The following is a 57671-nucleotide window of genomic DNA, read 5'->3' as shown; positions in this document are numbered from 1 at the left end:
GCCACGCCGGTGCTGGCGGCGCCGGTGGCGGCGGCGGCACGGGCGCAGACAGTCTTACCGGTATCGGCGGTGCTGGCGGGGACGGCGGGATCGGCGGTGCCAGCGGCCAAGCCGGAGCCGGCGGTGCCGGCAACCTGTTCAGTCACAACGGATCCAGGGGTCATGCGGGCATCGGCGGAGACGGCGGTGACGGCGGCACCGGAGGAACCGGCGGAGAAGGCACCGACGCCGCCACAGGATCCGGCGGACACGGCGGCACCGGCGGGACTGGCGGCACCGGCGGAACCGGCGGATCCGGCGCGGACAACACCACCGGCATCGGCGGCGACGGAGGCCAAGGCGGCACCGGCGGCGACGCCGGCGCAGGCGGAGCCGGCGGCAACAGCGGCTTCGGCGGCACCGGCGGCACCACAGGAACCCACGGCGACGCCGGCATCGGCGGTGACGGCGGCAACGGAGGAACCGGCGGACAAGGCACCGACGCCGCCGCAGGAACCGGCCTCACCGGCGGCACCGGATACGCCGGCGGCACCGGAGGAACCGGCGGCGCCGGCGGCAACAGCGGCCTCGGCGGCACCAACGGATCCGGCGGACACGGCGGCACCGGCGGGACTGGCGGAACCGGCGGAACCGGCGGATCCGGCGCGGACGCACTGGACGGCAGCGGCGCGAGCGGCCACGACGGCGGGGACAGTGGCGCCGGCGGTGACGGCGGGACCGGCGGGGCAGGCGGTAACGCCGGGACCGGAGCCGGCGCGGCGGGCAACAACGGCGATGGCGGAGCCGGCGGGACGGGCGGCAACAGCGGCGCCCAAGCTGGCGACGGCGGCGCCGGAGCTGCCAACACCACGATCGGCGGGACCGGCGGAGCCGGCGGATCTGGCGGAAACATCGGCGCTGGGGGCGCCGGGGGTCAGGGCGGCGCGGCCGGCACCACAAGCGGGGTCGGCGGCGCCAGCGGCACTAGCGGCACTAGCGGCCAGTCCATCGGTACCGGCGGCGACGGCGGCGCAGGCGGGGATGGCGGCACCGGAACCACCGGCGCCGACGCAGCTGCCGGCAGCGGACTCGGCGGAGACATCGGCGGCACCGGAGGCGCCGGTGGAGCCGGAGGAACCGGCGGATCCGGAGGCACCGACTCGGGAGTCGGTGGATCCGGCGGTGTCGGGGGCGTCGGCGGCACCGGCGGCCAAGGCGGAGCCGGTAGCGACAACAGTGCGAATGCCGGAGTCGCAGGCGGAGCGGGCGGCCAGGGCGGGGCCGGCGGTACTGGTGGTGCTGCCGGCTCTGGTGGCACTGGATCCGTTGCGGGTGCCGACGGGTCATCCGGGGACGGCGGTACCGGCGGGCTAGGTGGCGACGGCGGGGCTGGTGGCACCGGTTCTATGGGCGCAGTCGACGGCGGCACTGGCGGCCAGGGCGCATCAGGCGGCGCAGGCGGAACCGGTGGAACCGGCGGCGCAGCCGGAACCGGCACCGGCGGCACCCAAGGCGCCGGCGGCCAAGGCGGCACCGGCGGAACCGGAGGCCAAGGCGGCACCGGAGGCACCGGCACCGACAGCACCGACCCCACCCTCGCCGGCCAAGCCGGCGGCCAAGGCGGAACCGGAGGAACCGGCGGAGCCGCAGGCACCGGCGGCACCGGATCAGTGACCGGCGCCGAGGGCTCCGCAGGCGACGGCGGCACCGGCGGACTCGGCGGCCACGGGGGCGCAGGCGCCGACAACACCACCGCGGTCAGCGCCGGCGCCCAAGGCGCCACCGGAGGCACCGGCGGCGCAGGCGGCCAAGGCGGAACCGGCGGCGCAGCCGGAACCGGCACCGGCGGCACCCAAGGCGCCGGAGGCCAAGGCGGCACCGGCGGAACCGGAGGCCAAGGCGGCACCGGCGGCGACGGCACCGACAACAGCACCGACCCAACCCTCGTCGGCCAAGCCGGCGGCCAAGGCGGCACCGGAGGAACCGGCAGAGCGGCCGGTCAAGGCGGCACCGGATCAGTGACCGGCACTGACGGCTCCGCCGGCGACGGCGGCACCGGCGGACTCGGCGGCCACGGCGGCACGGGCGCCGACAACACCACCACGGTCAGCACCGGCGCCCAAGGCGCCACCGGAGGCACCGGCGGCGCAGGCGGCCAAGGCGGCACCGGCGGCGCAGCCGGAACCGGCACCGGTGGCATCCAAGGTGCCGGCGGCCAGGGCGGTACCGGCGGCACCGGAGGCACCGGAGGCACCGGAGGCACCGGAGGCACCGGAGGATCCGGAGGATCCGGCGGCGACGGCACCGACAACAGCACCACCCCAGGAGCAGCCGGCGGCGCCGGCGGCCAAGGCGGAACCGGCGGAACCGGCGGAGCCGCAGGCAGCGGCGGCACCGGATCCACCGTGGGCGCCGAGGGCTCCTCCGGCGACGGCGGCACCGGCGGACTCGGCGGCGACGGCGGCGAAGGCGGCCAAGGCACCACCGCCGTGAACCCGGGCGACACTGGCGGCCAGGGCGCATCAGGCGGCGCAGGCGGAACCGGTGGAACCGGCGGTGCAGCCGGAACCGGCATCGGCGGCATCCAAGGTGCCGGCGGCCAGGGCGGCACCGGCGGAACCGGAGGCCAAGGCGGCACCGGCGGAGACGGCACCGACAACAGCACCACGCCAGGAGCAGTTGGCGGCGCCGGAGGCCAAGGCGGGGTCGGCGGCACCGGCGGAGCCGCAGGTACCGGCGGCACCGGATCAGTGACCGGCGCCGCGGGGTCCTCCGGCGACGGCGGCAGCGGCGGACTCGGCGGCGACGGCGGCGAAGGCGGCCAAGGCACCACCGGAACGGCGGGCGCCGGCACCGGAGTCCAAGGCGGCACCGGCGGTACCGGCGGCGCAGCCGGTAGCGGCGGCACCGGATCCACCATGGGCGCCGAGGGCTCCTCCGGTGACGGCGGCACCGGCGGACTCGGCGGCCACGGCGGCGCAGGGGCCGACAACACCACCACGGTCAGCGCCGGCGCCCAAGGCGCCACCGGAGGCACCGGCGGCGCAGGCGGAACCGGCGGAACGGGCGCCGCAGCCGGAACCGGCACCGGCGGCATCCAAGGCGCCGGAGGCCAAGGCGGCACCGGCGGAACCGGAGGCACGGGCGGTATCGGCGGCACCGGCACCGACAGCACCGACCCGTCGCAAATCGCGCAAGCCGGCGGCCAAGGCGGCACCGGCGGGACCGGCGGAGCGGCAGGCACCGGCGGCACCGGATCAGTGACCGGCGCCGAGGGTTCCGCAGGCGACGGCGGCACCGGCGGACTCGGCGGCCACGGCGGCGCAGGCGCCGACAACACCACCACGGTCAGCGCCGGCGCCCAAGGCGCCACCGGAGGCACCGGAGGCACCGGCGGCGCAGGCGGCCAAGGTGGAACCGGCGGCGCAGCCGGAACCGGCACCGGCGGCACCCAAGGCGCCGGAGGCCAAGGCGGCACCGGCGGAACCGGAGGCACGGGCGGTATCGGCGGCACCGGCACCGACAGCACCGACCCGTCGCAAATCGCGCAAGCCGGCGGCCAAGGCGGCACCGGCGGTACCGGTGGCGCGGCCGGTCAAGGCGGCACCGGGTCCACCATGGGCTCCGACGGCTCCTCCGGCAACGGCGGCACCGGCGGACTCGGCGGCGATGGCGGCGCAGGCGCCGACAACACCACCACGGTCAGCACCGGCGCCCAAGGCGCCACCGGAGGCACCGGCGGCGCAGGCGGAACCGGCGGAACGGGCGGCGCAGCCGGAACCGGCACCGGCGGTATCCAAGGCGCCGGAGGCCAAGGCGGCACCGGCGGAACCGGAGGCACGGGCGGTATCGGCGGCACCGGCACCGACAGCACCGACCCGTCGCAAATCGCGCAAGCCGGCGGCCAAGGCGGCACCGGCGGGACCGGCGGAGCCGCAGGCAGCGGCGGCACCGGATCAGTGACCGGCACTGACGGCACCGCCGGCGACGGCGGCACCGGCGGACTCGGCGGCCACGGGGGCGCAGGCGCCGACAACACCACCACGGTCAGCGCCGGCGCCCAAGGCGCCACCGGAGGCACCGGCGGCGCAGGCGGCCAAGGTGGAACCGGCGGCGCAGCCGGAACCGGCACCGGCGGCACCCAAGGCGCCGGAGGCCAAGGCGGCACCGGCGGAACGGGAGGCCAAGGCGGCACCGGCGGCGACGGCACCGACAACAGCACCACCCCAGGAGCAGCCGGCGGCACCGGCGGACTCGGCGGCGATGGTGGCGCAGGCGCCGACAACACCACCACGGTCAGCGCCGGCGCCCAAGGCGCCACCGGAGGCACCGGCGGCGCAGGCGGCCAAGGTGGAACCGGCGGCGCAGCCGGTCAAGGCGGCACCGGATCAGTGACCGGCACTGCGGGCTCCTCCGGTGGCGGCGGGACCGGCGGACTCGGCGGCGGCAGCGCGGGCGCCGACAACACCACCGCGGTCAGCGCCGGCGCCCAAGGCGCCACCGGAGGCACCGGCGGCGCAGGCGGCCAAGGTGGAACCGGCGGCGCAGCCGGAACCGGCACCGGTGGCATCCAAGGCGCCGGAGGCCAAGGCGGCACCGGCGGAACCGGAGGCACGGGCGGTATCGGAGGCACCGGCACCGACAGCACCGACCCAACCCTCGTCGGCCAAGCCGGCGGCCAAGGCGGAACCGGAGGAACCGGCGGAGCGGCCGGTCAAGGCGGCACCGGCGGGACCGGCGGAGCCGCAGGCAGCGGCGGCACCGGAGGACTCGGCGGCGACGGCGGCGCAGGCGCCGACAACACCACCACGGTCAGCACCGGCGCCCAAGGCGCCACCGGAGGCACCGGCGGCGCAGGCGGCCAAGGCGGAACCGGCGGTGCAGCCGGAACCGGCATCGGTGGCATCCAAGGTGCCGGCGGCCAGGGCGGCACCGGCGGAACCGGAGGCCAAGGCGGCACCGGCGGAGACGGCACCGACAACAGCACCACCCCAGGAGCAGCCGGCGGCGCTGGCGGCCAAGGCGGCACCGGCGGGACCGGCGGAGCCGCAGGCAGCGGCGGCACCGGAGGACTCGGCGGCGACGGCGGCGCAGGCGCCGACAACACCACCACGGTCAGCACCGGCGCCCAAGGCGCCACCGGAGGCACCGGCGGCGCAGGCGGCCAAGGCGGAACCGGCGGTGCAGCCGGAACCGGCATCGGTGGCATCCAAGGTGCCGGCGGCCAGGGCGGCACCGGCGGAACCGGAGGCCAAGGCGGCACCGGCGGAGACGGCACCGACAACAGCACCACCCCAGGAGCAGCCGGCGGCGCTGGCGGCCAAGGCGGCACCGGCGGGACCGGCGGAGCCGCAGGCAGCGGCGGCACCGGATCCACCATGGGCGCCGCGGGCTCCTCCGGCGACGGCGGCACCGGCGGACTCGGCGGCGACGGCGGCCAGGGCGGCACCGGCGGCACGGGAGGCCAAGGCGGCACCGGAGGCGACGGCACCGACAGCACCGACCCATCGCAAGCCGCACAAGCCGGCGGCCAGGGCGGCGTCGGCGGGACCGGCGGCGCAGCCGGTCAAGGTGGCACCGGATCAGTGACCGGTGCCGAGGGCTCCTCCGGCGACGGCGGCACCGGCGGACTCGGCGGCGACGGCGGCGAAGGCGGCGAAGGCGGCCAAGGCACCACCGGAACGGCGGGCGCCGGCACCGGAGGCCAAGGCGGCGTTGGCGGCACCGGGGGCATCGGTGGGGCTGGCGGCGCGGCCGGAACCGGCACGGGCGGAATCCAGGGCGCCGGAGGCCAAGGCGGCAACGGCGGCACTGGAGGCCAAGGCGGCACCGGAGGCGCCGGTACCGATAGCACCGATCCTTTGTTGTCCGGCGGCATCGGCGGTACGGGCGGTGTCGGCGGTACCGGTGGTGCAGCGGGTGCTGGCGGCGCCGGGTCCACCATGGGCTCTGATGGCAGCTCCGGCGACGGCGGGGTCGGCGGCACCGGCGGCAGCGGCGGCCAAGGCGGCCAAGGCACCGCGGGGGCTGCCGACGCCGGCACCGGCGGCCAAGGCGGGGTCGGCGGCATCGGCGGCTCCGGCGGCACGGGCGGCGCAGCCGGAACCGGCACCGGTGGCATCCAAGGCGCCGGCGGCCAAGGCGGCACCGGAGGAACCGGCGGCGCCGGCACCGACAACAGCACCACCCCAGGAGCAGCCGGCGGCGCCGGCGGCCAAGGCGGCACCGGTGGCATCGGCGGAGCAGCAGGCACCGGCGGCACCGGATCCACCACGGGTGCCGACGGCAACTCCGGCGACGGCGGCACCGGCGGCACCGGCGGGACCGGCGGGGCCGGCGGCCAAGGCACCAACGGGACTTCCGGCGGCGGTATCGGCGGCCAGGGTGCATCAGGTGGTGCCGGCGGCCAAGGCGGAACGGGCGGCGCAGCCGGAACCGGCAGCGGCGGCATCCAAGGCGCCGGCGGCCAAGGCGGCACCGGAGGAACCGGCGGCGCCGGCACCGACAACAGCACCACCCCAGGAGCAGCCGGCGGCGCCGGCGGCCAAGGCGGCACCGGTGGCATCGGCGGAGCAGCAGGCACCGGCGGCACCGGATCCACCACGGGTGCCGACGGCAACTCCGGCGACGGCGGCACCGGCGGCACCGGCGGGACCGGCGGGGCCGGCGGCCAAGGCACCAACGGGACTTCCGGCGGCGGTATCGGCGGCCAGGGTGCATCAGGTGGTGCCGGCGGCCAAGGCGGAACGGGCGGCGCAGCCGGAACCGGCAGCGGCGGCATCCAAGGCGCCGGCGGCCAAGGCGGCGACGGCGGCACCGGAGGTAAGGGCGGTACCGGCGGAGTTGGCGTTAACAACACTGCCAACACGGGAGTGGATGGCGGCGACGGCGGCGCCGGCGGTCAAGGCGGCGAAGGTGGCGGGGCCGGTCAAGGCGGCACCGGATCGGTCACGGGCGCCACTGGTACCGGCGGCACCGGCGGGGCTGGTGGTGCCGGCGGCACGGGCGGCACCGGCGGCACCGGCGGCAAAGATCCGAGCCAGCACGCTGGTGCTGGTGGCGCTGGCGGCGACGGCGGCGTAGGCGGTGCTGGCGGGGCCGGCAACGGCGGCACCGGAGGCGGCACCGGAGGCCACGGCGGCACTGCCGGCAACGGCGGAGCCGGCGGAGCCGGAGGCGGCATCCCGTCAGGCATTGCTGGCGGCGACCCAGGCTCCGGCGGTAGCGGCGGGGATGGCGGTAGCGGCGGCGGCGACGGTGGCGGCACCGGCGGGGATGGCGGTAGCGGCGGCAAAGGCGGCACCGGCGGTCAGGGCGGCGAGCTCGGCGGCGACGGCGGGGCCGGCGGTGCGGCCGGTGATGGCGGCGTCGGCGGTACAGGCGGGATCGGTGGCGGTCACGGAGGGACCGGCGGCCTCGGTGGCGATGGCGGCACCGGCGGCCTCGGCGACCCCCGAACCGGCACCATTACCACCAACGGGGGCGCTGGCGGTATCGGCGGCGCGGCCGGTGCCGGGGGCGCCGGCGGCGCGGCTGGCGCCGGCGGCAACGGCGATGGGGGCACCGGAGGCACTGGGGGCACCGGCGGCAACGGGGGCACCGGCGGCAACGGCGGTGTCGCCGCGGCGCTTCCCGACGGGACTCTCGGGACCGGCGGCGCAGGCGGCGACGGCGGCACCGGCGGCGCAGCCGGTGCAGGCGGCAGCGGCACGGGCACGGGCGCTGACGGCAGTTCCGGCAACGGCGGGACGGGCGGCGACGGCGGCGACGCCGGCGGCGGCAGCAGTGGCACCAGAGCCGCCCTCCCCCAGGCCTCGACGGCGGCGACGGCGGTGTCGGCGGGGCCGGCGGGACCGGCGGCGCGGGAATCGGTGGAGTCGGCGGCGGCGACGGCGGAAACGGTGGCGGCGGCAACGGCGGCAACGGGCGGCAGGGCTCGGCCGGACAGGTCGGCGGAGACGGTGGATCTGGCGGGACCGGCGGTGCCGGTGGTGCTGCCGGCGCGGGCGGCGCGGGCGGCGGGGCTAGCGGCGCCGCTGGAGACGGCGGAGCGGGAGGAAACGGCGGGAAGGGCGGGCTTGGCGGCGCGCCCACCGCTAATAACGGCCAAGCCGGCCAAACTGGCGGCGTAGGAGGCAGGGGTGGTGACGGCGGTGCGGGCGGCGCCGGCATTGGCGCTAGTGGCGGCGGCGACGGCGGAGCCGGGGGCCACGGGGGCAACGGCGGCACCGGCGGCAGGGGTCAAGGCGGCGATACCTCCAATGGCCCCGGTGGCATTGGCGGTACAGGTGGGGCCGCTGGTGATGGCGGCACCGGCGGCGATGCTGGGGCCGGCGGAAACGGCAGCGGAGGCGACGGCGGCAACGCCGGCGGCGGCGAGTCCGGCGGCACAGGCGGAGCAGCCGCACTAGCCGCCGTGGGTGGTGACGGCGGTGTCGGCGCCGCTGGAGGCACCGGCGGTGACGGCGGCGCCGCTGCCGGTACGGGTACCAACGGCACCAACGGCGACGGCGGCGATGGAGGCCAGGGCGGCGGCGGCCAAGGCGGTGTTGGCGCGTTCGACACCGGTACCGACAATGCCGGCACCGGCGGCACCGGCGGCAATGGCGGCCAGGGTGGAGCCGGCGGCACGGCCGGTGCCGGACCCGGCACACCGGGCACCGGGGGCATGGCCGGCCTCGGCGGTCAAGGCGGAAAGGGCGGCACCGGCGGCGTCTCCACTTTCAGTGGTAACAGCGGCGGTCAAGGCGGCCAAGGCGGCACCGGAGCAAACGGAGTCATCAGCGGCATCAACGGCGGCGCCGGCGCGCAAGGCGGCCAGGGCGGTCCAGGCGGCAGCGGCGGATCCAGCAGCGCCGGCCCCGGCGGCACCGGCGGCGAGGGCGGTGAAGGTGGCAGCGGCAGCACCGGAGGCACCGGTGCGGTCACCGGAGGCAGCGGCGGCACCGGAGGCAGCGGCGGTGACGGCGGCACCGGCGGCACCGGCGTCGTCGGTGCCGGTAACGCCGGAGGCACGGGTAACGCCGGCAACGCCGGCAGTGGCTCCTCCGGTGCGGCCGGCGGCCCTGGAGGCACCGGGGGCACCGGCGGTGACGGCGGTGACGGAGGTGCGGGCTAGAGCGTCACCGCCACCGTCTCCGTCGGCAACGGACCGTTTGGGGTGGCGCGGTCAGCCCCACCGGCCCCGAAGCCGGCGACATCTACGTCACCAACAGGGGCGGCGACACGGTGTCGGTGGTCGACCCCACCACCAACGCCGTCATAGACACGATCTCCGTCGGTACCAAGCCGATCGAGGTGGCGGTCAGCCCGACCGGCGCCGAAGCCGGCGACGTCTATGTCGCAAATAAGGGTGACGACACCGTGTCGGTGATCAGCTAAGGGCCGGCCGACGCGCAACACACTCCCGCATCACCGCAAGCTGCTGGCTGGACAAGGGCTTCAAAGACGGTCCGAACGGGCTCATCGCGCTCCAAGCCGTGGCCGTGGCCATGGCCAAGGTCAGTAGGAAGCTCGGCGGGTAACCGTCGGACACTTTGCCCGCGGTTTGGGAACGGCGGAGCGACTCGACCTTCGCTTCCAACGCCTCGGGGTACCCGAGTGGCCTGCGAGTGCAGGGCCTTGGCCACTCAGTCGGCCGGTGTTCGAGCCTGCTTTCAGCGTGCGGACGAACACGGTCGTCAACCCACTCCTGACCACTCAAATCCCGCGTAGAAATACGCAAAATGCCCAGTCAAATCGAGTGGAGCTAAGGGGACTCGAACCCCTGACCCCCACACTGCCAGTGTGGTGCGCTACCAGCTGCGCCATAGCCCCGCGAAGTCGTGCTCATCGAAGCTACACCACTAGCATCACGGGTTCAAAGTCGCTGGCCGCAACGACTACCCGATCACCTGATTCACCACTTCGCGCGCGGTTTTCTGTACCTCGGCCAGATGCGCGGGCCCGTTGAAGGACTCTGCATAGATCTTGTAGACGTCTTCGGTGCCCGACGGACGCGCCGCGAACCACGCGTTGGCGGTGGTCACCTTGAGCCCACCCAGCGGTGCCCCGTTTCCCGGCGCCTGGGTCAGCTTGGCGGTGATCGGCTCACCAGCGAGTTCGGTGGCGCTGACCTGGTCGGGCGACAGCTTGGCCAGACGGGCCTTCTGGTCCCGATTTGCGGGCGCGTCTACCCGGGCATACGTGGGGGCACCATATTGATCAGCCAGCGCGCGGTACCGCTGCGAAGGCGTGGCGCCGGTGACGGCCAGGATCTCCGCGGCCAGCAGCGCCATGATGATGCCGTCTTTGTCGGTGGTCCAGACCGATCCGTCGCGCCGCAGGAACGAGGCGCCCGCCGACTCCTCGCCGCCGAACCCGATGGTGCCGCCGATCAGGCCGTCGACGAACCACTTGAACCCGACCGGCACTTCCACAAGTTCACGGCCGATTCCTGCGACGACCCGGTCAATGATCGACGAACTGACGGCGGTCTTGCCCACGGCAATGCCTGCCGGCCACGACGGCCGGTGCGTGTACAGATAGTCGATGGCCACCGCCAGATAGTGATTCGGGTTCAGCAGCCCCTCATCAGGGGTGACGATGCCGTGTCGATCTGCGTCGGCGTCGTTGCCGGTCGCGATCTGGTAATGGTCCCGGTTGGCGATCAGCGAGGCCATCGCATCCGGTGAGCTGCAGTCCATCCGGATCTTGCCGTCGTGATCGAGCGTCATGAACCGCCAGGTCGCGTCGACCAGCGGGTTGACCACGCTGAGCGCCAGACCGTGCCGACTGGCGATTTCACCCCAATAGTCCACACTGGCCCCGCCCAGCGGATCGGCACCGATGCGAACCCCAGCCTCGCGGATGGCAGCGATATCGACCACGTTGGGCAAGTCGTCCACGTAGTTGCCCAGGTAGTCATGCCGCTGCGCGGAACGTAGCGCTCGGGCCAATGGCATCCGCGCCACGCCTGCCCCGTCCCGCAGAATTTCGTTGGCGCGCTTGGCTATTGCGTTGGTGGCGTCGGTGTCGGCCGGGCCCCCGTTGGGGGGGTTGTATTTGAAGCCACCGTCCGGCGGCGGGTTGTGCGATGGCGTGACCACAATGCCGTCAGCCAGCGCCTCGGTGCGGCCGCGGTTGTAGGGCAAGATCGCGTGGCTGACCGCCGGCGTCGGTGTGTAGCGGTCCGCCGAGTCGATCATGGTGACCACGTTGTTGCCGGCGAGCACTTCCAGCGCCGACACCCAGGCCGGTTCCGAAAGACCATGTGTGTCACGGCCGATGAACAGCGGTCCGGTGGTGCCACGTGCGGCGCGGTACTCGACGATGGCCTGGGTTATGGCCAGAATGTGGGCCTCGTTGAACGCTGCGTTCAGCGCGGAGCCGCGATGACCCGAAGTGCCGAACACCACCTGCTGGGCGACGTCGTCCGGATCGGGTTCAATGGTGTAATAGGCCGTCACCAGGTGGGACAGATCGACCAGGTCTTCGGGCTGGGCCGGCTGTCCGGCCCGCGGGTTGGCAACCATGAGTACCAATTCCGCCTCCCCCCACCACTCGGGAACTTCCCAGGTATTCCCCAGGGTTTACCCACTTGCAAGTCCCCACCTAGGCTGCTAACGGACACGAACTTGTACCGCGGGAGGGAAGCGACTGGTGGCACGCCCCGACTACCGAGAACTGGCCGCGATTTTCGCCGGCGGAGCCCTGGGCGCCCTGACCCGCGCGGCATTGAGCACTCTGGCGGTCCCCGACCCGGCCAAGTGGCCCTGGCCCACCTTCACCGTGAACATCGTCGGCGCCTTCTTGGTGGGTTACTTCACCACCCGCCTGCTGGAGCGGTTGCCGTTGTCTAGCTACCGACGCCCACTGTTGGGAACCGGATTGTGTGGCGGCCTAACCACTTTCTCTACGATGCAAGTCGAGACGCTGAAGATGATCGAGTACGGCCATTGGGCACTGGCCCTCGTCTACACGCTCGTGAGCGTTACTTTCGGGCTGCTGGCGGTCAAACTGGCGACAGTCGCGGTTCGCCGCGTGCGGGTGCGCTGATGACCGCAGGCACCGTGGTGGTCTGGATGGGCGTCATGGTCATTGGGGGCCTCGGTTCGACGCTGCGCTTTCTGGTGGACCGCACGATCGCGCGCAGAATGGCCAGGACGTTTCCGTTTGGCACCTTCGCCGTAAACGTCAGCGGCGCAGCACTACTCGGATTCCTTGCCGGCCTGGCACTGTCCCGGGACGCGGCCCTGTTGGCGGGCACCGCGTTTGTGGGCGCCTACACCACCTTCTCCACTTGGATGCTGGAAACCCAACGGCTGAGCGAGGAACGGCAAATGTGGGTCGCGCTGGCCAATATTGGGCTCAGCGTGCTCGCCGGCCTCGGGGCGGCGTTGTTGGGGCACTGGATCGCGCAGCTGCTATGAGCGCGCAGAGCCTCAAGTTGACCGCGTACTTCGGTGAGCGGCATCGCGTTGTGGGTACAAATCGGTTCCTGGCCGATGCGATGCTGGATCTGTTCGGCAACCGTGGCATCGCCACGAGCGTAATGCTGCGCGGTACCACCGGTTTCGGCCTCAAGCACGAGCTGCGCAGCGATCAGTCGCTGAGCCTGTCCGAGGACCCTCCGGTGACAGTCGTCGCCGTCGATGTCGAGTCCAAGATCCGCTCGCTGGTCGACGAAGTGACGGCGATGACCGGCCGGGCGCTGTTGACACTCGAGCGCGCTCGACTGGTGACCCGGAACAACGGCGTCGAAGCATTGAACGACATCGAGCAGCAAACCGCGGACGCCGCAAAGCTGACCGTCTATGTCGGCCGCCAGGTCCGGGTTGGCGGATCCCCCGCCGCCTATGCCGTCTGCGAGTTGCTATGGCAGCATGGATTTGCCGGGGCCACGGTACTTCTTGGTGTGGACGGCACAGCAGATGGCGAACGATTCCGGGCCCGCTTTTTTGGCCGCAATGTCAACGTTCCGCTCATGATCATCGACATCGGAACGGCCGCGCAGGTGTCCGCCGCCGCCACCAAACTCGCCGCCGTACTGACCAACCCGCTGTTGACCATCGAACGGGTGCGGCTGTGCAAGAACGACGGCAGATTGTTCGCCCGCCCCCAACAGCTGCCGCCGACCGATGACCAAGGACGCCACCTGTGGCAGAAGCTGATGGTGCACACCTCCGAAGCCAGTCACCACGAGGGGGTGCCCATCCACCGTGCCCTGGTGCATCGACTGATGCAGTCCGGGGCGGCGCGCGGAGCGACCGCCCTACGCGGCATCTGGGGGTTTCATGGCGACCGCAGAACACACGGAGACAAGCTGTTTCGGATCACCCGCGATGTGCCGGTAACCACGATCATCATCGACACACCCGAGGCGATCGCGCGCAGCTTCGAGATTGTCGAGGACCTGACCACCCGTCACGGGCTGGTGACCAGCGAAATGATTCCTGCCGCAATGTCGTTCAGCGAGTCGTTGGACTGGACGCAGCGCACCTGCGAACCCCCGATGGCTCGCTACGACTACTGAAGCGAAACCTTCAGCTGCGTAGTCCGGGCACGTCGTCGAGAGTGCGCGGTAGCACGTAGAGCGCCACGCGACGATCCGGCAGGTCATGTTCGCCCAGGAATGTGCAGCCACCGTTCTCGCAGAATCGGCGGGTGCCCCTGCTGCGATAGTCCGGGGAAAAGACGATCCGGCGGCATTGCGGTTCGGCATTGAGTACGCTGGCCACGAAGTGCGGCAGCAAGAGTTGGGCATTTCCCAGGCCAACGAACTTCGGTTCAGCCGTTGCGGCGTGGATGCCAAGATCATAGGGGTCAGACTCATATAGCGTTGATATGCGATCTTTTGCAGCCCTATACAATTCGAGGTATCCATAGTCCAGGCCATCTAAGCTGCCGATGTAGGGTCGCGAGTAGTCGCCCTCGAGTTGTGCCTGCAGGTAGCGGTACCACCGCGACGCCGGCCATGCGGCATCCCAGGCCCTGAGCAGGTGCGGCCGGCGCATCCAGTCAGCGATCTTCTCGGCGTCGGCGTCGGCGTCGGGATCAGCCAGCCGGAACGCGTACGGGCTGGGGACCTCCGGCGCCGGCGGCGGCGGAACGCTGCGGACCTCGTCGTCGAGGTCGGTCAGTTCCCTCGGGAACAGCGTGTCGGCTTCACTCATGTCAACGGGGAGCCTACCTAACCCACACTGTGGACAGCCATCTTTCTGTCAGCGCCGAAACCCAGTTTTGCGCCGCATCGGCGGCCTCGGGCGGCGTCTCAACCAGCACTAACTCATCGATCCCCAGCTCGGCCAGCGCATCGACGTCGCACGGCTGGGGGCAGCGCAGGGCGACGGACAACCGCAGCTCATCACGGTTGCGGCCCGACTCGGCACACAGCCGGTCGAGCGTGCCAACCCGCTCGCGGACGGCGCCAACGCCGTCGAGGTTGAAGCCGTACCAGCCATCCGCCCAGGCCGCGACGCGGCGCAGCGCCGCATCGCTGTTGCCCCCGACCATGACCGGGACCCGTCGGTCGCGCACGGGCTTGGGATTCACCCGAACCGAATCGAACCGGACGAACTCCCCGGTGAACGAGGCGAGATCGTCGCGCCACAGGGTGCGCATCGCGGCGACGTATTCGGCCGTACGACCAGCACGATCCTGAAACGGGACACCCAGCGCCGCGAACTCCTCGCGAGACCAGCCGACGCCCACGCCAAGCGTCAACCGTCCCCCGCTCAACCGGTCCAGACTTGCCGCCTGCTTGGCCACCACTACCGGGTTGTGCTCCGGCAGCAGCAGCACCCCGGTCGCCACGGTGATACGGGAGGAGGCGGCGGCGAAGCTCAGCGCAATCATCGGGTCCAGCCAGTCCGCCTGGGGCGGGATCGCTATGACGCCGTCCTCGGAGTACGGGTAGCGCGATGTGTGCCGGTCGACCATCACGACATGCTCGCCGGCCCACAATGTGGCAAACCCGGCATCATCGGCCGCGCAGGCCACGGCGTCGATCATCGAGCGGTCGGCCCCGGCACCGATTCCCAGCGCATGCAATCCCAGCTGCACCCGGAGATCGTCTCACGCAGCGCACCCCCGAGCGACGAATCTCAGCGGGCTTTCAGCAGATTCGCCAGAACGGCCACGTGACTTCCAGCTACCTCTCGGGTAGCGGTGACCAGCGTGACCACACCGCCCTGGGCCAGCGTGTGCAGTTCGGCCAGCGCCGCGCTGCCAGACAGCTCCGCCTCATAGCGCGCCGCGAACTCGTCGAATCGCTCAGGTTGGTGGTGGTACCACTGACGCAACTCGGTAGACGGGGCGACGCCCTTGCACCAGATGCCAACCCTGGGGTCGTCCTTGCGAATGCCTCGCGGCCAGATGCGGTCGACCAGGACGCGCTGGCCGTCGTCGGGTTCGACGTCGTCATAGATCCGAGCCACCCGGATCCGGGCCTCGCGGCTCATCCAGCCAGCGTATCGGGGGCTGTCGTCCAGTCAGTGGAACCCGCTAGAATCGAAAACATGTTCGAATCCTTGGCGACTGTCGATCCCGCCGCCGACCAAGCCGCGCTGGTCGAGCGCATTGCTGAGCTGGAGAGGGTCAAATCGGCAGCCGCAGCAGGCCAGGCTCGCGCGGCGGCCGCCTTGGACACGGCACGCCGAGCTGCCGAATCAGCTGCCGGCGTGCCAGCCGCCCGGCGTGGACGTGGTCTGGCCAATGAGATCGCGCTGGCGCGACGAGACTCGCCCGCCCGGGGCAGCCGCCACCTGGGATTCGCCAAGGCACTAGTGCATGAAATGCCGCACACACTGGCGGCGCTGGAATGCGGGTTGCTGTCGGAGTGGCGGGCCACCCTGATCGTTCGCGAGAGCGCTTGTCTGGACATCGAGCACCGGCGCGAATTGGATGCCGAATTGTGTGGCGACCCGTCCGGCCTTGAGGGGATGGGTGATGCTCGGGTCGCCGCGGCGGCCAAAGCGATCGCCTACCGGCTGGACCCACATGCTTTCGTCGACCGGGCGGCCAAGGCCGAGAGGGAACGGACAGTCACCATCCGCCCGGCTCCCGACACCATGACCTATCTGACCGCGCTATTGCCGGTGGCCCAGGGCATATCGGTGTACGCGGCGCTGCGCCGTGCGGCAGACACCCGGTGTGACGGGCGCTCCCGCGGGCAGGTGATGGCGGACACCCTGGTCGAGCGGGTCACCGGGCGCGACGCGGCGGTCCCGACTCCGATCGCGGTCAACCTGGTGCTGACGGATGAATCACTGCTGGGAGCCGATAGCGCACCCGCGGATGTCTGCGGCTATGGCCCAATCCCCGCGGCGGTCGCCCGTACGATGGTCGCCGACGCTGTCGCCGACGGACGTTCGCGGGCGACGCTGCGCAGGCTCTACGCCCATCCCCGAGCCGGGGCGCTGGTAGCGATGGAATCACGAGCGCGGCTATTTCCCCGCGGCCTGGCCGCCTTCATCGAGTTGCGGGATCAGCGGTGTCGCACTCCCTACTGCGACGCCCCGATCCGACACCGCGATCACGCGCGGCCTTGGGCCAAAGGCGGCCCCACCACAGCGGACAACGGCCTGGGATCGTGCGAGCGCTGCAACTACGCCAAGGAGGCGTACGGTTGGCGAGTCGAGACGAGTATGCACGAAACCCACACGCACACAGCTGAATTCACCACGCCAACGGGAACAAGCTATCGATCCGGCGCCCCGCCGCGGGTGCAGACCGTCACGGCCAGCGAACTCGAGGTCAGGGTAGGCATTTCACTCGCCCGGCACGCCGCCTAGCCCGTCACAACCTAGTAGTGACTAGTAGTGATAGGTGTCGGTTGGCGCGGGTGAGTGCACCGGCTCGTCCTCGAAGTCAGAGGCCTCGATGCCGTAGGCACGCGCCAGATCCAGGATCTTGGTTGCGCGGGCAATACGCGGCAGGTCGGAGCCGTTTCGGATCTCTCCCCCATCGCGTTCGAACTCGGCGAAAAACTCTTTCGCCCAGCCGATCTCATCTTGCGACGGGGACAGCCCCTCATTCACCACCGAGCACTGCTCCGGCGACAAACAGATCTTGCCCGTCATCCCGAACTCCACCGAGACCGCGCTGGCCTCGATGAGTTTGAGCGGGTTGGAACCGATGGTCGGCCCGTCGATCGCACTCGGCAGGCCGGCCGCCTTGGCCGCGATGGTAAATCGTGACCGCGCGTACGCCAGCGTGGTGGCGTCTTCGCCAAAGCCGGTATCCCGGCGGAAGTCACCGATGCCGAAAGCCAGCCGGAAGGTGCCCTTGGCCGACGCGATTTCGGTGATGCGCTCCAGGCCACGGGCCGTCTCGACCAATGCCACGATCGGCACGTTGGGCAGCCTCCTGGCGGTCTCGGTGACATGGTCAACCGATTCCACCATCGCCAACATGACACCACCGACCGAGCTGCCAGCCAGGATGGCTATGTCGTCGGCCCACCACGGGGTGCCGAAGCCATTGATGCGAACCCAGTCGGCATTGCCGTCACCGAGCCAATGCACCACATTGTCGCGAGCGCTGCCCTTGTCTTTGAGGGCGACCGCATCCTCGATGTCGAGCACGACGATGTCGGCGCGAGAATGCGACGCGGCCTGGAATCGGTCGGCATGCGTGCCGTTGACCAGCAACCAGCTCCGGGCCAGCACTGGGTCGATGCGTGAACCCACGTCGGCAGGATCCACGACGTAGCTATTGACCTGTTCGTACATTGCTTGTTCTGCCGCCATCTTCGTTCTATTAGTCGGGCGTATTACCTAAACCGTAGCGGTAACGCCACCGATTGCCTCCAACGACCTGTACCCACGGCGCCGGCACCCTCACCGCTCGGGGCCGAGCACCACCGCGCCGAACCACTGGCAGACCAGTAGCGCCATCTCGACGTCGAGCCGCTCGTCGTCGATCGGCCGGCCCCGACGCTCGACCGCCCGGGCAACCCGGTACTTGACCGAGTTGTAGTGCAGGTGCAGGCGCTCGGCCGCCGCCTTGTAACTACCCCCTTCGCGCAGGAAGACCCGAAGCGTCTCGCGCAGCACGGCATCGTTGTCCGAATCGGTGGACAACGGGCCCAGGGTCTCGCGCACCCAGGCCCCGGCGTCCGGCAGATCCGCACCCATCAATGCGGCCGCGGACAGTCCCTCGTCGCTGACCGCCATGACCGCCGGCGCGGATGCACCCACCGCGACACCAACACGGTGTGCGTTTCGCGCCTGACGGTGCGCCCGCCGGAACCCTTCGACGCCCGGCAACGCCTGGCCCAATGCGACGTGCGGCGCATCGGTGTGGCCCGCGACGAAGCGACGGACCCGCCCGGTCAGGCCAGCATCATTGGCCCGCAACGGGATCCACCCCCACCCGGTGATCCGATCCGCGGCCACGAACAGCGCATTGCCCGTACCCAGGTGCTCGGCAAGTTCGTCCAAGAACCGCTCCAGCCTCTCGAACTCGTTACCGTCGGTCGCGTCATCGGGGAACCACAAGACGAGCGCGAGATGCACCTTTCGCAACGGGTAGCGAATCGACTTGGTCATCGCGTCGGTGTCGATGTCGCCGCCATCGAGAATCTCCGCGATCCGGACATTGCGGACTCGGCTGCGGTTTTCCAGCCACCGGTCGCGTTCGGCCTCGTAGGCCGCCACGACCTGTTGCGAGATCCAGTCGATGTAGTTGAAGGTGACCTCGGAGATCCGGTTGAACACATCAAGGCTCAGCGCGGGATCGGCGCCCGCTTCCTGGACCCCATCGATGATTCGCTCCAGCATCTCTTTGTGACCAAGCCGGTAGGCACGCACCAGCGCATTGACCGGCACCCCCCGCTGCGCCAACCTCCTGGCGTACTCCAGCGCCGCTGTCGGAGACTCAACGCGCTCGATCGGAATGTCGTAGTGGATCGCGTTGAGCACCGCGGCCACGTTTCCCTCGACGCTGGCGTGGAGAAGGTCCAGCAGTTGCACGTCACCGCGCAGCTCGACGATTTCGCGTTCCAGGGTGCCTTGAATCGATGCGGTCGCCTCGGCTAATTGGACGCTAAGGCGGTACACGACCTCGACCACGATTTTGCCGACCACCGCGTCGTCGGTGCGGTTTCGTTCCGCCATGAACCGACACTAGACGTCTTGACGGGTCCGACAGAACCGGGTCTTAGCGGTGCTTTTGTCCTCCCAGGACAGTGCGAACAAGCAATTTCATCCGGTCGAGACGGTGTGGGCCACATCACCTGATTCGTACGGTGTCCCGATCCACCTTCGACCTGACCAAACAAGTTTCAATGAATCAAGGAGCCACTGCGATGGGATTCTTCAAACCACGCTTTCCCGACGTTGATCCGGACACATTCCTGCGCAAACCGCTGATGGAGCGGGGGCGCATCCTCGCCCAGAGCTGGGTCGAATACGGGTTCCCGTCGCCGCGGATGGTGCATGCCATCTACATCCTGAAGCTCATCTTCGGCTACGCGCTCGGCGGGGTCATCGTTGCCACGTTGACCTCAGGGCTGCCGGCCTTCTGGCACGTGGCCGCGTGGTGGAACCAACCGATTGTGTACCAGAAGGTCATCCTGTGGACGGTGCTGCTGGAATCCATTGGCGTCGCCGGTTCCTGGGGGCCCTCGCCGGCAAGATCAAGCCGATGACCGGCGGCATTCGTTTCTGGGCCCGCCCCGGCACCATCCGGCTGCGGCCATGGAAATGGGTGCCGTTCACCAAGGGCGACCGGCGCACTCTGTTGGACGTTGCGCTCTATGTCGCCCTGCTGGTCAGTGTGGCGGTTGCGCTGTTTTCGCCCGGCGTGCCCAGTGACTCGCTGTCGGCGGCGCTTCCCGGAAACACATCCGGCCTGGTCAGTCCCGCACTGCTGATCGCGCCGATGGTGCTGCTGGTCCTGGTGGGACTGCGCGACAAGACGATCTTCCTGGGCGCCCGCGGCGAGCAGTATCTGCCGGCGATGTTTTTCTTCGCGGTGCTGGGATTCGCGAACTTCGCGGACATGATCATCGCGCTCAAGCTACTGATCGTTGTCGTATGGGTGGGCGCCGGCGCATCCAAGTTGGGCAAGCATTTCGCCAACGTCATCCCCCCGATGGTAAGCAACAGCCCGGCCATTGCGTTCAGGTGGCTCAAGCGGGCCCACTACCGCAATTTTCCGCGGGACCTGCGCCCGTCTCGGCTTGCCGAGGTGATGGCCCACGCCGCCGGCACCACGGTAGAAGTCCTCGCCCCGCTGACGCTGTTGTTCTCCACCAACAAGTGGCTGACCCTGGCGGCCGCCGCCTTGATGGTGTCGTTCCACCTGTTCATCATTTCGACGTTCCCGCTGGCGGTCCCGCTGGAATGGAACGTGCTGTTCGCCTACGCCACGATCTTTCTGTTCCTGGGCTTCCCGGCCTGGCAGGGCTACGGCGTGACCTCCATGTCGTCGCCATGGCTGTTGGCCGCCATCGTCGCCGCACTGCTGTTCTTCCCGATCCTGGGCAACTTCCGGCCCGACAAGGTCTCCTTCCTGCCGTCCATGCGCTAATACGCCGGCAACTGGGCCTCCGCGGTATGGGCCTTCGCTCCGGGCACCGAGCACAAACTCAACAAGGTCACCCGGTCGTCGAAGAACCAGCTCGACCAGTTCATCGACTTCGGTTATGAGCCGCAGTGGGCGGAGATCACGATGCAGCACTCGATCGCCTGGCGCAGCATGCACAGCCAGGGCCGCGGCCTGTTCTCGGTGCTGCTGAAGAACCTGCCCGACATCGACACCCGCACCGTGCGGGAAGGCGAGTTCATCTGCAACTCGTTGATCGGGTTCAACTTCGGCGACGGTCACCTGCACAACGAAGATCTGATCGCGGCGATGCAGACACAGGCCGCGTTCGAGCCCGGTGAACTCGTCGTCGTATGGGTGGAGTCGCAGGCCTGGGGCAGCAAGGTGCAGCACTACAAGGTCATCGACGCGGCCCTGGGCGTGCTCGAGCGCGGCACCTGGAAGGTTGCCGATGCGGTGGCCGAGCAACCGTGGCTGCCTAACGGCCCGATCCCAACGCAGGTGACCTGGTCGCTCGGCGGCAGGCGGGAACGGATCCGCGACGGGCAGGACCGCGAGCATGGGGCGCTGGCATGAAAGGTGCATCGCAGACCGCGATCGTGGCTGGTGGCGGGCCCAATGGGCTCGCCGCCGCCATCACCCTGGCCAAAGCCGGACTGCAGGTCACCGTTCTCGAGGCCGCCGAGGAGGTGGGCGGCGGTGCCCGCAGCAGCGAGGCCATCGTGCCCGACCTGGTGCATGACCACTGTTCGGCCATCCATCCGATGGCCGTCGGCTCGGAGTTCCTCGCCGGCCTGGACCTGGACCGCCACGGCCTGAGCTGGCTGCTGCCCGATATCGACTGCGTGCATCCGCTCGATGACGGCAGCGCGGGCGTGCTGCACCGTTCGGTAGGCCAGACGGCCGACGGGTTGGGCGCCGATGGTCGCTGATGGCGGGCCCTGTTCGATTGGACTTCGCAACGATTCGACATGCTGGCCGAGGACATCATGGGTCCGCTGCTGAGCATTCCCGGGCACCCGATCACATTGGCCCGGTTCGGTGCACCGACGGTGCTTCCCGCCTCGGTGCTGGCCAGGCTGTTTCGCACCGACCAGGGCCGGGCATTGTTCGGAGGCGTTGCCGCGCATGCGTTTCGGCCACTGCACTACCCGATGACCTCAGCGATCGGCCTGGGCATCATCACCGCAGGCCACCGGCACGGCTGGCCAGTAGCGGCCGGCGGTTCGCAGTCAATCACCAACGCGCTGGTGGCAACGTTGGACGAGCTTGGCGGCAAGATCGAAACGGGCGTACGGGTACAGACGGCATCGCAGCTGCCACCGGCGGACGTGACCATGTTCGACCTCGCGCCGGACGCCGTCGCCGGCATCCTCGGCGACCGGATGCCCGGGCGGATTGCCCGCGCCTACAACAAATTTCGGCGCGGGCCAGGCGCATTCAAAGTCGACTTCGCCATCGAGGGCGCCGTACCATGGACCAACCCGCAGGCCCGCCGGGCGGGGACGGTGCATCTGGGAGGCCCCTACGCCGAGCTCGCCGCCGCCGAACGCGAGGTCCATGCCGGACGGATGCCACAACGACCATTCGTTCTGGTCGGGCAGCAGTACCTGGCCGATCCTGAGCGCTCGGTCGGCAATATCCATCCGCTGTGGACCTAAGCACACGTCCCCAACGGCTACACCGGCGACGCCACCGCCGCGATCATCGCGCAGATCGAGCGTTTCGCACCGGGATTCCGGGAGCACATCGTCGGGCAGACCGTCCGCAGCACCACCGAGATGTCCAGATATAACCCGAATTACGTCGGCGGCGACATCATGACGGGCGCCAAAGATATCCGCCAGCTGACCTTTGGACCGCGGGTGACATTGTCGCCCTATCGAACCGGGGTGCCGGGCACCTACATCTGTTCGGCCGCGACGCCGCCGGGGCCGGGCGCCCATGGCATGTGTGGCGCCAATGCGGCGAAACTAGCTCTAGCGGAACTGAAATAGCCGACGGCCGCCGATTTCGTTGATTTGTACCGCTGGGGTGAGCCCGTGGAGCAAGCTGGCCATATGTCCGAGGGCCCCACGCATCCGATCACTGTCTTCCCGGCCCGCAAGGTGCTGACGATGACGCCCTCACTACCGGAGGCCTCCGCGGTCGCGGTGGCCGACGGCCGGATTGTCGCCGTCGGTTCGCTGGACTCGATGCGCCCCTGGCTGAATCGCCACGAATACGTGGTCGACGAGCGGCTGTCCGACAAGGTGGTGCTTCCCGGCTTCATCGACCCGCACGTGCACCCCTCATTGCCTGCGGTGCTTACTCAGTTTCCGTTCCTCGCTCCCGAGGATTGGAACCTGCCGACCGGACGTTTTGCCAGCGCAACGACCCCGGACGCGTTCCGCACGCGGTTGCGGGAACTGGTCGACGCCCACCCGGACTGGAGCGTGCCGTTCGTGGCCTGGGGCTACCACCCGCTCTGGCACGGGCCGATCGGGCGCCCCGAGCTGACCGCGATGTTCGGAACCCGGCCCGTCATCCTCTGGCACCGGTCGTTCCATGAATTGATCGCCAACGATGGCGCGATCGACTGGATGGGGCTCAGCGAGCAGCAGTTCGCCGATCTTCCCGAGGTGGACTGGGAGCGCGGACGCTTCTGGGAGAACGGCGCAATGGCCCTGGTCGGCGCCAGCCGCCTGCCGCAACTCCTGTTCGAACCCGCCCGGTATGGGGAAGGCATGGCCAACTTCTTCCGCATGGTCCACCTAGCCGGCGTCACGACCTGTCTGGACATGGGCGTCGGCAGCATGGGCAATCCGGAAAACGAGATCCGGCTGATCAACAGGATCTCGCGGGAGATCGACGCACCGTCCAGGATCGTGCTCACCCCGTTGATCTCTGATTTCCTGGCCCGCGGTGTCACCCCGCAGGAGGCCGTGGCCATTGTCGCGGAGTGGGCGCAAATGACCTCCGGACGAGTCGGGTTTGACCACCACTTCAAACTCATGATGGACGGTGCGATCTTCAGCGGAATGGCCCAGTTCGGGTATCCCGGCTACCTCGACGGCCACACCGGGATGTGGATGGCCCCGCTGCAAGTCACGCGGACCTGGGCCGAGGTCTTTTGGCGGGAGGGCTACCAACTGCACGCCCACACCGTCGGCGACCTCAGTGCCGAGGCCTTGATCGACCTGGTACGCCACCTGCAGTGGATCCATCCCCGGATCGGTCACCGCACCGTCCTGGAACACTTCGGCTACACCACCGAGGAACAGAACCTGCAGATGCGGGAGCTGGGCATGGTGGTCTCCGCCAATCCCTACTACCACTACCTACTCAGCGATATCTACAGTTCGGAATGGCTCGGCAGCGACCGCGGCGCCGAGCTGGTGCGCCTGGGATCACTCGAACGCCTCGGCGTCCCGTTCGGCCTGCATTCCGATTGCCCCATGGCGCCACTGGCCCCGCTGACCCTCGCCTGGGTCGCGGCCCGACGGATCACGATCAACGGCAACCTCAACTGCGCGCAGGAGCGGATAAGCCTGCACGCCGCACTGCGGGCCATCACCATCGACGCCGCCTGGATCATGCGCAAAGAAAACGACCTCGGATCGATCCGCGCCGGCAAGTACGCGGACTTCACCGTCCTCGAAGACGACCCCTACCAGGTCGGCGTCGACGGCCTCAAAGACCTCCCCATTTGGGGAACGGTGTTCGAGGGGCAGGTCCGATCACTGCCATCGTGACCCCGCGCCGCCGCATCGCCGACCCGGCCGGGCAACGGCGGCCGCGTCCCGCGTCGAGGACGCGAACAGACCAACTTGGCGCGCGAGCCTGCCGCATAGTGTTGGATGGCTGAGTGGCAGATATCAGCCGTAGCCGGACCATAGTGGCCGAGCCGCAGGCGATTTGGAACGTACTCGCCGACTTCGGCGCCCTGAGCGCGTGGGCTGACGGCATCGACCATTCGTGCGTGTTGAATGAGGGCCCCGACGGGGAGCCGGTGGGCACCACCCGCCGCGTACAGGTGGGCCGCAACACCCTGGTGGAACGCATAACCGCGTTCGACCCGCCCACCTCGCTGGCTTATGACATCGAGGGCCTACCCAACCGCCTCCGCAAGGTGGCCAACCACTGGAGGTTGCGCCGAAGCGGTAACGCCACCATCGTGGATCTCACGAGCACGGTAGAGGTCGGGACCAGCCGGCTGGCTCAGATGGCGGAGCGGGTTGCGCTGCGCGTGCTGGCCAAGCAGTCCGACGCGATGCTTGCCGGATTGGCGAGCCGATTGGAGAAAACGCATGCCTGAGGGCCCCGACATCGTCATCATCATGACCGACGAGGAGCGCGCGGTTCCCCCTTACGAGTCGGCCGACGTCCTGGCTTGGCGGCAGCGCACCCTCACCGGCCGTCGCTGGCTCGACGAACACGGGGTGAGTTTCGCCCGGCACTACACCGGATCGCTGGCCTGTGTGCCGAGTCGCCCGACGATCTTCACCGGCCAGTACCCCGACCTGCACGGTGTCACGCAAACCGATGGCATCGGCAAACGGTTCGACGACTCCCGGCTGCGCTGGCTGCGGGCGGGCGAGGTACCGACTCTGGGCAACTGGTTCCGCGCGGCGGGATATGACACCCACTACGACGGCAAATGGCACATCTCGCATGCCGATCTGGAAGACCCCGACACCGGCCTCTCGCTGGCCACCAACGACGACGACGGCGAGATCGACCCGGCCGGCCGTACAGCGCTACCTCGACGCCGACCCGCTCGGCCCGTACGGCTTTTCCGGCTGGGTGGGCCCCGAGCCGCATGGCGCGGGCAACGCGAACAGCGGTTTCCGTCGTGACCCGCTGATCGCCGATCGAGTTGTTGCGTGGCTCGAGGACCGCTATGCGCGCCGCCGTGCCGGCGACGAAGCGGCGCTGCGTCCGTTCTTGCTGGTGGCCAGCTTCATCAACCCGCACGACGTGGTGCTGTTCCCGGCCTGGGTGCGATTCGGCCCGTTGAAGCCGTCGCACCTAGACCCCCCACATGTGCCGGCACCACCCACCGCCGACGAGGACCTGAGAACAAAGCCGGCCGCACAGATCGCATTCCGGCAGGCGTACTACACCGGATACGGCGTGGCACCGGCGATCAAGCGCACCTACCAGCGCAACGCGCAGCGCTACCGCGATCTTTACTACCGCTTGCACGCCGAGAACGACGGGCCGATTGACCGGGTCCGCCGCGCGGTGACCGAGGGCGGATCCGACAACGCCGTCCTGGTCCGCACATCCGACCACGGTGATCTGCTCGGGGCTCATGGCGGGCTGCATCAGAAGTGGTTCAACCTCTACGACGAGGCCACCCGGGTTCCGTTCGTCATCGCCCGAGTCGGCAATGAGGCGACCACGGCACGCACCGTTTCGGCCCCAACATCGCACGTCGACCTGGTGCCGACGCTGCTTAGCGCGGCCGGCATCGACACCGAGGCCGTCGCCGCAAACCTTGCCGAATCATTCACCGAGGTGCACCCGCTGCCCGGTCGGGATCTGATGGCGGTGGTCGACGGGGCCCCCGCCGACGAAGATCGAGCGATCTACCTGATGACACGCGACAACATGCTCGAAGGCGACACCGGCGCATCGCTGCTGTCCCGACAGCTGGGACGCACGGTCAATCCCCCAGCGCCGCTGCGCATCAAGCTGCCCGCGCACGTGGCCGCCAACTTCGAAGGGCTGGTGGTGCGGGTCGAGGACTCCGACGCCCCCGGAGGCGCCGGCCACTTGTGGAAGCTGGTGCGCACCTTTGACGACCCGGCAACCTGGACCGAGCCCGGGGTACGTCACCTGGCCAGCAACGGTGTGGGCGGCGAGACCTATCGCACCGACCCGGTGGACGACCAGTGGGAACTCTACGATCTGACTGCCGATCCAATCGAGACCGACAATCGTTGGACCGACCCCGAGTTGCATGAGCTGCGTCAGCATCTGCGGATGCAGCTCAAACAGCAGCGGGCCTCGTCGGTGCCGGAGCGCAACCAGCCGTGGCCCTATGCCAATCGACAGCCGGAGACCGGTGAGTCGCAGGGCCCGATTCGTCGGCTGCTGGGCCGAATCGGGAGCTAGCCAACGGCTCCACTGCGCGGGCTACGGCTGCTCTTCCCCCAGCAGGGCACGGGCCAGGTCGATGGGCTCGATCTCGACTCCCGCGAGATCGGCGTTGTAGTCGGGGCCCAGCATCTCGCCGCTCTGGTGCATGTGCTGAAGCGGCCCGGCCAGGAACTGGTCCAGCTCCAACGCCGCCGGCTCGTATGCCGCCCACGCCCCTGTGGCGTGCTGGCGCGCATAGGCTGCAGCCGAATAGACCAGATGCACGGGGATGGGCTCGTCGTCCTCGGTCACGTAGTGGTTCGATTCGACCCACGCTCCCCGCGCCTCGGGTCCAATCAGCACCCAGAGTTCGCCTGATGTGCGCACCCTTTCGACGAAGCGATGATAGCGGGCTTGCAGGTCCGCGTTCAAGTGGAGATTCACGCCACCACCCTAGCTCGCCGATCCCGACGAAAGTCAAGCAATATAAGCACAATTCAGCATGAATGACCGAAATTACGCAAATTACAATAATTTTCGGCGCATCACGGCTACAGGTCCCGTCCAGATCCGGGTATCGGCACGAAATCTGAATAACCACAACCACTTTGCGCAGACAGAGGCCTGCCCCCACACTTGACTGGGTTGCGGTCTTATCCCAACTGGACCAGTTCGGATTCCATCTGGTCAAGATATCTCAACGTCTGGTCGCGAGGCTCGGTCGGCAATCCCAGCAGGACTCGTTCGACCCCCAGCGGCAGGTAACCCTCGAGGTCGCTGACCTTCGTCTCATCCGACAGGCACACCGTCACCGCCACGTCCTCACCGGCCAGCGAGCGCAGTTCTTCGAGCGGACCGGCCAACAGCTGCGGCGACGGGCTAATCGCGATCCATCCGGCACCTAGGCGGGCGATGCGGCCAAAGCTTGCCGGCCCTCCCCCGATGTACAGCGGCGGATGGGGCTTGGTCACCGGCTTCGACCAGCAGCAAATTGGGTCGAAATCGACATATTTCCCGTGATATTCGGCGTTGTCCTGGGTCCAGATCTCGATCATCGCGCCCAGCCGCTCATCGGTGACCCGTCCTCGCACCGCCGGATCAACACCGTGATTGGCGACTTCTTCTCGCAGCCACCCCACACCCACACCGAAGCAGAACCTCCCGCCGGACACCACGTCCAGCGATGCCACCTCTTTGGCCGTCACGATCGGATCCCGCTCGGGGATCAACGCGATGCCGGTGCCCAAGACGAGTGACTCGGTCGCCACCGCCGCCGCCGTCAACGCCACGAACGGATCCAGCGTGCGGTAATACTTGCGCGGAATTGGCCCGCCGGGCGGATACGGGCTCTGATTGTTTACCGGGATGTGAGTGTGCTCGGCGAGGAACAGCGACTCGAACCCACGCTCTTCGAGTGCCGCGCCCAGCTCCGCAGGGCCGATGCCTTCATCGGTGACAAACGTCAGGACTCCGACACGCATGCTTGCTCCTACCCGAGTTGGGACGCACTGGCTTCGGTGGCCGGCCGCGCGGCACCCCAGAGCCCCACTCCGATACCGACGACTGCGCCGCCGAGGGCGACGATCTGCTGTAGCCGTTTCAGCTCGTCATGCACGCTGATCCCGCCGAGCAGGTCGGCTGCGTCCGCGCCAGCCGAAGCCAGGAACCAGCCACGGGTGTTCTTGCCGCGCACCGCAGCTGTCGCCAGCAGCCCTCCGATGAGGGCGTCGCGATAGCCCATCGACCGCAACAGCAGCCGCGCCGTCGGCGACGACTCCTGCGCACCCGCACCCCAAAGCCGGTTCGCCCGTACCGGGTCGACGAGAAATGAGATACCGGAGGCACAACGCAGACTGCCCGCAACCAGCGCGGCACGATCGATCGACATGGCACGCAAGCCTAGGAGGTAATCATCCGACAGGGAATGGACACGCCCGAGTGGCTGACCCGTCCGTAGGCTTGGTGAGATGAGCACTGCACCGGATCTGACCATCGCTCTGCAAAGCCACTTCTTGCGGGACTTGCCGGAGCTGGCCGTTCGCTGGCAGGCCGAGGTGCCGCCAGACGCGCGGCTGCTGGTGCTCAACGAACCGTTGGCGGGCGAGCTCAAACTCGACTCCACGTGGTTGCGCAGTTCCGAAGGAGTCCGGTTCCTGGTCGGCAGTCTGCTACCCAGCGGAGCGGTTCCGGTGGCGCAGGCCTACGCCGGGCACCAGTTCGGCGGGTTCGTCCCGCGGTTGGGCGACGGCCGCGCCCTGCTTCTCGGCGAGATCGCCGATACCGATGGGCGCCTGTACGACATTCACCTCAAAGGCTCCGGGCGCACCCCGTTCGCCCGCGGTGGCGACGGCCTGGCCGTGGTTGGGCCGATGTTGCGCGAATACATCGTCAGCGAGGCGATGCACGCGTTGGGCATCCCGACAACGCGGTCCCTGGCCGTCGTGGGTACCGGGCGCCAGGTTCAGCGCGAGACACCACTGCCCGGCGCCTTGCTTGTCCGGGTCGCCCGTAGCCACCTGCGGGTGGGCAGCTTCCAGTACGCGGCCGCTACCGGCGACGTCGAGTTGCTGCGGCGCCTCGCCGACTACGCCATCGCCCGCCACTACCCCGGCGCCGCGGATGCCGAGCGCCCCTACCTCGCGCTGTTCGAAGAGGTGGTCGCGGTCCAGGCCGCACTGCTGGCGCGCTGGATGTTGATCGGGTTCGTGCACGGGGTGATGAACACCGACAACATGACCATCTCGGGCGAAACCATTGACTACGGGCCGTGCGCCTTCATGGAGGCCTACGACCCCGAAACGGTGTTCAGCTCGATCGACCACTGGGGCCGCTACGCCTACGCCAACCAGCCCGTCGTCGCGGGCTGGAACCTGGCCCGCTTTGCCGAGGCCCTGCTGCCGCTGCTCGCCGACGACATGCAGGAGGGCATCGCCCTCGCCGAGAAGTCCTTCGGGGTATTCCGCACCCGCTACGACGCCGTCTGGTGCTCCGGTATGCGAGCCAAACTCGGCTTGCCGGCGGTGACCGAGGCCGAGGTGGTCAAGCCCCTGGCCGACGAGCTGCTGCAGCTCCTGCGGCAGGGCCAGGTCGACTACACCTCGTTCTTCCGGCACCTGGCGGCAGCGGCCCGTGGAGATGGCGGCGCGGCCCGCGCAATGTTTGACGCCCCAAGCGGATTCGACGACTGGCTGTCACGCTGGCAGAACCTGGGGCCGGATGCCGAATTGATGGACGGGGTCAATCCGATCTACATCCCCCGCAACCATCTCGTCGAGGAGGCTCTGACCGCGGCGACCGACGGCAACCTCGATCCGTTCCGCCGGCTCTTGGATGCGGTCACGGACCCCTATGTCGAAAGGCCTGGGCTCGAGCGCTACGCCGGCCCGGCGCCCGAGGATTTCGGCGCCTACCGGACCTACTGCGGCACCTGAAGCCCGCCGCGGACGCCACATTCTCGGGCGTTGCACCCGGCCAGGTCGCGCCAACGCCTAGTCTGCACGTACCCGGCCGCACCTGGCTGGGCCTGGCTGAACCCAACTGAGCAATGCCGCGCCCGATCGGCATCACCCGAGCGGGAGAAGGAGCGTAGGGATGACGTGGGAGATCGTGATGTTGACCATGTGCTTGATCGGCGCCGCCGTGGCGGCGTTGCTGTGGAAGTTCGCCGGCAATGACAAAGCGCGCCTACGCGGCAAGATCGTGACCCTCGGCGCCCTTGGGGCGGCGGTCCTGTTCTTCCTGATGGGCTGCTTCACCATCGTCGGGACCCGGCAGATCGCGATCGTCACCACCTTCGGCCGCCCCAACGGGGTGAGCCTGAACAACGGCTTCCACGGCAAATGGCCCTGGCAGATGACCCACCAAATGGACGGCGCGGTGCAGATCGACAAGTACGTCAAGGAAGGCAACAGCGACCAGCGCATCACCGTGCGGCTGGGCAACCAATCCACGGCCCTGGCCGACGTCAGTATCCGCTGGCAGCTCAAGCAGTCGGCCGCACCCGAACTCTTCCAGCAGTACAAAACCTTCGACAACGTGCGGGTCAACCTCATCGAGCGGAATCTGTCGGTTGCCCTCAACGAGGTGTTCGCCGCATTCAACCCACTGGACCCGCAAAACCTGGACGTGTCCCCTCTGCCCAACCTGGCCAAGCGAGCCGCCGACATCATGCGCCAGGACGTGGGCCGCCAAGTCGACATCTTCGACGTCAACGTTCCGACCATCCAGTACGACCAGGGCACCGAGGACAAGATCAACCAGCTCAACCAGCAGCGCGCGCAGACCTCGATCGCCGTGGAGGCGCAGCGCACCGCCGAGGCTCAGGCCAAGGCCAACGAGATCTTGTCCCGCTCAATCAGCAACGACCCCAACGTTGTGGTGCAGAACTGCATTACGGCCGCGATCAACAAGGGCATCAGCCCGCTGGGCTGCTGGCCGGGCAGCTCGGCTCTGCCGACCGTCTCGGTGCCCCCCGGACGGTAGCCATGCACAGATGATCGCCATGAGAGGGTTGATCTGATGCACATTCCGTTCGCCGAGTTGATAGGCGGCCGTTTTGCTCGCCGTCACGCCGCACTGGATCTGGTCGACAAGATCGATGCCGAGACTCAGGACATCGATGATTCCCTCGACACCGTCGATCTCCCATCGGCCGAGCCGGCCCAGCTGCTGCAAAAGATGGAAAGCAGGCTGATCCGGCAGCACCTGGCCAACCCGGGCGTGTTGAGCGACGAGGAGCTGCGCAAGCTGCGCTACATCCTCAACTTCGCCAGACTCGCCGACTTCGAACCGGGAGCCGCGGGTCCGGGCGGCAGCCGCGGACGCGGTGACATCTCGGTGGGCGCCGAAGTCGCTCCGTGGCGGTCCCGGGTCAGCGACACCCTGTATGGACCGCTGCGCGAAGAGCCAGATCCGATCACCGCGCTCAAGGCCGCACGCACCGCGCTCGACGGTTTGTCCGCCGACCAAGACGACCAACGGCGAGTGCTGATCGAACGCCACGGCAGCGACTTCTCTGCGGCCGAACTGGACTCCGAAGTCGGCTACAAGAAGCTCGTCACCATCCTCGGCGGCGGGGCGGCGCGGGGTTCGTCTACATCGGCGGCATCCAGCGCCTCCTGGAGGCCGGCCAAACGCCTGACTACATGATCGGGTCGTCGTTCGGGTCGATCATCGGCAGTCTGGTGGCGCGTTGCCTGCCGGTGCCGATCGACGACTATGTGGAATGGGCCAAGACGGTGTCTTATCGCGCCATTCTGGGCCCCGAGCGGTTGCACCGCCGCCACGGCTTGGCCGGGATGTTCGCCCTGCGCTTCGACCAATTCGCGCTATCGCTGCTCAGCCGTGAAGACAACATCCGGCTCCGCATGTCAGATCTGACGATTCCGTTCGATGTCGTGGTCTCCGGCGTGCGAAAGCAACCGTATTCCGCACTGCCATCCCGGTTTCGCCGTCCGGAACTGGCGGCGCTGCAACTGCGCTCACTGCCCTTCCAGCCCATCGGCATCGGCCCGCTGGTCGCAGCCCGAATGTGGCAGGTTTCCGCCTTCATCGACTTGCGGGTGGTCAAACCGATCGTGGTCAGCGGCGATGACCCCGATCGCGACTTCGACGTCGTCGACGCGGCGTCGTTTTCGTCTGCCGTTCCCGGCGTGCTGCACCACGAAACCAGTGATGACCGCATGCTCGACATGCTCGATGCCCTCTGCGCCGACCAAGACATCGCGGCGATCGTCGACGGCGGCGCGGCCAGCAACGTGCCGGTCGAATTGGCGTGGAAGCGGGTGCGTGACGGAAAGCTCGGCACTCGCAACGCGTGCTACCTGGCCTTTGATTGCTTCCATCCGCAGTGGGACTCCCGGCACATGTGGCTGGCCCCGATTACCCAGGCGATCCAGCTGCAGATGGTGCGCAATTTACCGTATGCCGACCACCTGGTCAGGTTCCAGCCGACGCTGTCACCGATCAACCTGGCCCCCTCGGCCGGCGCCATCGACCGTGCCTACGAGTGGGGCCGCAGCAGCGTCGAGGACGCGATTCCGGTGACGACGGCACTATTGCGGCCGACGTGGTGGGAGGGTGATGGACCGCCGGTCGCCGAGCCCGCCGAGCACGCGAGTTCGGTGGCTTCATCGATGAGCTCGGTGATGGCGGCGATACACGCACCGACGGGCCGATTCGCCAGGTGGCGTGACCGTCACCTCACATAAAGCGGGCGCCCGCCGTTGGCCCGCATCGGGTGACGGAGTCGATGGCTACCATGGCCCTCATGGCCGAGCCGGTCCCGGCTTCCGACAAGACCGCCGCACTCGACGGCGACAAGACGGCAGCCGTCCCCAGTCCCGCACCCACCGACACGGTCGAGACGGCCTGGTCGCGCGAACAGGACGTCAGCGACGTCCGCGACCCCGGCCCAGACCTCCCCGATGTCCCGGACATCCCCGATGGTCGCGGCGAGGAGCTTGCTGCTGAACCGGCGTCGCTCGTCCAGTCCTGGCGCACCACCTTGGCCAGGGCCGCGGCCCTACTGTTGCTCGGTCTCGGGTTTGCGGCGGTGATCGTGATCGGTGGCTGGGCCCTGTCCACGGAGAGCTCGCCGGGCAAGGCCTCGAAGCCGCGGTCGTTCACCCAGATTGCGCCAACGCCGACGTCCGCCCCAACCACCACGACGACGATCGCCTCAACTCCTGAGCAGGACAGCGCCTACATCGCAGCGCTCAACGACCGGGGTATCTCCTTCGCCAATCCCAACGCAGCGATCTACAACGGCAAGTTGGTGTGCGAGAACTTCCGTCGTGGGCTCACTGTGGACGAGATCGTCGCGGCATTTCGTTCGAGCAATCCGGCCCTCAGCAACCACGCTGGCGACTACGTCGACATCTCGATGCGCACATATTGCCCGTAAAAGTCGGCTCATCCCCCTCACCCACAATGCACTGCCGCGCAGGTAGCTAACACATGTCCGACATTGCAGCGACGATGAAATGTCGGCTGCGGGTGTCCCGGAAGCGCCTGGTGGGTACCTACGGATCTATGACGCATCCGAACAGCCCGGGCACCCGCCGCCAGGCGGACCTGAGTAGCCGGCTTACGCGGCGCCGGCACAAGCTTGCTCCGGATCCTGGCATTCGGCGTGCCATCCTGGTCGCCGCGTCGATGTCGGTTCGCGAACATGGGGTTCGTGGACTTAGCGTCGCGACCGTCCTGGACCGGGCCCAACTCAGCACCCGGGCGTTCTACCGGCATTTCGAGTCGAAAGACCAACTGGTAGCCGCGATGTTCCTCGAGGTCGCCCGGGTCGAAGCGGTGCGGCTCAGAACGCTCATGGCCAAAGCGACAAATCCGATCGAAGGAGTGGCTGCCTGGATCGACGGCCGCCTCGACTTGGCTTTCGACGACGCGGTCAAGGCGGACCTGCGTCACCTGTCCATGGATGCTCAATCACATCTGCTCAACGCCCCCGAGCTGGTCGAACCCGCATACGCCGAAACGCTTGAGCCGCTCATCGAGCAGCTTCACCTCGGCGTGGCCCAGGAAGTGTTCCACGACGTCGACCCGCACAGCGAGGCGCGCTCCATTCAGGGCGTGGTGTGGGCCAACACGGAACAGCAGTGGGCCTCCGGGGATTGCCGACGCGACGAGGTTCGCGAGAGCACGGTGCGATTTTGCCTGCGCGGACTGGGCGTTGCGCCGGACACCATTGCGCAGATCACCGCGCCAGACTGACATGTGAGGCGCCCTCCCGCAGAGGAGATGCGATGGACCTGGGCTTCAGCGGTTCCAAGGCCGTCGTCACCGGAGGCAGCAAAGGCATGGGCCTGGCCATCGCCGAAACCCTGGCCGCCGAAGGAGCCAGCGTGGCGGTGATCGCCCGTGGCAAGCGGGCACTGGACAGCGCCGTGGAAAGGCTAAGTCAGGCCGGCGCTCCCGACGCGATGGCGATCAGCGCGGACATGGCCGACGCCGCATCGATCACCAGCGCCTTCGCCGCCGTCTCCGAACGCTGGGGGCAACTCAATTGCCTGGTGCACACGATCGGACCGGGCGACGGGTACTTCGAGGAACTCGACGACGCCGCTTGGGATGCCGCGTTCACGCTGGGCACGATGTCGGGGGTCCGGGCGATTCGCGCCGCGTTGCCCTTGCTGCGCGCCGCGGACTGGGCCCGCGTTGTGACGCTGTCCGCGCACTCGATTCAGCGACAGAACCCACGCCTGGTCGCCTACACGGCCTCGAAGGCGGCCCTGTCCAGCGTGACCAAGAACCTGTCGAAGAGCCTGGCCAAGGACGGCATCCTGGTGAACTGCGTGTGCCCGGGAACCATCGTCACGGCCAGCTTTACCGAACAGCTCAAAGACCTGCTGGCCGCCGACGGACTCGATGCCACCAACCCGTACGACGTCATGGCCTGGATTGACAAATACTTTCACCAGCCGTGCGATCTGGGCCGCGCCGGCCTTCCCGAGGAGGTCGCTTCCATCACCGCCTACCTGGTGTCGCGGCGCAACGGCTATGTGACCGGCGCGACGGTGAATGCCGACGGCGGCTCGGACTTCATTTGACGGCGCACGCCGGCGCCTAACCCACCCGACGAAACGGCAGCAGGTGCACGAGCGTGACCGCTACTGCCCCGACAATCAGTCCGAGCGCCGCCGACACGCCGGTATTGACCAGCCAGGCCACGACGGTACCTAGGGACCCGACCGCGTGGCGCACCTGTTCATCGAGATGATGCACCAAGCCGTATGGGGTGTGCCAACCGATCTGATCGCTGCCCACCAACAGGATGTGGCCACCCACCCACAGCATCGCAACCGTTCCGACCGCCGCGATCATGGACAACAACCTGGGCGTCCCAGCGACCAGGGCGCGACCGAGCCGCTGCCCGAACCGAGACGACGTCTCGGCCAGCCGCAGCCCAACATCGTCCATCTTGACGATCGCCGCCACCACCCCATACACCGCGCCAGTGATCACCAGCGCAACGACGATCAGGACGACAAGCCTTGGCAGAAAAGCCAAGTCGGCCACTTCGCTGAGCGCGATCACCATGATCTCGGCGGAGAGGATGACGTCGGTCCGGATCGCCCCGGTCACCACTTGCTGTTCGTCTTTCGGCCTCCTGGCCTGGGAACCGTTGCCGCGCAGCGCACTCCACAGTTTCTCCGCGCCTTCGTAACACAGGTATGTGGCGCCGAGCATCAGGATTGGACTCAACAGCCACGGCACGAACTGGCTAAGCAGCATCGCGCCGGGAAGGATGAACACCAACTTGTTGCGCAGCGAGCCGAGCGCAATGCGTTTGATGATCGGCAGTTCGCGCTCGGCGGTGATGCCGTGCACGAATTGTGGCGTTACCGCGGTGTCATCGACCACTACGCCTGCCGCCTTGGCGGTCGCGCGAGCCGCGGCCGAACCGACGTCGTCCACCGAGGCCGCGGCCAGCCGCGCCAGGGCAGCGACGTCATCGAGCAGCCCGAACAGGCCTGCGCTCATCGGCTCTCCCCATGGCGACCGAGGTTACCGCGTGTTGCCGAAGTCGTCGGTGCGGGCAATCGACCCCTCTGACCGGCGAGTGCGGCCTCAAAGTGCGGCGCGAAATGGCCCAACGCCGCACCTACCATGCCTCTCGCGGGGCTTTTATCTGCTTACCGGGAAATTTTTCGAGGAATCGCCACACGGGACTTGTGCGGCATAGGTGATGGGGTTTACAGTACTTACCAGCACCACTTCTCAGAGATTCAAATCGAAGTGGATCCGCAGCCCCCTTAAAAGGAGTCCCGGACTCAGCAAAACCCGCATCCCCCTCAAAAGGAGGCTCGGAAAGTTTTGCATGGGCTATATCTCGCCGTGGCTTGTCGAATTCCCCTTTCCTGGGGAATTCGATTAGTCCAATTTCGGCTATGCCTTGTTCCGATCCTTTTGGGCGTGCGATGGAAATGTCGCCCCTCCAGTCGAGAAATTACCGGAGGAATCGTGACTCAAGACCACATTGTGACTGAGCGGCCACCTGCGACCAGGAACGATACCGCGGGCAACGCAACCGCCCGCACGTATGAAGTCCGCACTCTCGGCTGCTTGATGAACGCTCACGACTCCGAGCGCATGGCGGGTTTGCTTGAAGACGCCGGGTACATCAAAGCCGACCCGGGCGCGCCTGCAGACCTGGTGGTATTCAACACCTGCGCGGTGCGTGAAAACGCCGACAACAAGCTCTACGGCTCGCTAGCGCACCTGGCTCCGATCAAGGCGAGCCGGCCCGGCATGCAAATCGCGGTCGGCGGATGCCTGGCCCAAAAAGACCGCCACATCGTGCTCGACCGGGCACCATGGGTTGACGTCGTCTTCGGCACACACAACATCGGCTCACTGCCGGTGCTCTTGGAACGCTCTCGGCACAACCAAGACGCGCAAGTCGAGATTCTCGAATCACTGCGGACATTCCCTTCGGCGCTGCCCGCGGCACGGGATTCAGCCTATGCCGCGTGGGTGTCGATCTCGGTGGGCTGCAACAACAGCTGCACCTTCTGCATCGTCCCGTCGCTACGCGGCAAGGAAGCCGACCGCCGCCCCGGCGACATCCTCGCCGAGGTGCAGGCCCTGGTAGAGCAGGGCGTGCTGGAAGTAACCCTGCTCGGCCAAAACGTCAACTCCTACGGCGTCAATTTCGCAGACCCGGACCCTTCGACGGGCGAGGCACCACTGCCTAGGGATCAAGGTGCGTTTGCGCAGCTGCTACGCGCTTGCGGCCGGATCGAGGGTCTAGAGCGCATCCGGTTCACCTCACCGCACCCGGCCGAATTCACCGACGACGTGATCCTGGCGATGGCCGAAACTCCGGCTGTGTGCCCGCATCTACACATGCCGCTGCAATCGGGTTCGGACCAGATCCTCAAGGCCATGCGCCGCTCCTACCGGCGCGATCGCTACCTGGGCATCATCGATAAGGTCCGTGCCGCGATACCGCACGCGGCCATCACCACCGACATGATAGTCGGCTTTCCCGGCGAAACCGAACATGACTTCGAGCAGACCCTCGACGTGGTACAAAAAGCGCGGTTCACAAGCGCATTCACCTTCCAATACTCGCCTCGGCCGGGCACATCCGCGGCGGACATGCCCGACCAGATTCCCAAGAACGTCGTCCAGCAGCGCTTCGAGCGGCTGGTGGCGCTGCAAGAGCGAATCTCCTTGGAGGGCAACCGATCCCTGGTCGGGACCCGGCAGGAACTGCTAGTGGTCGCAGGAGAGGGCCGCAAAAACGCCACCACGGCGCGAATCAGCGGGCGGGCCCGCGACGGCCGACTCGTCCACTTCCGTCCGGACAGCGCCGACGGTTCGGTCCGGCCGGGTGACTTGATGGATGTCGAAATCACCGATGCCGCACCGCACCATCTGATCGCAGACGGGCCGCTGCTGCAGCATCGCAGGACCCCCGCAGGTGATGCCAGCGAACGCGGCCAGACCCCGACAACGCGTGGCGTCGGGCTGGGGGTACCCCCAGGCTCCGGCGTTGTTGATTAGCAGGCTTGTGAGCTGGGTTGATGATCTTTGGTGCCGCGCTATTGGGGCCGGAGTGTAGGCACGGGCTATCTGGAGAACGATCGAGTTGGTTACTGTTCGTCGTTGGTCTGGAGTTGCCCGTGCCTACCGTTTCAGTATTGCCTGTGTCGTCGGTTCCAGAGGTGTTCGACCGCTGGAGTCCTGGTGAGCGCAGCGAGCTCATCGGATCGGAGTTTCTCGATGTGTTGGCCTCGGTGCCAGACCCGAGGGACCCACGCGGTCGGAGGTATTCGCTGATGGCTTTGTTGGCGATCGCGGTTCTGGCCACTGCCGCGGGGATGCGCGGCTATGCTGGTTTTGCCACATGGGCGGCCACCGCTCCCGATGATGTGTTGGCCCAATTAGGGGTCCGGTTCCGGCGGCCCAGTGAGAAGACCTTCCGCGCTGTTTTGTCTCGGCTAGACCCCGCCGACCTCAACGCCAGGATGGGCAGTTACTTCACTGCACACGTGGCCAGCAGCGACCCCAGTGGATTGGTGCCGATCGCGTTGGACGGCAAGATGCTGCGTGGTGCTTTACGCGCCAAAGCGACAGCCACGCATCTCGTGTCGGTGTTCGCCCACCGTGCCCGATTGGTGCTCGGTCAACTCGCTGTCGCCGAGAAAAGCAATGAAATTCCCTGCGTACGTGCCCTGCTCACGCTGCTGCCGGGTAGCTTGCGGTGGCTGGTCACCGTGGATGCGATGCATACCCAGGTCGTCACCGCGAAGTTGATCTGCGCCACCTTGAAGTCGCACTACCTGATGATCGTCAAGTCCAACCAAGCCAAAATACTTGCGCGTATCACCGCGCTGCCCTGGGCCGAGGTGCCCGCAGCCGCTACCGACGACTCCCGCGGCCACGGCCGTGTCGAGACCCGCACCCTGCAAATCATCACCGCTGCACGAGGAATCGGCTTCCCCTACGCAAAACAAATCATCCGGATCACTCGTGAACGCTTGATCACCGCCACCGACCAGCGCAGCGTGGAGGTGGTCTATGCCATCTGCAGCCTGCCGTTCGAGCACGCCCGCCCTACCGCGATCATGACCTGGATGCGTCAACACTGGGGAATCGAGAACAGCCTGCACTGGATACGCGACGTCACCTTCGACGAAGACCGTCAAAGGGCACATACCGGAAACGGCGCACAGGTCCTAGCAACGCTACGCAACACCGCGATCAATCTGCACCGCCTCAACGGCGCCGACAACATCGCCGAAGCCTGCCGGATCACCGCTTTGACCGCCAACCGCCGCCTAGACCTCCTCAATCCACAATTCCCCAGCTCACAAGCCTGCTAATCAACAACGCCGGAGCCCTGGGGGTACCCCGAATCACGGTTGCCCAAGCCCAAATCCCCAGTTCCGGTACGCATCCCGACACCGCGTGCCGTTAGCGGCGGGGGCCCACCGATGAAGCTCCTGGCCTTTACCGCACCTACGCCGCTTTCTCCCCCGCTACCCGTGCGGCCGCAGCGGTGGACAACCACGGACGGCGACTGTGCAAAGTCACTGCCGCATCGAAGTCCTTGCGCAGCCAACAGCAGTGGGCGATTGGCATTTTCAAGTGAGGGAGGGTGATCGACTTGAGTACTGGTGAGATAGTAACCGGCTTGAGTGAAGCGCGGCGGATGTCCATTGCCGCGCTCTACGACCGGAAGACCCGCGATTGCGACGGGCTCAACGCAATGCTCGCGTCGCGCGATGGATTGTTTTTCAATCACAACGGCATCGACCTGCCGGACGGTCCGGCGCCGATGCAGGAGAAGGCTCGACTGGACTGGTTGCACCGCTCCGAGGCCGAGCTGGTCAGCTTTGGCCTGAAGTTCCTCGGTAAACCGCCTTCGGATGGCACCGTGCTAGATGCCGGCTGTGGGGCCGGGGGCGGCGCGATCATGATTCACCAGCGATTCGGGTGTGCCGTGGAAGGCGTGACAGTGTCGCCTGAGCAGGCGCGGTTCGCCGCCGCAACGGCCCTGGTGCGCGGCGTGGAAGACCAGGTCAGGTTCAGGGTCGGCGACATGCTCGAGGTTGACCGCCGCTTGGGTTCCGGCCAGATCCGACACCGCTATCAAGCCATGTGGGCGTGCGAAAGCACTGAGCACGTCGATGATCTGGGGTTGATGTTCACCACGTTTGGCCGAGTGCTGGTCGCGGGTGGGCAAATTGTAGTGGTCGCGTGGTGCGCGGGCCGGGGTCGGGCCGCCGAAAGCGTCAAGCAGCGCGTCGATGACCAATACTGCACGAACATTCACGAGCCGGCCGACTACCGGCGAGCGGCAGACGAGGCCGGGTTGATCACTTGTCGGCAGGTGGATTTGACCGGACTCACCGTCCCATACTGGAAGACACGGCTGGAGTCGGCGCACGTGACCGGCACCGAAGAGTTGATGCATTCGGCATTTGCGCAGCGGCTGATGACATACGAGTTGTTTTCGTTCAAGACGCCAGGCGAACCGTGACCGATCACGACTGTCCATCCCGGCTGGGATCAACGCCATCGCGTAGGCAACCGGCCCCGCCCTACGGAATGTGACAGACACCATGTTGGCCCGTTTCGACCCACACGATCAGCAGCTGCGCGACGATCCGTACGCGGTGTACGCGACCTATCGTCAGGCGGATCCGGTGCATTGGGGACAACCGTTCAAACCCGGCGACAACGGATGCTGGTACCTGTTTCGACACGATCATGTCGTTGCGATGCTGAGGGACCCTCGGTTTCGCCGCAAATTGGTTCCGGCCGATCCTCTGGCATCCGGGCGAGTGTTTGGCGCGCCCCGCGGTTTCGCCGAATTGCCGGGTCGGCTGTTGCTGTCACTGGATCCGCCCCATCATGGGCGTCTGCGTTCCATCGTGGCGCCCACGTTCACACCTTCGGCAATCGAGTCTTACCGGATGATCGCGGCCAAGGCCGCGGATCGGCTGATCGACGGGCTCGACGAGGCGACTGCGTTCGACGTGATCGACAACTATGCCGTTCCTCTGTCAATGACATTGATAGCAGCGATGCTGGGCTTGACCGCCGACGAGTTGCATCCGGACCTTCCGGTGTGGGTCTCTCGGTTTGGCGATGGGTTCGATCTGCGCAAGGAACCTGCGGCCATAGCGAGAGCCGACGATGCCGCCGCGAACATGTTGTGGTTCTTCGAGACCGCCGCGGCCAGCCACGATCGGTTACGACCGGGGCTGATCAGCGCCCTGATCGCGGCCCGCGAGGCCGGTCAGCTGACGCACGAAGAACTGCTGGCCCTTTGTGTGCAGCTCATGTTCGCCGCACACGGGACGACGGTTGCGCAGATCGGCAACATGATCGCGGATCTGTGGACGCGCCCTGACCAGCTGGCATTACTGCGGGCGCATCCGGAGCTGATGGCAGCTGCGGTCAACGAGAGTTTGCGTTTCAACGGCTCGGTTCAGTCCACGGCGGCACGCAAGCCCATCGAAGACGTCACGCTCGGCGGCGCGCACATTCGTGCGGGGCAACCGGTGATCGCCTTCGTAGGCGCAGCCAACCGGGATCCGAAGGTGTTCGAGGAGCCGGACCGACTCGACATCACCCGTGCCCGAGGCGCAGCGGTCATGTTCGGCGCTGGAATTCATTACTGCCTTGGGGCACGCTTGGCCCGCCTCGAATGCCAGATCGCAGTAGGAACTCTGATGCGTCGGCTACCACGGCTGACATTGACCGAGAGGACCCAACTGCACCGCCACACCAACATCGTGTTGCCCGCGCTGTTGCACCTGAAGGCAGTGACGGCGGCGTGATCCCGTCAGCGAACCGCTTGCGCTTGTTCTCCTGGCCGCGGGGCAAGGCGCTGCACAGCTGCCTGTACGCGGAGGTGCAGCAGTTTTACGCACGGCAGATGAGGCTACTGGACCTGCGTGACATCGGCTCCCACGCAAAGACGTTCACCAAGGACGCCACGTTCGAGCACATCCCCGGTGCCGGCCCGGTCTCGACACGCGCAGCAATCGAGAAAGCCCTGCTGAAGTGGGACAGCAGAGCTGGGGATGCGATTCAACGACGGCACTGGTTGTCGATGATCGACTTGGCGTCGCGTAGTGCCGGCGTGATCGAGGCATCTGCCTATCTGATCGAAATCAACACTCGTCCCGGTACCAAGCCGGCGATCGCCCAAAGTTGCGTGATCCACGACAAGTTGACCCGCGTCAGCGGACAACTTCTGATCAGTTCGAGGAAGGTACTGGAGGACGGTCTGTGACTCGAGACCTGCCGGCACAACGCACGGCCAGCCGAATCTACGACCTGCACAGCGGCGGCTCCCTGCTGGACGCCGACGAATCCGCGCGGGTGACCGGATTGCTCGAGGAGGCGGGATTCGTTGACGCTGGGCCCAGACCTGCCTGGCGCGCTCGGACCGATGGCCGTACGACGATTTGCGTCTACTGCGCTTCCGGCGGCGACAACCCCGCCGACCTGAGCCTGGCCGCCGCCGTGGGCACCGAAATCGGTAGACGCGGATGGCGATTGATCTCTGGAGGCGGCACCATCGCCATGATGGGCGCGGTGGCCCGCGCGGCCAGAACCGCCGGAGCCCACACCACAGGCGTAATTCCGAGAATTCTCCTGCAATCCGAACTTGCTGACCTCGGTGCCGATGAGCTGATCGTCACCGACACACTCACCCAACGCAAACACCTCATGGGCGAACGCGCTGACGGGTTCCTGACGCTGCCCGGCGGTCTGGGCACCCTCGAAGAGCTGCTCGAATGCTGGACCGCGGCCAGCCTCGGCATACATCACAAGCCCGTAGTCCTGCTGGACCCCGCCGGACACTACCGCGGACTGCTCGACTGGCTCGAAGAACTGCGGCAGCAAGGCTTCGTGCGCACCGCCGCGATCGATCGGCTCATCGTCACGACCGACGTCGACAGCGCATTCAGCAACCTCTGCCCATCAACTCGGTCGGCGTTCGCGTCGTCTGGGGAGGCCAGCGTCTCAGAGCGGACCCATGCGCATTATTAGGCCATTTGACTGATCCCAGCGCGGCCGCCGAACGCAACCCTTGTGGTGTCACCGCTAGCAAGCAGGACCACCGCAGGGGAGCACGGGATGGCACGCATGCCGACATCGATTCGCCCCACTGCTGACCCTCCGACAGGCGCTGTTGAGGCGAGATAGCAGGCAGAGGATATGAGACCACTAACGATCATCGGACCAACGGGAACCGGCAAGTCAGACTTAGCGATCGAGATTGCGGACCGACTCAGCGGCAAGATCGCCGTGGAGATCGTGAACGCCGACGCGTACCAGCTCTACCGCGGCATGGATATCGGCACCGGCAAGGTGCCGCTGGCCCAGCGCCGCGGCATACCGCATCACCAACTCGACGTGCTCGACGTCACCGAAACCGCCACTGTCGCGGGCTACCAGCGTTCGGCTGCAGCTGACATCGAAGCGATCGCCTCACGCGGAGCGCTGCCGCTGCTGGTCGGGGGCTCGATGCTCTACGTCCAGTCGCTGCTCGATGACTGGGCCTTTCCGGCGAAAGACCCAGCGATCCGAGCCCGCTGGGAGCGACGTCTCGCTCAGGTCGGGCCGGCCAGGTTGCATGCCGAGCTGGTCCGCCGCGACCCTGCCGCGGCCGCAGTCATCCCGCTCAACGACGCCCGCCGTACGGTGCGTGCGCTGGAAGTGGTCGAAATCACCGGTCGCCCGTATGCCGCCTCCGCTCCACGTATCGGCAGCCCTCGCTGGGATAGCGCGATCATCGGATTAGATTGCGAGACAAAGGTTCTTGATGAACGGCTAGCGGCACGAACCAAAGCCATGTTCGATCGAGGCCTGATCGAAGAGGTGATCTCGCTACTCCCCTGCGGCCTGGCCAGGGGGGTCACCGCTTCACGCGCGTTGGAGTACGCCCAAGTCATGGAGGCGCTCAAGGCCGGCGCAGACACTCAAGCCCTGGATCGTGCGCGCCAACAAACCTGTCTGGCCACTCGACGCTATGTCCGACGGCAGCGGTCGTGGTTTCGGCGAGACCGCAGGGTGCGTTGGCTCGATGCCACGGTGTCCACCGCGGCCCACCGCACGGCCATCATCGAAGCGGTGTTGGGCGCCTGGCGGCGGGCATCATGAGGCTCCCCGACGCGGGTTGAATCAGCGCCAACTGCAATGGCCGCGACGGCTGCCATGTCACCGTCGAACGCGGAGCCGGCTGTGTGATGACTGTCGTACTGATTGACCCGCATTATTTGCTGGTACCAATGGAAGCCCTCGAAGTGCTGCGGCAGCAGGTGCAGTACACCGAGGAAATACCGGCCGCGTTGACTCGGCTGCTGCCCGCGGCGCGCCCCGTGCGCGCCGGAAGCCACGCCACCGTGTTGTTGTCCTCCGATCCAACACATCCTGCGGTTACGGCACGGTTGGTCGCCGGTGACCGGCTGATCTCCATACCGCACCCACAGTGCGGTGAGCGCCTGATCGATGCCGTTGCGGCAGTGGACGAACTACGCACAGCTGGGTCGTGGGAAGCCGCGCAGACCCACGTCTCGGTTAGCCGCTATTTGCTGAGCCAAACCTATGCGCTGCTGGATGCGCTGCGTAGCGCAGATGCCGGCCAGCTACGCGAAGAACTCGGCGCCTTGCTCCTGCAGGTACTTTTCCAGGCTCGGATCGCGCAGGACGCGCCGCGACGCCCCTTCGCCATCGATGACGTGGCCGACACCCTGATACGCAAGCTGGGCAACCGGCGCCGCGGAGTGCTGGCGGGCAATTCGCCCTTATTCCAGGAGCAGGTGGCGCAGTGGGAGAAGGGCAAAAAGGCAGACAAACGGGCGGGCTCGGTGATGCACGACCTGTTTCATGGTCAGCCCGCGTTGGCTCTGGCCCAGAAGGTGATCGAACGCGCAGTCAGGGCTGGCCTGCCGATGGACCTGGTCCCGGCGACGCTCACCTCCGTCGTGGTGTCACCTGACATCGATTCGGAAGGCGAGCTGCGGGCGGCGGTCCTGGAGTTCATGGACTCGGTGCGCCGTGCCGAGGACACGATCACCGCCAGGCGCCGCGCGCCCGATGCCACCGAAGAACCCGACCGCACGGCGCTCGGCGGAATCACCGAGCGGGAGTAGCGTATGTGCTGGCCTTCCGTGGGCGCCCACACCCAATCCGGGGTCCGAGTCGCCAAACCCCGCGATGACGCCTAGTTTGCGAATTAGGTATACCGGCACAAGCAACTGATGGCCGGGTGTGCGGGAGGGAAGGTAGGCCCGTGGGTGATCGCATCGACGCGTCCGCGTTGGTTCTCGGGCACGGAGATGACGTCCGGCGCCGGCTCACGCGTTCAGTCGCGGTGTTGCGGCAAATGGTCGAGGCCGGCTGGTTTGCCGGCCACGAGGACACCATCGGCATGGAGGTGGAACTCGACCTGGTGGACCCGCTGGGCCGGCCGCGACTGGTCAACGACGCGGTTCTACAGGCCTTGGACCGAACCGATATGCAGCACGAGCTTGGCCAGTTCAATGTCGAGTTGAACCTGCCGCCCCACCCGCTAACGGGCCACGTGCTCCGGGACAGCGAACAACTTCTTGCCGACGTGCTCGACGGGTCCGGCGCGCGGATCGAAAGCCTGGGCACCCGCCTGATCGCGGTTGGCATGCTTCCCACCCTGAGCGCCGACCATATGACCGCCGAACGGCTCTCCACCAACCCGCGCTACGAGCTGCTGAGCCGCCGCATCCGCACCGCTCGCCACCGGCCGTTCCGGGTGCACATCAGCGACGCACCCGAGCCGGTCGAATTCACCACCGACTCGGTCGCGCCCGAAGCCTCCGCAACCAGCCTGCAGCTGCACTTGCGGGCGCACCGGGACCGATTTGCGGCCTATTTCAACGCGGCCCAACTGATCGCCGGAGCGCAGGTCGCGGTGGCCGCCAATTCCCCGTTCTTGCTCGGCCGGCACGCCTGGCAGGAGACCCGAATCACGCTGGTGGAGCAGCTACTCGACTCCCGCCGCCCCAGCGAGGTCAAGGCCAGCGCACCGGCGCGCGTCCGGCTCGGGGAGGGGTGGATCAGCGACCCCGTGGACCTCTTCGACCACCTGGTGCGCGAGTACCCGCCCCTGTTCCCAACCCTGGAGGCAGAAGATCCCGACGCTGCCCTCGAGGCCGGGCAGGCTCCGGTGCTCCATGAGCTTCGGCTGCACAACGGCACGGTGTGGCAGTGGAACCGCCCCGTTTACGACGTCCAGGGCGGCAGCCCGCAGCTGCGAATCGAGAACCGGGTGCTGCCCAGCGGACCCACCGCAGTCGACATGGTCGCCAATGCCGCCTTCTACTACGGACTGGTGCGCGCAATCGCTGACAGTGACCGCACTCCGTGGGAACAGACCCCTTTCGCGGTGGCCGAGCGAGACCTGCACCGCGCGGCACGCGACGGGCTGGCGGCGCAATTGAGTTGGCAGGGCACCGACCAGCCCGCAGCACAGCTCACCCGCGACGTCCTGCTGCCGGCCGCCGCGTCCGGACTCGACGCGTGGGGCGTGGACGCCCACGACCGCGACCGGTACCTCGGTGTCATCGAAGCGCGGGTTCGCAGCGGCCGCACCGGCGCGGCCTGGCAGACGGAAACGGTGCGCCACCTCGAAGAACGCGGACTGGAACGCATCTCGGTGCTGCACGAGATGACCCGGCGATACGTCGAGCACGCGCGCAGCGGGGCCCCAGTCCATGAATGGCCGCTATCGTGACGGTCCGATCCGTCCGAATCGCTAGCGCAGCGCGAGCACGAGTTTGCCGGTGTTCTCACCCCGAAACAGCGCCAACAGCACCTCAGGAAAGTCGCCGACATCGCCCGCAACCACCTGCTCGCGGGCGCGCAGCTCACCGCTAGCCAGCCAATTCGCCAGCTGCCCAACGGCTTCGCCATATCGATCCGCGTAGTCGAAGACCACGAACCCGGTCATCGAGGCGCGTGCGACCAGCAACTGCATGTAGTTGGCCGGCCCGTGCAGCTCCCCGGCGGCGTTGTACTGGGAGATGGCTCCGCAAATTACGACACGCGCTCCGCGGGCCAGACGTGACAACCCCGCCTCGAGCACCTCTCCCCCGACGTTGTCGAAAAAGACGTCAATGCCATTGGGGGCATGCATCTTCAGCTGACGGCGCAGATCCCCGGCTTGGTAGTCGATGGCGGCGTCGAAGCCAAGCTCTTCTACCAGCCAACGACATTTCTGCTCACCGCCGGCGATGCCGATCGCCCGGCAACCCACAATCCGGGCTACCTGTCCGACGATGCTGCCCACCGAACCGGCGGCTCCGGAGACGACGACGGTCTGACCGGGTTGCGGGCGACCGACGTCGAGGAGCCCGAAGTAGGCCGTTATACCGCTGATGCCCAGGGCGCCCAGATGCACCGGGGCCGGCGCGAGGGTGGTGTCCACGCGCGTCACACCGCTACCGTCGGAATGCGCGTAACGCTGCACCCCGAACATTCCGTACACCTCGTCGCCGGCCGCGAAATCCGGGTGGCGAGAATCGATCACGCGCCCGATGCCGCCCGCGCGCATTACCTCGCCGATCTGCACCGGCGCCACGTAGGACCGCCCCGCGTTCATCCACGTCCGCATCGCCGGATCGACCGACAGATACTCAACGCGCACCAAAAACTCCCCATCGGCCGGACCGCCAACGGGTTCGTCGGCGACCTCCCAGTCCGATGGCTTGGGCAATCCGATCGGGCGCGCGGCCAGCCGGCACACGGTATTGACCAGCGTCACGATTCACCCTTCCTCGACAGTGCGTTCAGCGTTGCCCGGCCCGCCGGATCTTCGGCAGTGCAGGGCACCAGTGCCAGGCAGTCCGCGCCGGCCTCTTCGTAGTCCCGCAGCCGGGCGGCGACTCGCTCGGCGGTGCCCAATGCCCCCACCTGCTCGAGCAGTTCGACGGGGATGGCGGCAGCCAACTCTCGACGGCTCGCCCCGGCGCGCGCGGCACCGACGAGGCGGTCAAAGCCCAGTGCACTGAACATTTCGCCGTAGCCGGGCGGGCCGAGATAGACCGCCAGCTGCGCCGCCAGCTGAGCGTGCGCGGCGGCACCGGGATCAACGGCAACGGGCACCCATACCGTCAGCCGCGGTGCGGCGCGACCTGCCGCTGCGGCGGCCGCGGAGTCGATGGCGTGACGAACCTCCGCCACCCGAGCCGGCGATGCGAGGTTGAGCACCACCTCATCGGCGTGCCTTGCCGCCAGGCGAATCATGCCAGGGCCGAAGGCCCCCAACGCAATTCGAGTCTCCTGCTGCGGGTTGCGCAGCCGAAAGCCGTGGCTGGCGACATGGCGCCCGTGGTAGTCGACGCGCGCCCCACCCAGTATCGACCGCAGGCATTCCATGGTTTCCCGCATCACCGGCACGTGGTGTGCCCACGGCCGATCATGCCAACCGGCCACTATCGCCGGGCTGGAGGCGCCCAGGGCGATATCGACCCGGCTACCGGTGAGAGAGGCGACCGAACTGACGCCCAGCGCCAGCCCCACCGGGCCGCGAACGGCGACGGCCAGCGGTCCGATCTTCAAGCCCATTCCGGGTGCACCCAGCCCTATCGCGGTGGCAAGGGCAAACGCGTCGTAGGTGGCCATTTCCCCAACCCACAGCACGTCGAAACCGGCGTTCGACGCCGCCAGCGCCACCTCCATCGCCTCGTCGTCGGGCCGGTCCAGCCAAAACGGTAGGACGACTTCTAAATCGGTCACAGCATCGAGGTATCGCAGTGCTGGCCGAGCAAGACGCGCCCCGGCAGTTCGCGGGATGCCTCGTTGACCTGGAAATGGGCGGTGGCGGTAAACGCGTCGCGAAACCGGCGTTGCAGTGGTGAGCCATCGTAGATCGCGCTGCTCCCGGCCAGGTCATACATGGTGCGCACGACGTCGGCAGAGGTCCGCGCCGCGTGGGTGGCCGCCAGCCGTAGCCGGTTGCGCAGCGCCACCGGCACCGGATCGGGATTGTGGCTGGCTTGCCAGGCCGAGTCGATCGCCTCGTAAAACAGTGCGCGCGCCGCACCAAGTGCCGCCTCGGCCGTCGCGACCGCCGTTTGGGTGGCCGACCGTTCGGCCAAGGTGCGCTTGGCCCCCAGCCCTTTCTTGTCGCCGGCCAACTCGACCAAGTCGTCAATCGCGGCGCGCGCGTTGCCCAGCGCCGCCGCGCCGATCGAAAGCGCAAAGAAGCCGAACACCGGGAAGCGATACAGCGGCCTGTCAATGGTGGGACCGTCGAACACCGAGAACACTCGATCGGCGGGGACGAAGACCTCCTCGGCAACGCAATCGTGACTGCCGGTACCGCGCAGCCCCAGGGTGTGCCAGGTGTCCAAGGCGCGCAGATCGTCTTTGGGTAGCGCCACCACCGATGGCACCGGCTGGCCCTCCACGAAGCAACCGGCGAACATCATGTCCGCGTGGTTGATCCCGCTGCAGAACGGCCAGCGCCCGGACACCACAACACCGCCGTCGACCGACTTCGCCTTACCTAGCGGTACCCACACACCCGCGGCGACACTTCGCCCGGCACCGAACATTTCGTCGCGACTGGACGCCGGTAGATAGGCGACCAACAACGCGCTGGTGATCGCGATCGACACGCACCATCCCGCTGAAGCATCGCCGCGCGCCACCGCTTCGGCACACCGCAGCGCCGGTCCGGGGGCCAGCTCTGCCGCCTGTACCTCGCGCGGCATCGTGGCGCGCAGCAATCCTGCCTCGCCAAGCCGCGCCACCAATTCGTCGGGCAGTCTGCGATCGCGGTCGATCTCCGCCGACATCTCCCGCGCCGTCAGGGCGATCTTCTCGGCGAGGTTCTCCATCTCGCTATCTGCTCTGCGCAGTGGTGCGGCGCTCAGGTCCGGCTGATTCATCAGGACTCCTGGTAATGACGGCGGTTCCGTCAAGTTACCACCATGGTTCAGAAATTGAACCGGGTACAGTTGTTGAACCATGGGCGCCGCCGATCTGTCCCACCGCTTCGAAGGGGAGTCGGTTGGCCGTGCCCTCGAGCTGGTCGGCGAGCGCTGGACCCTATTGATCCTGCGCGAGGCGTTCTTCGGCGTGCAGCGCTTCGGCCAGCTCGCCCGCAACCTCAACATTCCGCGCCCCACCCTGTCATCGCGGCTGCGGATGCTCGTCAATGCGGGCCTGCTGGACCGGGTGCCTTACTCCCAGGATCCGGAGCGCCACGAGTACCGGCTGACCGACACCGGCCACGAACTGTTCGCCGCGATCGTCGTCCTCATGCAGTGGGGCGACAAGCACTTGCCGAACCCCGACGGCCCACCGATTGTGTTGCGTCACCATTGCGGCCAGTTCGTCGAGCCGCGCCTGATCTGCGCCCACTGCGGCGAAGAGATCACCGCACGCAATGTCACACCCGAAGCCGGGCCCGGCTTCGGGGACGCGGTAGCCGCGCCAAGCTTCGGGGACGCGGTAGCCGCGCCAAACTGAGCGCACAGACGCGCGGCACCACAGAGTCTCCCGAGACGTCTTCGACAAGACGCTCAAGCCATCCTACACAGTGCGCTCGGCCGGTGTGGCACAAGACAATCCACGGCGTTGCGCCGAGACTTCACCCCGCCGGCCGGGTAGCCTGGATGGTGTTCAGGAGATAACAATTTGCAATCCCAGGTTGTTGCGAATCGATAAGCATGCCTAGACACGTCAGCGCGCAAGACCGGACAGATCGCCCGCGAAATTATCGTCACTTGGTGCAACGCCGAACGGCTCTCAAACTGCCGCTGCTGCTGGCGGCCGGCGCCGCGCTGGCCCAGACCCCCCGCGCCACCGCTGTGGCAGGCCGGTGGTCGGCTGAGCGCGCCAACACCTGGTACCAGACCCAAGGCTGGATCGTCGGCGCCAACTACATCACCGCCAACGCCATCAATCAGCTCGAGATGTTTCAGCCCGCCACCTACGATCCGCGGCGCATCGACAGAGAGCTGGGCTTGGCCCGGTTGATCGGGTTCAACAGCATGCGAGTCTTCCTGCACGATCAGTTGTGGGCCTCGGATCAAAGGGGCTTTCAGACTCGGCTGGCACAATTCGTCGCCATCGCGGCGCGCCACGGCATCAAACCTCTTTTCGTCTTGTTCGACTCCTGTTGGGACCCGTTCCCCAAGCTGGGTCAGCAGCGTGCGCCAAGGCCCGGCGTGCACAACTCGGGTTGGGTGCAAAGCCCCGGCGCCGAACACCTCGGCGACCCCAGCTACCAGGCCGTTCTGCACGGCTACGTGACTGGAGTGTTGAACCAGTTCCGCAACGACAACCGCGTATTGGGCTGGGACTTGTGGAATGAGCCCGACAATCCGGCGAAGGTGTACCGAAAGGTGGAGAGAAAGGACAAGCTGGAGCGGGTCGCGGAGCTACTCCCCCAGGTGTTTCAGTGGGCGCGCGAGGTCGATCCCAGCCAGCCCTTGACAAGCGGTGTCTGGCAGGGAAATTGGTCGGATCCGGGCAAGCGCTCCACCATCGCCAGCATCCAGCTCGACAATGCCGACGTCATCACATTTCACAGCTACGCGGCACCGGCCGGCTTTGAGGCCCGTATCGACGAACTTGCGCCGCTGGGGCGGCCGATCATCTGCACCGAGTACCTGGCGCGCTCCCAGGGCAGCAGTGTGGAGGGGATGCTACCAATCGCCAAGCGTCGCAACGTCGGCGCCTTCAATTGGGGTTTGGTCGCCGGTAAGACTCAGACCTACCTACCGTGGGATTCCTGGGATCATCCGTACACCAAGCCCCCGAAGGTATGGTTCAGCGATCTTCTGCAACCCGACGGACGGCCCTACCGGGAGAGCGAAATACAGTCCATCCAGTCGCTGACCGGCGCCCGAACCCAGGACTGACGACAGGCGTGGGTCACCAAGCCGGCGCCGGGTCCAACATCGCGACGTGGTCGCCCTTCCACTCGTACCTCACCGTCGTGATCGGTCCGGGGCACGCCGTGCAGACGTCTCTGCCGTCTTTGTAGTCGAGGGCCACCGTGTCATCGGTTGTCTTCGCCGCATTCAGCGTCGTAAACGAATACGCCTTTGTGGTGGCAATACCGGCGGAGGTGCCGTTGTGAAAAAGCAGAACGAGGTCCGGTGAGCTGCCCGTCGCGCCTTCAACGCTGATGATGACCGCCGACAGTGTGGAACACGGGTTGTAGTTGCTACTCGGATCGAAGCTGCGCGGATTGGTGTCCCACGGGTAGCTCTGCGGCAGGGTTGGCAATGACTTGATCGCTGCCTGGATCTCTGGGGCATTGAGGTTGACCCCACAGGTCGGTTCCGCTTGTGCCGGTGGCGCCAGCGGATTCAAGGCGGCCAGGACAGCGACCGTCGCTGCCCAACCAACTATTCGCATGGAAGCACTGCCTCCTCTCCCCGGAATGCGTTGTCGCAGACCTCATCGCGGCCGATCTCCGGGCATTCGATGAGCCCTGACCTCACCGAGTACACAGGCGATTGCACGGGCCGACAAGGGCGGGACGAGGGAATGTCGCAGATCTGAGTCGAAGTTGGTATGCAGCTGATAGCTGGCTAGTCAGAAGGTGCGGCGCCGCCGAACGGTCAATCCAGGGCAAGTGTTGGGCAAAGAGTGTTGTGCGCCTCGTCGATCCACGTGTCGGCCAGCCGGGCGGCCTCAGGCACGCTCAGTCCCGTCTGGTCGATGTCGTTTGCGTGTTCGGCGACGTAGACAATCTGGGTGCGTGGCCAGCCTTGCGCCAGAGCCAGGCATATCGTTTGTTCGGCTTGCTCCTGGTGATTGGGCCAGTCGGGCTCGAACATGACCGGTTCGGCCTGGGCCGTGGCGATAATGCCCGGAAGTGCGGCTGGACCAGCCAGCGCGATCACCAGCGACAGGGCTGACAGCAACGTCTTCATGGCGCCAGGGTACCGATCGAGCCGTCAGCCGCCGCCTGGTCTGACCCATTTCGGCCATCGTCGGCTTACTGTGGTGGTGCGAGCCGTCGCCGCGCAGGGCTGGCCGCCGTTGGTGCCAGCGGGAAAAGGACGAGTGCCAATGAGCATTGATGACGAAGCCGTCACAACCTTGGAAGACCTCAAGGGCGATCTGGCGCACCGCTACAAATGGACGCCAAGCGGCGGAAGCTCGGTCGACAGCGCGACCATCGAGGCCGACATGGCGGCCCTCGACCGCGACGGCTACGTCATCTGGGAGAATCTGCTCAGTGCCGAGCAGTGCCGGCTGATCCAAGAGGTCGTGCGACCCTGGCTCGAGCACACCGGACGTAACTCGTTTGAGGGCCGGCGCACCCAACGCATCTACAGCGTGTTGAGCAGGACGCGAGTGTGCGACCGGCTTGCCGATCATCCACGGGTGCTGGCGGTGCTCGATCGGATATTGATGCCCAACTACCTGCTTTCGGCATTGCAGGCGACCAACATTCTGCCCGGAGAAGACGCGCAGCTACCTCACCATGACGACGGGTTCTACCCGATTCCGCGGCCCAGGGCACCGTTGGCGGCGGCGACGATCTGGGCGATCGACGACTTCACCGCCGACAATGGCGCCACGGTGGTCATCCCCGGCAGCCATCGTTGGGGCAGACGTCCGCCGGGCCCGGACGATCAGGTGCTGCCCGTCGTGATGCCTGCCGGCTCGTGCGTCTTCTTCGTCGGCACCCTCTGGCATGGTGGTGGCGCCAATACCAGCACCAGCGAGCGTCTGGCCGTCACCGCCCAGTACTGCGAACCGTGGCTGCGCCCGATGGAGGCCTACACCCTGTCAATATCGCGCGAAATTGCCCGAGCGGTCTCCGACGACATTCGCCGGATGCTCGGCTACAGCATCCATCCCCCGTTCGTTGGCGCGGTTGATGGCCTGCACCCATTGCGACTGTTGGAGTCCGGGCCTGATTCCTAGGTTTGGATGCGTTGTTGGGATTGGTAGCCGCGAGCGAATGCAAATATTTCGCGAATCATCCGAACCGTCTTCGGCCTGACTACCGCGAAGGACCGCAAATGAACACGTCCCCGCCCTGACGCGAAACACTGGTCACGGGCGTCGCGCAAACCGCGGGCATCCGAGCCCGGCCGACGCCACCGCGTCGACGATGCGGTCGAGCTTTTCTCTTCAAAGGCGGCAACATGCCGCCAAGTCAGTCATTAAAATTACGCTTTCAAATAGCGCCACGGTGACAACGAGCAATTGCCCCCGACGCTGAGAAGGCACTGGTACGAGGACGACAGTGATGAACTTTTCGGTGTTGCCGCCAGAGATCAATTCGCTACGGATATTCGCTGGCACGGGGTCCGGGCCAATGCTGGCGGCCGCAGCCGCCTGGGACGGGTTGGCCGACGAGTTGAGCACGGCGGCGGCCGCGTTTTCGTCGGTGACGTCGGGGCTGACGGGCGGGTCGTGGCAGGGCCCCGCGGCGGCGGCGATGGCCGCCGCGGCCGCTCCCTATGCGGGCTGGCTGGGTTTAGCGGCCGCCCGCGCCGGTGATGTGTCCGCGCAGGCCAAGGTGGTGGCAGCAGCGTTCGAGGCGGTCCGAGCGACCACGGTGCATCCGATGCTGGTGGCGGCCAACCGCGCCCAGCTGGTGTCGCTGGTGCGGTCGAATCTGTTGGGGCTGAACGCGCCGGCAATCGCGACCACCGAGGCCGAATATGAGGCGATGTGGGCCGCCGACGTGGCCGCGATGGTGGGTTATCACGGCGGCGCGTCGGCGGCGGCCGCGCAGTTGGCACCATGGCAGCAGTGGCTGCAGAGCCTGCCCGGCCTGCCGGGGCAACTGGCTGGCTCAGCCACCGCCGCTGCGGCCGCGAATGGTTGGCCCAACCTGGGCATCGGCAACACCGATAGCAACGTGGGCAGTGGCGACGTCGGCACCCAAAACCTGGGCAGCGGCAACACCGGCAACACCAACCTGGGTAGCGGCAACACCGGCAACGGCAATCTCGGTAGCGGCAACCGCGGTGACAGCAACGTCGGCAGCGGAAATCACGGCGATAACAACGTGGGCTTCGGAAACGCGGGGCTGGGGGGAACCGCGGGCAACGACAACTTCGGCAACGGGAACCTGGGCAGCGGCAATACCGGCAGCGGCAACATCGGCAACCAAAACCAGGGTTGGGGAAATCAGGGCGACAACAATGTGGGCCTGGCAAACCGCGGCAGCGGCAACATGGGCTTCGAGAACACCGGCAATAACAACGTCGGCTTCGGCAACACCGGTTCGGGAAACATCGGCATCGGCCTTACCGGCAACAATCAGATGGGGTTTGGGGGCTGAATTCCGGCAGCGGCAATCTCGGCTTCGGCAACTCCGGCACCGGCAATGTTGGTTTCTTCAACTCCGGGGTCGGGAACTGGGGCATCGGAAACTCGGGTGCCATCGATACCGGCTTTGGCAACTCGGGCTTCATCGACACTGGCATCGGGAATTCCGGCGCGCTCAATACTGGCATCGGGAACTCGGGCCTCAACGCGGGCTCGGGGTTCAACGTGGGATTCGGCAACTCGGGAATCAACAATTTCGGCGTGGGAAACTCGGGCAGCTTCAATGCGGGCAGCTTCAACTCGAGCACCAGCAACCTGGGTAGCTTCAACTCGGGCAACTTCGTCTTGGGCGGGTTCAACGTGGGCAGCTTCAACTCGGGCGCGCACAATACGGGCGCCTTCAACGCGGGCGGCTACAACACTGGTTTCTGGAATGCGGGCGATATCAACACCGGCATGTGGAACTCGGGTGATCTCAACACCGGCTTGGGCAGTGCGATCACCCAAACCGTCGCGAACTCGGGCTTCTTCAACGCCGGGTCAACTAGCTCGGGCTTGTTCAACGTGGGCAGCGGCGGAAACAACACGGGATTCTTCAACGTCGGTAACGGCGGCTACAACACCGGCTTCGTCAACGCGGGCAGCGATGGCAGCAACGCGGGCTTCTTCACCTTGGGCGGCTACAACTCGGGTGTGCTGAACATCGGTTCGTTGAACTCCGGTGTCCTCAATTCCGGCACCGCCAATTCCGGTGTCCCCCTGATACTGCTGCTTTCCCTGCTGTCGTTCGTCCCGTTGCTGTAGCAGGTCACCACGACCGACGCTGCCCGCCGAGCCGCCGCCCGGTGATGGTTGTGGGCACAATCCGAAGCCAGACGTTGTGGATGCCGAGCGCCCACGGCTTGGGGAAGTGGCCATCCATCTCTCGCAGTAGCGCCGGAATCCGTTCCATGTCGACCTCTGCCCCGGGACCGCGCACCAGGACACTCCATGCCGACTGCTGGCCCTCGTCGACATGGTCGACCTCGAAAGCGAGCATCGGTTGGGCCATCGCCGCTTGTTTCGCGCCCCCTCAACTCGGACGACGATGTCGTGTCCGGCCATCGCGTAGTTGACGGGAACGGCGACCGGTCCGAGGTCGTCTTGGTACACCAGTCGGCCAACCCGCCCGGTAGCGAGCAGCTCAAAGCATTCGGCGTCGGAGAGTTCTTCGAGCTCGCGTTGGGCCATCACGCGATTCTCGTCGGCACGCACCGGTCACCGCCACGGCCGAAGGTCCCCATCTCGGCACTGCTCGCGGTTTGGGCGGCCGAGCCGAGTCCCCTATTCGTCTTCCTCGCCGGGAACGTTGAACAGCCCGAGTTGCAGGGTGTCTGCGATCTGGGCCACAGCGGCTTGGGCGCGAACGCTGTTGCCCACCTTGTCCAGCGGCGGCGAGAAGGCCGCTATCGCCAGCTGCCCCGGCGCGACGGCGACCAGCCCGCCGCCTACGCCGCTCTTGGCGGGCAACCCGACCGTATAGGCCCAGTCGCCCGAGCGGGTGTAGACACCTTCCATCGTCATCTCGGCGAGCACATGCGGAACATTCTTGCGTGCGATCACTCGCTTGCCGGTGATCGGATTCGTCCCGCCGTTGGCCAGCGTCGCCCCCATCACAGCCAGGTCCGCCGTCGTGACCAACGTCGAGCACTGGCGGGTGTAGATGTCGCAGGCTTCCATCGGATCGCAGTAGATGTATCCGCTGCCGCGCAGCAGCCAGGCGATGGCGCGATTGTGAAAGTTGGTGGCCTGCTCGGAGGCGTTGATCTCCTCGCTGATCGAGATCTGACGTCCCGCGAAATCGCTTTGCGCCCCGACGATCTGGCGCCAGCGGTCCTCGGGACCAACGGCGTCCACCAGGCTGGTCGTCGATATCGCGCCGGCATTGACAAGCGGCGACATCGGTTTGTCGTTGTGCAGCTCGAGCGCCAGCACCGAGTTGAACGCCTCACCGGTTGGGTCCGCGCCAACCTTGAGGCGCAGCTCTCGGGGACCGCGTTGTTCGATCACCAGCGCAAGAGTGAAGATCTTCGAGATCGATTCCAGCGCAAACTCGTACCCCGCATCACCCGCGGTGAAGACCTGTCCGTCGACGGTAGCGACGGACACTCCGAATAGGGTCGAGGGCACCTGCGCCAGAATCGGAATGTAGTCGGCGTTCTTGCCGCCGTGCTTGTTCTTCTGCTTCTCGTGTGCGTCGAGGACTGCCTTCTCGATCCGGGCGTTCGACACCGAAGTGGGAGCCATGGGTTCAATTCTGTTCGATGGCGCCGGCATCA

At 67.3% G+C, this 57671-nt stretch carries 43 protein-coding genes, 1 tRNA gene and 7 pseudogenes (1 of these 51 only partly in view); 32 read left to right on the top strand and 19 right to left on the bottom strand.

Annotation, left to right across the window (positions count from 1 at the left end):
• The 4 genes from CKW46_RS10750 to CKW46_RS10735 form a co-directional block, all read left to right on the top strand.
• A protein-coding gene (locus tag CKW46_RS10750) for a PGRS repeat-containing protein (RefSeq protein ID WP_499019115.1) crosses the window boundary here: on the top strand, positions 1-8111 show its 3' portion. 1198 nt of this gene lie to the left of the window's left edge; the window shows 8111 of its 9309 coding nt (coding positions 1199-9309); its start codon lies beyond the left edge, outside the window; its stop codon occupies positions 8109-8111.
• 9 nt (positions 8112-8120) lie between these two features.
• Positions 8121-8390, top strand: coding sequence for a hypothetical protein (locus CKW46_RS10745; RefSeq protein ID WP_499019114.1), 270 nt, complete (start codon positions 8121-8123; stop codon positions 8388-8390).
• A 5-nt stretch (positions 8391-8395) separates the two neighbouring features.
• Complete coding sequence (locus tag CKW46_RS10740) at positions 8396-9097, top strand: PE family protein (protein ID WP_499019113.1); 702 nt, start codon at positions 8396-8398, stop codon at positions 9095-9097.
• 110 nt (positions 9098-9207) lie between these two features.
• A complete protein-coding gene (locus tag CKW46_RS10735) occupies positions 9208-9360 on the top strand; it encodes a hypothetical protein (protein ID WP_252872339.1) in 153 nt (50 codons plus the stop codon).
• Here CKW46_RS10735 and CKW46_RS10730 read toward each other — a convergent pair.
• The 3 genes from CKW46_RS10730 to pgm all read right to left on the bottom strand — a co-directional run bounded on the left by CKW46_RS10730 (position 9353) and on the right by pgm (position 11492).
• Positions 9353-9514: a hypothetical protein gene (locus CKW46_RS10730; RefSeq protein WP_420811819.1), complete on the bottom strand. Its 162-nt coding sequence runs from the start codon at positions 9512-9514 to the stop codon at positions 9353-9355. The two genes, CKW46_RS10735 and CKW46_RS10730, sit on opposite strands and share 8 nt — an antisense overlap.
• A 208-nt stretch (positions 9515-9722) precedes the next feature.
• Positions 9723-9795, bottom strand: a tRNA-Ala gene (locus CKW46_RS10725).
• A gap of 65 nt (positions 9796-9860) precedes the next feature.
• Positions 9861-11492 carry a phosphoglucomutase (alpha-D-glucose-1,6-bisphosphate-dependent) gene (gene pgm / locus CKW46_RS10720; RefSeq protein WP_482053393.1) on the bottom strand — a complete coding sequence of 544 codons (1632 nt, stop codon included), beginning with the start codon at positions 11490-11492 and terminating at the stop codon, positions 9861-9863.
• A gap of 127 nt (positions 11493-11619) precedes the next feature.
• Between pgm and crcB (CKW46_RS10715) the strand changes: the two genes are divergently transcribed.
• The 3 genes from crcB (CKW46_RS10715) to CKW46_RS10705 are packed head-to-tail and all read left to right on the top strand — an operon-like array spanning position 11620 to position 13492.
• Complete coding sequence (gene crcB, locus CKW46_RS10715) at positions 11620-12015, top strand: fluoride efflux transporter CrcB (RefSeq protein ID WP_015355027.1); 396 nt, start codon at positions 11620-11622, stop codon at positions 12013-12015.
• The gene (gene crcB / locus CKW46_RS10710; RefSeq protein ID WP_012393424.1) at positions 12015-12389 is read left to right on the top strand and encodes a fluoride efflux transporter CrcB; all 375 of its coding nucleotides are present in this window, start codon (positions 12015-12017) and stop codon (positions 12387-12389) included. Before crcB (CKW46_RS10715) ends, crcB (CKW46_RS10710) begins: the two co-directional genes overlap by 1 nt.
• The gene (locus CKW46_RS10705; RefSeq protein WP_482053140.1) at positions 12386-13492 is read left to right on the top strand and encodes a DUF190 domain-containing protein; all 1107 of its coding nucleotides are present in this window, start codon (positions 12386-12388) and stop codon (positions 13490-13492) included. Before crcB (CKW46_RS10710) ends, CKW46_RS10705 begins: the two co-directional genes overlap by 4 nt.
• Positions 13493-13502: 10 nt before the next feature.
• Here CKW46_RS10705 and CKW46_RS10700 read toward each other — a convergent pair whose 3' ends face one another.
• Genes CKW46_RS10700 through CKW46_RS10690 form a run of 3 tightly spaced genes read right to left on the bottom strand, consistent with a single transcriptional unit; the run spans position 13503 to position 15419 of the window.
• A complete protein-coding gene (locus CKW46_RS10700; RefSeq protein ID WP_015355025.1) occupies positions 13503-14132 on the bottom strand; it encodes a GNAT family N-acetyltransferase in 630 nt (209 codons plus the stop codon).
• Positions 14133-14145: 13 nt separating this feature from the next.
• Positions 14146-15021, bottom strand: coding sequence for an LLM class F420-dependent oxidoreductase (locus CKW46_RS10695; RefSeq protein WP_482053139.1), 876 nt, complete (start codon positions 15019-15021; stop codon positions 14146-14148).
• A 41-nt stretch (positions 15022-15062) separates the two neighbouring features.
• Positions 15063-15419, bottom strand: coding sequence for a DUF488 domain-containing protein (locus tag CKW46_RS10690; RefSeq protein WP_011741222.1), 357 nt, complete (start codon positions 15417-15419; stop codon positions 15063-15065).
• A 57-nt stretch (positions 15420-15476) separates the two neighbouring features.
• On the opposite strand from CKW46_RS10690, the gene CKW46_RS10685 reads away from it, so the two are divergent.
• Positions 15477-16751, top strand: coding sequence for an HNH endonuclease (locus CKW46_RS10685; RefSeq protein ID WP_015355024.1), 1275 nt, complete (start codon positions 15477-15479; stop codon positions 16749-16751).
• 21 nt (positions 16752-16772) lie between these two features.
• On the opposite strand, the gene CKW46_RS10680 is transcribed toward CKW46_RS10685, so the two are convergent.
• Positions 16773-17690, bottom strand: a complete 918-nt coding sequence (locus CKW46_RS10680; RefSeq protein ID WP_015355023.1) for an HpcH/HpaI aldolase/citrate lyase family protein — start codon at positions 17688-17690, stop codon at positions 16773-16775.
• 108 nt (positions 17691-17798) lie between these two features.
• On the bottom strand, positions 17799-19076 hold the full coding sequence (locus tag CKW46_RS10675; RefSeq protein ID WP_015355022.1) for a PucR family transcriptional regulator: 1278 nt from the start codon (positions 19074-19076) through the stop codon (positions 17799-17801).
• 191 nt (positions 19077-19267) lie between these two features.
• Here CKW46_RS10675 and CKW46_RS10670 point away from each other — a divergent pair.
• From CKW46_RS10670 to CKW46_RS10650, 5 genes and pseudogenes are all read left to right on the top strand, one after another.
• Positions 19268-21084, top strand: a pseudogene (locus CKW46_RS10670) (DUF3556 domain-containing protein).
• Positions 21081-22505 (top strand): annotated as a pseudogene (locus CKW46_RS10665) (phytoene desaturase family protein). Before CKW46_RS10670 ends, CKW46_RS10665 begins: the two co-directional pseudogenes overlap by 4 nt.
• A 63-nt stretch (positions 22506-22568) precedes the next feature.
• A complete protein-coding gene (locus tag CKW46_RS10660; protein WP_117435819.1) occupies positions 22569-24242 on the top strand; it encodes an amidohydrolase in 1674 nt (557 codons plus the stop codon).
• Positions 24243-24355: 113 nt separating this feature from the next.
• The gene (locus CKW46_RS10655; RefSeq protein WP_041298957.1) at positions 24356-24805 is read left to right on the top strand and encodes an SRPBCC family protein; all 450 of its coding nucleotides are present in this window, start codon (positions 24356-24358) and stop codon (positions 24803-24805) included.
• Positions 24798-26610: pseudogene (locus CKW46_RS10650) on the top strand (sulfatase-like hydrolase/transferase). The gene CKW46_RS10655 and the pseudogene CKW46_RS10650 overlap by 8 nt, the downstream one beginning before the upstream one ends.
• A gap of 21 nt (positions 26611-26631) precedes the next feature.
• Here the strand turns inward: CKW46_RS10650 and CKW46_RS10645 are convergent.
• The 3 genes from CKW46_RS10645 to CKW46_RS10635 form a co-directional block, all read right to left on the bottom strand.
• The gene (locus CKW46_RS10645) at positions 26632-27018 is read right to left on the bottom strand and encodes a DUF2750 domain-containing protein (RefSeq protein ID WP_012393412.1); all 387 of its coding nucleotides are present in this window, start codon (positions 27016-27018) and stop codon (positions 26632-26634) included.
• 209 nt (positions 27019-27227) lie between these two features.
• A complete protein-coding gene (locus CKW46_RS10640; RefSeq protein WP_482053138.1) occupies positions 27228-28055 on the bottom strand; it encodes an LLM class F420-dependent oxidoreductase in 828 nt (275 codons plus the stop codon).
• Positions 28056-28063: 8 nt separating this feature from the next.
• Positions 28064-28462, bottom strand: coding sequence for a DUF4267 domain-containing protein (locus CKW46_RS10635; protein ID WP_012393410.1), 399 nt, complete (start codon positions 28460-28462; stop codon positions 28064-28066).
• A gap of 79 nt (positions 28463-28541) precedes the next feature.
• Here CKW46_RS10635 and CKW46_RS10630 point away from each other — a divergent pair, with 79 nt between their 5' ends.
• From CKW46_RS10630 to CKW46_RS10605, 6 genes and pseudogenes are all read left to right on the top strand, one after another.
• Positions 28542-30005, top strand: a complete 1464-nt coding sequence (locus CKW46_RS10630) for a protein adenylyltransferase SelO (RefSeq protein WP_015355017.1) — start codon at positions 28542-28544, stop codon at positions 30003-30005.
• A 160-nt stretch (positions 30006-30165) separates the two neighbouring features.
• Positions 30166-31056 carry an Rv3090 family protease gene (locus CKW46_RS10625; RefSeq protein WP_117435816.1) on the top strand — a complete coding sequence of 297 codons (891 nt, stop codon included), beginning with the start codon at positions 30166-30168 and terminating at the stop codon, positions 31054-31056.
• 36 nt (positions 31057-31092) lie between these two features.
• Positions 31093-32783, top strand: a pseudogene (locus CKW46_RS10620) (patatin-like phospholipase family protein).
• A gap of 59 nt (positions 32784-32842) precedes the next feature.
• Positions 32843-33478: a DUF732 domain-containing protein gene (locus CKW46_RS10615; protein WP_499019111.1), complete on the top strand. Its 636-nt coding sequence runs from the start codon at positions 32843-32845 to the stop codon at positions 33476-33478.
• 53 nt (positions 33479-33531) lie between these two features.
• Positions 33532-34299: a TetR/AcrR family transcriptional regulator gene (locus CKW46_RS10610; RefSeq protein WP_482053135.1), complete on the top strand. Its 768-nt coding sequence runs from the start codon at positions 33532-33534 to the stop codon at positions 34297-34299.
• 32 nt (positions 34300-34331) lie between these two features.
• Positions 34332-35135, top strand: a complete 804-nt coding sequence (locus CKW46_RS10605) for an SDR family NAD(P)-dependent oxidoreductase (protein WP_015355012.1) — start codon at positions 34332-34334, stop codon at positions 35133-35135.
• A gap of 16 nt (positions 35136-35151) precedes the next feature.
• Here the strand turns inward: CKW46_RS10605 and CKW46_RS10600 are convergent, their stop codons facing one another.
• Entirely contained in the window at positions 35152-36069 is a 918-nt protein-coding gene (locus CKW46_RS10600) for a DUF808 domain-containing protein (RefSeq protein WP_015355011.1), read from the bottom strand.
• A 585-nt stretch (positions 36070-36654) separates the two neighbouring features.
• Between CKW46_RS10600 and miaB the strand changes: the two genes are divergently transcribed.
• The 9 genes and pseudogenes from miaB to CKW46_RS10555 all read left to right on the top strand — a co-directional run bounded on the left by miaB (position 36655) and on the right by CKW46_RS10555 (position 46828).
• On the top strand, positions 36655-38097 hold the full coding sequence (miaB, locus tag CKW46_RS10595; RefSeq protein ID WP_499019109.1) for a tRNA (N6-isopentenyl adenosine(37)-C2)-methylthiotransferase MiaB: 1443 nt from the start codon (positions 36655-36657) through the stop codon (positions 38095-38097).
• Positions 38098-38216: 119 nt separating this feature from the next.
• Complete coding sequence (locus CKW46_RS10590) at positions 38217-39419, top strand: ISAs1-like element IS2404/ISMul1 family transposase (protein ID WP_420811867.1); 1203 nt, start codon at positions 38217-38219, stop codon at positions 39417-39419.
• A gap of 275 nt (positions 39420-39694) precedes the next feature.
• A complete protein-coding gene (locus tag CKW46_RS10585) occupies positions 39695-40579 on the top strand; it encodes a methyltransferase domain-containing protein (protein ID WP_482053133.1) in 885 nt (294 codons plus the stop codon).
• Positions 40580-40649: 70 nt separating this feature from the next.
• Positions 40650-41885 (top strand): cytochrome P450, encoded by a 1236-nt coding sequence (locus tag CKW46_RS10580; RefSeq protein ID WP_482053132.1) that lies wholly within the window; start codon positions 40650-40652, stop codon positions 41883-41885.
• Entirely contained in the window at positions 41882-42343 is a 462-nt protein-coding gene (locus CKW46_RS10575) for a nuclear transport factor 2 family protein (RefSeq protein WP_012393399.1), read from the top strand. Before CKW46_RS10580 ends, CKW46_RS10575 begins: the two co-directional genes overlap by 4 nt.
• A gap of 173 nt (positions 42344-42516) precedes the next feature.
• Positions 42517-43107, top strand: coding sequence for an LOG family protein (locus tag CKW46_RS10570; protein ID WP_231991586.1), 591 nt, complete (start codon positions 42517-42519; stop codon positions 43105-43107).
• Positions 43108-43275: 168 nt separating this feature from the next.
• Positions 43276-44220 carry a tRNA (adenosine(37)-N6)-dimethylallyltransferase MiaA gene (gene miaA / locus CKW46_RS10565; RefSeq protein ID WP_482053131.1) on the top strand — a complete coding sequence of 315 codons (945 nt, stop codon included), beginning with the start codon at positions 43276-43278 and terminating at the stop codon, positions 44218-44220.
• Between the two features lie 86 nt (positions 44221-44306).
• Positions 44307-45209, top strand: a pseudogene (locus CKW46_RS10560) (nucleoside triphosphate pyrophosphohydrolase); the annotation flags it as partial.
• A gap of 143 nt (positions 45210-45352) precedes the next feature.
• Positions 45353-46828: a glutamate-cysteine ligase family protein gene (locus CKW46_RS10555; protein ID WP_015355002.1), complete on the top strand. Its 1476-nt coding sequence runs from the start codon at positions 45353-45355 to the stop codon at positions 46826-46828.
• Positions 46829-46849: 21 nt separating this feature from the next.
• On the opposite strand, the gene CKW46_RS10550 is transcribed toward CKW46_RS10555, so the two are convergent.
• From CKW46_RS10550 to CKW46_RS10540, 3 genes are read right to left on the bottom strand one after another with little or no spacing between them, the layout of a single operon-like run.
• Complete coding sequence (locus tag CKW46_RS10550; protein ID WP_012393394.1) at positions 46850-47857, bottom strand: NADP-dependent oxidoreductase; 1008 nt, start codon at positions 47855-47857, stop codon at positions 46850-46852.
• Positions 47854-48831, bottom strand: a complete 978-nt coding sequence (locus tag CKW46_RS10545; RefSeq protein WP_240274990.1) for an LLM class F420-dependent oxidoreductase — start codon at positions 48829-48831, stop codon at positions 47854-47856. The genes CKW46_RS10550 and CKW46_RS10545 overlap by 4 nt, the downstream gene beginning before the upstream one ends.
• Positions 48828-49988, bottom strand: coding sequence for an acyl-CoA dehydrogenase family protein (locus tag CKW46_RS10540; RefSeq protein ID WP_482053130.1), 1161 nt, complete (start codon positions 49986-49988; stop codon positions 48828-48830). The genes CKW46_RS10545 and CKW46_RS10540 overlap by 4 nt, the downstream gene beginning before the upstream one ends.
• Positions 49989-50067: 79 nt before the next feature.
• Here CKW46_RS10540 and CKW46_RS10535 point away from each other — a divergent pair, with 79 nt between their 5' ends.
• On the top strand, positions 50068-50571 hold the full coding sequence (locus CKW46_RS10535) for a winged helix-turn-helix transcriptional regulator (protein ID WP_482053129.1): 504 nt from the start codon (positions 50068-50070) through the stop codon (positions 50569-50571).
• A 260-nt stretch (positions 50572-50831) separates the two neighbouring features.
• Positions 50832-51968 carry a cellulase family glycosylhydrolase gene (locus CKW46_RS10530; protein WP_117435886.1) on the top strand — a complete coding sequence of 379 codons (1137 nt, stop codon included), beginning with the start codon at positions 50832-50834 and terminating at the stop codon, positions 51966-51968.
• Between the two features lie 13 nt (positions 51969-51981).
• Here the strand turns inward: CKW46_RS10530 and CKW46_RS10525 are convergent, their stop codons facing one another.
• Together CKW46_RS10525 and CKW46_RS10520 are read right to left on the bottom strand one after the other, a co-directional pair.
• The gene (locus CKW46_RS10525) at positions 51982-52470 is read right to left on the bottom strand and encodes an LppP/LprE family lipoprotein (RefSeq protein ID WP_015354998.1); all 489 of its coding nucleotides are present in this window, start codon (positions 52468-52470) and stop codon (positions 51982-51984) included.
• Between the two features lie 206 nt (positions 52471-52676).
• Positions 52677-52991 carry a hypothetical protein gene (locus CKW46_RS10520; protein ID WP_015354997.1) on the bottom strand — a complete coding sequence of 105 codons (315 nt, stop codon included), beginning with the start codon at positions 52989-52991 and terminating at the stop codon, positions 52677-52679.
• Positions 52992-53130: 139 nt separating this feature from the next.
• On the opposite strand from CKW46_RS10520, the gene CKW46_RS10515 reads away from it, so the two are divergent.
• Positions 53131-53994 carry a phytanoyl-CoA dioxygenase family protein gene (locus tag CKW46_RS10515; protein WP_117435880.1) on the top strand — a complete coding sequence of 288 codons (864 nt, stop codon included), beginning with the start codon at positions 53131-53133 and terminating at the stop codon, positions 53992-53994.
• Between the two features lie 328 nt (positions 53995-54322).
• Positions 54323-56157 (top strand): annotated as a pseudogene (locus CKW46_RS10510) (PPE family protein).
• A 4-nt stretch (positions 56158-56161) separates the two neighbouring features.
• Here CKW46_RS10510 and CKW46_RS10505 read toward each other — a convergent pair.
• Together CKW46_RS10505 and glsA are read right to left on the bottom strand one after the other, a co-directional pair.
• Positions 56162-56583, bottom strand: a pseudogene (locus CKW46_RS10505) (pyridoxamine 5'-phosphate oxidase family protein).
• Positions 56584-56676: 93 nt separating this feature from the next.
• Positions 56677-57639: a glutaminase A gene (gene glsA / locus CKW46_RS10500; RefSeq protein ID WP_011741248.1), complete on the bottom strand. Its 963-nt coding sequence runs from the start codon at positions 57637-57639 to the stop codon at positions 56677-56679.
• Positions 57640-57671: the final 32 nt, after the last annotated feature.

Origin of the sequence: Mycobacterium liflandii (assembly GCF_022354805.1) — a bacterium.
Classification (GTDB): domain Bacteria; phylum Actinomycetota; class Actinomycetes; order Mycobacteriales; family Mycobacteriaceae; genus Mycobacterium; species Mycobacterium marinum.
The sequence above is the reverse complement of the archived record's forward strand: the minus strand, read 5'-3'. Positions and strand labels throughout refer to the sequence as shown.

Coding starts and splice junctions, on each gene's coding strand:
- pgm (WP_482053393.1), bottom strand. CDS start 11,492: ATGGTTGCCAACCCGCGGGCCGGACAGCCGGCCCAGCCCGAAGACCTG.
- crcB (WP_012393424.1), top strand. CDS start 12,015: ATGACCGCAGGCACCGTGGTGGTCTGGATGGGCGTCATGGTCATTGGG.
- CKW46_RS10705 (WP_482053140.1), top strand. CDS start 12,386: ATGAGCGCGCAGAGCCTCAAGTTGACCGCGTACTTCGGTGAGCGGCAT.
- CKW46_RS10700 (WP_015355025.1), bottom strand. CDS start 14,132: ATGAGTGAAGCCGACACGCTGTTCCCGAGGGAACTGACCGACCTCGAC.
- CKW46_RS10690 (WP_011741222.1), bottom strand. CDS start 15,419: ATGAGCCGCGAGGCCCGGATCCGGGTGGCTCGGATCTATGACGACGTC.
- CKW46_RS10685 (WP_015355024.1), top strand. CDS start 15,477: ATGTTCGAATCCTTGGCGACTGTCGATCCCGCCGCCGACCAAGCCGCG.
- CKW46_RS10680 (WP_015355023.1), bottom strand. CDS start 17,690: ATGTACGAACAGGTCAATAGCTACGTCGTGGATCCTGCCGACGTGGGT.
- CKW46_RS10675 (WP_015355022.1), bottom strand. CDS start 19,076: ATGGCGGAACGAAACCGCACCGACGACGCGGTGGTCGGCAAAATCGTG.
- CKW46_RS10660 (WP_117435819.1), top strand. CDS start 22,569: ATGTCCGAGGGCCCCACGCATCCGATCACTGTCTTCCCGGCCCGCAAG.
- CKW46_RS10640 (WP_482053138.1), bottom strand. CDS start 28,055: ATGCGTGTCGGAGTCCTGACGTTTGTCACCGATGAAGGCATCGGCCCT.
- CKW46_RS10635 (WP_012393410.1), bottom strand. CDS start 28,462: ATGTCGATCGATCGTGCCGCGCTGGTTGCGGGCAGTCTGCGTTGTGCC.
- CKW46_RS10630 (WP_015355017.1), top strand. CDS start 28,542: ATGAGCACTGCACCGGATCTGACCATCGCTCTGCAAAGCCACTTCTTG.
- CKW46_RS10625 (WP_117435816.1), top strand. CDS start 30,166: ATGACGTGGGAGATCGTGATGTTGACCATGTGCTTGATCGGCGCCGCC.
- CKW46_RS10615 (WP_499019111.1), top strand. CDS start 32,843: ATGGCCGAGCCGGTCCCGGCTTCCGACAAGACCGCCGCACTCGACGGC.
- CKW46_RS10610 (WP_482053135.1), top strand. CDS start 33,532: ATGTCCGACATTGCAGCGACGATGAAATGTCGGCTGCGGGTGTCCCGG.
- CKW46_RS10605 (WP_015355012.1), top strand. CDS start 34,332: ATGGACCTGGGCTTCAGCGGTTCCAAGGCCGTCGTCACCGGAGGCAGC.
- CKW46_RS10600 (WP_015355011.1), bottom strand. CDS start 36,069: ATGAGCGCAGGCCTGTTCGGGCTGCTCGATGACGTCGCTGCCCTGGCG.
- miaB (WP_499019109.1), top strand. CDS start 36,655: ATGAACGCTCACGACTCCGAGCGCATGGCGGGTTTGCTTGAAGACGCC.
- miaA (WP_482053131.1), top strand. CDS start 43,276: ATGAGACCACTAACGATCATCGGACCAACGGGAACCGGCAAGTCAGAC.
- CKW46_RS10540 (WP_482053130.1), bottom strand. CDS start 49,988: ATGAATCAGCCGGACCTGAGCGCCGCACCACTGCGCAGAGCAGATAGC.
- CKW46_RS10535 (WP_482053129.1), top strand. CDS start 50,068: ATGGGCGCCGCCGATCTGTCCCACCGCTTCGAAGGGGAGTCGGTTGGC.
- CKW46_RS10525 (WP_015354998.1), bottom strand. CDS start 52,470: ATGCGAATAGTTGGTTGGGCAGCGACGGTCGCTGTCCTGGCCGCCTTG.
- CKW46_RS10520 (WP_015354997.1), bottom strand. CDS start 52,991: ATGAAGACGTTGCTGTCAGCCCTGTCGCTGGTGATCGCGCTGGCTGGT.
- CKW46_RS10515 (WP_117435880.1), top strand. CDS start 53,131: ATGAGCATTGATGACGAAGCCGTCACAACCTTGGAAGACCTCAAGGGC.
- glsA (WP_011741248.1), bottom strand. CDS start 57,639: ATGGCTCCCACTTCGGTGTCGAACGCCCGGATCGAGAAGGCAGTCCTC.